Consider the following 57,537-nt stretch of genomic DNA (forward strand, 5'->3'; position numbering starts at 1 on the left):
AGCACCGTCGGCTCGAAGAACGTCCCCGTTCCGGTCGGCTTGCCGCCGATCACCGCGCGGGCACCGGCCGCGACCGCTTGATCGACGTGGCGTTGCACGATGTCGCGTTGCGCGCTTGTCGCCAGTGCCCCAACGTCGAACTTAAAGCTTCGGTCGTCCTGGCCCTGCCGCAGTCGGCGCACGTTCTCGGTGAGCTTGGCCACGAACTCGTCGTACACCGGCGCCTCGACATACACCCGCTCCACCGAGATGCAGATCTGGCCCGAGTTGGACATGCCGCCATAGGCGATCCCGTTGGCGGCTCGGTCGACATCGGCGTCGGCCAGCACCAGGGCCGGGTCCTTTCCGCCGAGTTCAAGGCTGTACGGAATCAGCCGCTCCGCGCAGGCGACCGCCACCTTCTTGCCGGTCGCAGTGGATCCGGTGAATTGCAGAAAATCGACGTTGGCGATGACTGCGGCGCCGGTGTCGCCATACCCGGTCGCCAGCGCAAGCACCGGCGGCGCGCCGATCTCGGCCCAACCGCGCACGAACTCGACCGCGCTCAGCGGCGTCACCTCCGACGGCTTCAATAGCACCGCGGCGCCGGCCGCCAATGCGGGCACCACGTCCAACCCGGGCATCGCGAACGGGAAGTTCCAGGGTGTGATGACGCCGACGACCGGATACGGCCGGTATGTGGTAATCAGCTTCTTCGTCACCGCGATCGGGTTGAAGGACCGCGGATGCTCGTCGGCGAGGAACCGCTCGGCATGACCGGCCCAGTAGTCGAGCAGCAGGGCTGCGGCGGCCGGCTCGGGGCTGGCGTCGGCCCGCGTCTTTCCGGTCTCGGACTGCAGCACATCGACGATGTGCTCGGCGTTGTCCAGCACCCAGCCTTGGTATTCCAGCAGCCATCGCTTGCGGCCGCGGGGGCCGAGAGCCTCCCATTCGGGCTGAAACAGGCGCAGCTCGTCGGCTTTCGCAGCGACCGCATCGGACGTTTCAATCGGTACCGTGCCGACGACGCCTCCGTCCGCCGGGTTGCGGACCGTGATGGTGGATCCGTCGGTCTTGGGCAGGACTGTGGTCATCGTTGACCCCTTTGCCAGGGCGCGTCGAGGATGCGCGCCATGCGGAGGATCATCCCACCGGTCGAGCGAACAGGCTAGCGTAGTCGACTACCTATTTCAGCTGGTAGAAGCCTAGAGCAGCGTGGCCTGCTCGGGCCGTGGCTCGGCCGGCTCCCACAGCTCAGGCCCGTTGTTGCGCACGCTGTTGACCAGCGTCGAAATCTCCCGCATCTCGATGCCGTCGATGCTCGGCGGCGCGGCCAGGAAGTCGACGTCGGCCGGGGCGTCGGGATCCAGCCATCGGTCCCAGTCCCGCTCGGGCACGATCAACGGCATCCGGTCGTGGATCTCGGCAAGTTCGCCAACCGCGTCGGTCGTGATGATCGTGCAGCTCAACAACGGCGGCGCGCCGTCGTCAGCTTTCCAGACCGACCACAGCCCGGCCATGAACAGCATTTCGCCGTCGGCGCGGTGCAGAAAGAACGGTGTCTTGCGGGCTTTCTTGCCGGAATCGGTGTCGCCGTTGGCGCGCCACTCGTAATAGCCGTCCATCGGGACCAGGCAGCGCTTGGATTTGGCGCTGGACCGAAACGCCGGCGAAGTGGTGACCTTCTCCGCGCGGGCGTTGATCAGCAGCGGACCCTTGGAATCCGGTGCACCGTCAGCTCCCGCCTTGGCCCATGGCGGGATCAACCCCCAGCGCATCGACCGGACCCGCCTGGTGGGCTCATCGTCGGGTTCGTCGTGACGGCGGACCACCGTGGTGATGGTGGTGGTGGGCGCCACGTTGTAGTTCGGGCCGGTCGACTCGGCCGGCTCGGCACGATGGCCCGACTCCTCCTCGGGCCGATGCTCGGCCCGCATCGTCGTCGAGCGGGCCTCGTTGATCGCCTCGATCTTCTCGGCCAGCACAGCCGGGTCTGTCGTCACCGCGAATCGTCCGCACATGGATCCATGGTGCCTCGGGGAGTGTCGAGCGGCGACCCGCCGCGCCCGGCTTCGCCGCGCTTGCGATCGCCGGTGAGCAATGATGGAGCACGTGAGTATCTGGCCCGCCCCCTTCACCTCGCGGCCGGTAAACGCGACGGTGACAGTGCCCGGCTCGAAATCCCAGACCAACCGAGCGCTGGTGCTCGCGGCGCTGGCCGCGGCCGACGGTGGCGTCTCGACCATCAGTGGCGCGCTGCGCAGCCGTGACACCAACCTGATGATCGGCGCGCTGGAAACGTTAGGCCTGCGGGTCGACGGGCCGGCCGACGAACTCGAGGTCAGTGGGACGATTGCCCCCTCGCCCGAGGCGCGCATCGACTGCGGTCTGGCCGGCACAGTGTTGCGTTTCGTCCCGCCGCTGGCCGCTATAGGGCTCGGCCCCGGAAGATTTGTGACGTTCGACGGCGACGAGCAGGCTCGGGTGCGCCCGATCGCGCCACTGCTGAATGCGCTGCGCGGGGTGGGCGTCGATATCGGCGGCGACGAGCTGCCGTTCCGGGTGCGCGGCGCCGGGGCGGTCGCCGGCGGAGCGGTTGACATCGATGCTTCGGCCTCGTCGCAGTTCGTTTCCGGCCTGCTGCTGGCCGGTCCGTCGTTCACCGACGGCCTGTCCGTGCACCACGTCGGCCCATCGCTGCCGTCGGCGCCGCACATCGCGATGACGGTGGCGATGCTGCGCCAGGCCGGCGTGGAGGTCGACGACGCCAGCACCAATCGCTGGACCGTTCGACCGGGGACCGTCGCGGCGCGGCACTGGCCCATCGAACCGGACCTGTCCAATGCCGTGCCGTTCATCGCCGCGGCAGTGGTCAGCGCGGGCACGGTCCGCATCACCGGCTGGCCGGCGGCCAGCATCCAACCCGCCGACACCATTCTCGGCATCCTCGGACAACTGAATTGTGTTGTGAAACAGGATGATTCGTACCTGGAAGTGCAGGGTCCGCAGTCCTACCCGGGATTCGATGTCAACCTGCGCGATGTCGGCGAACTCACCCCGTCGGTGGCCGTGCTCGCCGCGCTGGCCGACCCGGGCTCGGTCTCGCGGCTGTCCGGCGTCGCCCACCTGCGCGGCCACGAGACCGACCGGCTGGCCGCGTTGTCCACCGAGATCAATCGGCTCGGCGGCGACTGCCGCGAAACCGCCGACGGGCTGGAGATCACCGCGACACCACTGCGGGCGGGCACCTGGCAGTCGTACGCGGATCACCGGATGGCGACGGCGGGCGCGATCATCGGCCTGCGGGTCGAGGGAGTCGAGGTGCACGACATCGAGACCACCGCCAAGACGCTGCCGAATTTCCCGGCGATGTGGACCGACATGCTGCGGAGTTCGTAGTTTGAAGTCGGGCGACTACGACGAGTCCGACGTCAAAGTCAGGTCCGGGAAGGGCTCGCGCCCGCGGACCAAGACCCGCCCGGAGCACGCTGATGCCGAGCGGGCGATGGTGGTCAGCGTCGACCGGGGCCGCTGGGGGTGCGCGCTGGGCGGCGACATCGAGCACCGGGTCACCGCGATGCGGGCCCGCGAACTGGGCCGCACCCCGATCGTCGTCGGCGACGAGGTCGACATCGTCGGCGACCTGTCCGGCCGGCACGACACGTTGGCCCGCATCGTGCGGCGCGGCCCGCGGCGAACTCTGTTGCGGCGCACCGCAGATGACACCGACCCCACTGAGCGGGTGGTGGTGGCCAACGCCGACCAACTGCTGGTCGTGGTGGCGCTGGCCGACCCGCCGCCGCGCACCGGGCTGGTCGATCGGACGCTCATCGCCGCCTACACGGGCGGACTGGTTCCGATTCTGTGTCTGACCAAGACTGATCTCGCGCCGGCCGCCCCGTTCGCCGAGCAGTTCGCCGACCTCGATCTCACAGTGATCACCGCGGGCCGTGATGACCCGCTGGACGCGGTGGCGCATCTGCTTGTCGGCAAAATCACCGTGCTACTGGGCCATTCCGGCGTGGGCAAGTCGACGTTGGTGAATCGGCTTGTCCCCGAAGCACATCGAGCGGTCGGCGAAGTGACCGACGTCGGTCGCGGGCGGCACACCTCGACACAGTCGGTGGCATTTCCCCTTGACGCCGTGCGTCGTGGCGGTTGGGTGATCGACACCCCGGGGATCCGCTCGTTCGGGCTGGCCCACATCAAGCCCGACGACGTGATGCTGGCGTTCTCCGACCTCGCCGAGGCGATCGAAGACTGCCCGCGCGGCTGCGGGCATCTGGGGCCACCGGCCGATCCCGAGTGCGCCCTGGACGCGTTGACCGGTCCGGCCGCCCGTCGCGTCGCCGCGGCGCGCCGGCTGCTGGCCGCGATGCGCGAAGGCTGACCCTCAGCCCTCGGCCTGCGACCGGACCCATTCCAGGTTGGCCTGCATGTTCTGCTGCCATTCAGCCAGCCGGTTGGACACGATCCTGGCTTCCTTCTCCGGCATCGCCACGATGGCGGGGGTCAAGCCGGACGGACCCGGACCCATCCGTCCCCACTGCCGGATGAGCACGCCGTCGCTGGTCGGCTCGACCTCGAAGCCCCACGTCGCGCTGGCACCGTCGGGTCCGACTACGTCGTACACCCAGCGCCGTTGATCCTCGACCTCGGTCACCTCGCAGACCGTCGACCAGTCGCCGAAGGCCTCGTGCTTGCTGCGTCCGCGGAAACGCGCGCCGACGTCGACGCTGGTAGCGCCGTCGAGCCAATCGACGCCCTGCAGCTCCGACGACGAATGCGTCGGCAAATTGATGTCGGTGATAAGGCGCCATGCCGCGGGGAGGTCACACCGAACCCGCTGAGTCACCTCGATGGTGGGTTGGTCGCGGTAACGCATGATGGCTAGCATGCCAGCCATGAAGGTCGGCGCGATGATAGAACCCCGTTTGCCAGGCGCCGCGGAGTTCGCCGTGGCGGCCGAGGGCATCGGTGTCGCGTCGCTGTGGGTCCCGGAGGTGTGGGGCTACGACGCGCTGACCGGTCTGGCGTACCTGGCCGCGAAGACGTCGTCGGTTCAGCTCGGAACCTTTGTCGTGCAACTGGGTTCGCGTACTCCGGCGTTGCTGGCGACGTCGGCGCTGAGTCTGCAGGAGCTGTCGGCGGGGCGGTTCATCCTGGGCGTCGGCACCTCCGGGCCGCGGGTCATGGAGGGCTGGCACGGGGTCCGCTTTCGCAAGCCGGTGCAGACCACCCGGGAGACGATCGAGATCATCCGCATGGTCAGCAACGGCGAGCGCCTCGAGCACGCCGGGGAGATCTATCCGTTGCCACTACCGGACAGCCGCGGCACAGCGCTCAAGCCGCTGGTTCGTCCCGGCGTTCACGTCCCGGTCTACGTGGCGTCGATGGGTCCGCGGAACCTGGAGTTGACCGGCGAGACGGCCGACGGCTGGTTGGGCAATGCGTTCATCCCCGAAGCGGCCGAGGTGTTCTTCGGGCCGCTGCGCGAGGGCGCGGAACGGGCCGGGCGCACCCTTGATCAGCTCGACCTGGTCGCACCAGTTGCGGTCGAGTTCCACGACGACCAGGCATCGAGCGACGCGGCCGCCCGCCGACACGCCGACGGGTACGCGTTCACCATCGGCGCGATGGGCACCGGTGGACAGAATTTCTACAACGACGCATTCAGTCGGTTGGGTTATGCCGACGAGGTCGTAACCGTGGCTGAGCTATGGCAGGCCGGCAAGCGTGACGAGGCCCGCAGCAGCGTGCCGATAGACCTCGGCCGGCTGACGAATCTGCTTGGCACCGAAGATGTTATCGCCCAGCGTATGGATCGCTACCGAGCGGCCGGCATCACGACGCTGTTGGCGAAACTGGAGGGTGATCACTCCGAGCAGCTGGCGGCGCTGCAGCGGCTGGTCGCCATCGCCGACACAGCCTGAACCCGTCCGCGCGGGCGCCGCTTCACCAGCGCATCATCGGCAGCGGGCGCAGCGGATGCCGCACCGCGTAGTCGGTCAGACCTTTCGCCAGGAACGCGTGAAAGCCGTTGTACGGCAATGCGCCAACGGCCTCCCGAACCGCCGATCGTCCGATCCCCCGGCGCAGCACGCCATGACTGACGTCGATCAGGTCAGCTTGGCGGAACGTCTCGGTGACGCGGTCGTTTACCGGACGCAGCCGGTGGTGTTCGGTTATCAACGCGCGCAGTTGATCGATGTCGGTGATCCCGAATTCGTCGGCGTAGACCGCGGCGAGGTCGGCTGACGGCGTCAGGTAGTCCAGGGTGCCGGCCGTCCAGATACCCAGGTCGTGAGTCGCCCAAGCCAGCGCCGCGACGTCGGGTATCGGAAAGCCAAGCAGCAGTTGGTGATACGTCATGCAGCGGTAGACGTGATTGCCGTACGCCGACCGATCAGCGCCCAAGGCGTCGCGATGCCGATCCAGCACAGCGTCGACGATCGGATGCGCGGTGATAACCTCCACCGCGTGAGTCTAGGCGGCGAGGTCGTCGCGTCCGGGCGTTTGCCCATTGACAGCAGCCCGCTTGTGACGCCGCCAACCCCGCACGGTGGCGATCGCGGTCCTCAGCCCGCGGCGCCGTCCGGTCGAGGGGTCGGTACCGGCGAAGCCGGACCCTAAATCGGCGAACATCGACTCGCTGCGCGTTTCGGGCGCGTCGTCAGCGGTGTCGCGCAGGTACTTGTCCGGCAGCGACAGCTTAGCGATCGTCCGCCACGTCTTGCCGTACTGCACCAGGAAAGAGCCTGTGGTGTACGGCAAGTCGTACTTGTCGCACACTTGCCGGACTCGCTTGGAAATCTCGTGCAGCCGGTTGCTCGGCAGATCCGGGTACAGGTGGTGCTCGATCTGGTGGCACAGGTTGCCACTCATGAACCGCAGCGTGGGGCCGGCTTCGAAGTTGGCGCTACCCAGCATCTGACGCAGGTACCAGTGACCCTTCGACTCGCCGATCATGTCTGTCTTGGTGAATTTCTCGGCGCCGTCGGGGAAGTGCCCGCAGAAGATCACCGCGTTGGCCCAGACGTTGCGGATGATGTTGGCGAGCACGTTGGCCGTCAGCGTCGACCTGAACGACGCGCCGGGTGACAGCGACGTCAGCGCTGGGAACGCGACGTAATCCTTGACCACCTGGCGGCTGGCCTTGCCGAGGAACTCGTCGACGCGCTCGTGCACCTCGTCGTTGTCCATCCGCTTCATGACGATCTTGCCGAGCTCCACGTGCTGGAGGCCGACGCCCCACTCGAAGCCGAGCGCGAGCAGCGCGTTGTAGAACACGTTGAGCAGGTTGAAGCGCTTCCACTTGTGGTCGCGGGTGACCCGCAACAGGCCGTAGCCGACGTCGTCGTCCATGCCGAGGATGTTGGTGTACTTGTGGTGCACGAAGTTGTGGGTGTACCGCCAGTGCTTGGACGAGCCCATCATGTCCCACTCCCACGACGAGGAGTGAATCTCGGGGTCGTTCATCCAGTCCCACTGGCCGTGCATGACGTTGTGGCCGATCTCCATGTTCTCGACGATCTTGGCCACACTCAGTGTCGCGGTGCCCGCCCACCAACCGGAGCGGCGCTTACTGAAAGCCAGCAGCAGCCGGCCGGCGACCTCGAGGGCGCGCTGCGCAGCGATGGTGCGGTGGATGTAGCGGGCATCGCGCTCGCCGCGGGAGTCTTCAATGTCCTGGCGGATGGCGTCGAGTTCGACGCCCAGGCTCTCGATGTCGGCGTCCGTCAGATGCGCGAAGACATCGATTTCGGTGATCGCCATCGTGGTGTTTGCCTTTCTGCAGACTGCAGATCTTGACTTACGCTATCGTAACCTACGAAAGCGTAGGTTACCAACGGGTAACCTTCAGACGTCGAGTGTGCAATCGCCCGATGCGGCGGAGATGCAGGTCTGAACGCGGGTCCCCGGCTCGCGGTCCAGACCGGTGCGCAGGTCGCGGGCGTGGCCTTCGGCCAGGGTGAGCACACAGGACTGACAGATGCCCATCCGGCAGCCGAACGGCATCTGCACCCCGAGCTGCTCACCGGCATCCATCAGCGACGTCGCCGCATCGGCGAAGATGCTTTTACCGCTCTGGGCGAATGTCACCGTGCCGCCGGCACCGGCTGGCGCGGCCTTCGTCACCGCGAACCGCTCGAGGTGCAGGTGATCCTTCGCACCGGCCGCCGACCAGGCGTGCTCGGCCGAATTGAGCATGGCCTCCGGTCCACAGGCCCAGGTCTGCCGTTCGCGCCAATCGGGCACCTCGGCGTCGAGCTGGGAGAGATCCAGCCGCCCCTCGGTGCGTGTTGCCCGCAACTTCAGCCGGTATCCCGGGTGGTTGGCGGCCAGCCGCTCGAGTTCCGCGCCGAACATCACATCGTCTGAGGTGGGCGCCGAATGCAGGTGGAGGACGTCGGTGATCTGATCGCGACGGACCAGAGTGCGCAGCATCGACATCACCGGGGTGATGCCCGAGCCGGCGGTGACGAACAACACCTCCGGCGGCGCCGGATCGGGCAGGACGAAATTGCCCTGCGGCGCGGCCAGTCGCACGATCGTCCCCGGTTGAACACCGTCGACCAGATGCGTCGACAGGAAACCCTCGGGCATCGCCTTCACCGTGATCGTCACGGTCCGGGCGCTACGGTGCGACCGGGTCCGCGGGCTGGACGTCAACGAATATGAGCGCCAGCGCCAGCGGCCGTCGACCAGCAGTCCGATGCCGATGTACTGACCGGACTCGTAGTCGAAGCTGAAGCCCCAGCCAGGCTTGATGACCAGCGTCGCCGAGTCCCGCGTCTCCCGTCGCACCTCCAGGATGCGGCCGCGCAGTTCGCGCGCGGACCACAGCGGATTGGCCAATCGCAGGTAGTCGTCGGGAAGCAGCGGCGTCGTGATGCGTCGGGCCACGGTTCTCAACGCATGCCAGCCGGGGTGTATGTCCACTCCGGCCAGCCTAATGGGCTTGGTGTCGATGCCTTGGGCCGCGGCTCGCGATGTTCTTCTGTCCATTGAGGAAACTCCTGCCCGCTCGAGACACAACCTACGATACCGTAACTTACGGTACCGTAGGTAGATCCGCGCGGCGGATTTCTCCGCTCACCGCCCGCGGCACGTCGTCGCCGAGCGTTACAGCAGCTCGAGCAGAAACGGCAGTTCTTGAGCGGCGTACCAGGCCAAATCGTGATCCTGGGCATCGCCGACGGTCAACTCGGCGTCCTCGTCGCCAAGATCGGCAGCGTCGATGACCTCGACCGCCGCCGTGACCCGCGATTCGGCCGCGGCGTTGTCGACGAACGCGGCGACCACGTCATCCATGCTCACTGGCGCGCCAACCCGCACCACCGCATCGTCGAGATCCGGCCGCAGTGTGACATCGCCGACATCGGCGACCAGCACCGCGCGTCGCGGCGGCAGCGTGTCGCTGTCAGGCAAATCGAGCCCATCCGCGGCACCGGCCAGCAGCCGCAACGACGCCAGGGCGGCCTCGCGCAGCGCGACCTCGCCGAGCTCGTCGTCGCCGCCCTCGGCGTAGGCCTCGCGCAATTTGGGGGTCACTGCGAAGGCGGTGCCGCTCACCGGTCGCAGCGAACCGTCGGTGACGAGTTGCTGCAGCATGGCCAACGTCACCGGAATGTAGATGCGCATCAGTCGTTGGATCCCAGCAAGGTCGCGACGTGATCGTCAACATAGTTCGACAGCTCCCGCGGTGGCCGGCGGTAACTGTCGCTCACGATCGGATGGGCGGGCAGTTTGACCTTGGGTGTCTTCACATCCCGATAGTCGATGGTGGACAACAAATGCGCGATCATGTTCAGCCGGGCGTGTTTTTTGATATCCGATTCCACCAAAAACCATGGGCTGTAGGGCTTGTCGGTGTGGGCCATCATCTCGTCGCGGGCTCGTGAGTAGTCTTCCCACTTGTACAACGACTCCAGATCCATCGGGCTGAGTTTCCATTGCCGAAGCGGGTCGTTGCGGCGTGATGTGAATCGGCGCAACTGCTCGTCCTCGGACACCGAAAACCAATACTTACGCAACAGAATCCCGTCGTCGATGAGCATCTGTTCGAAAATGGGCGTCTGCTGCAGGAACAGCGCATGCTCCTGCGGCGTGCAGAATCCCATGACTTTCTCGACGCCGGCCCGGTTGTACCACGAGCGGTCGAACAGCACGATCTCGCCCTTGGTAGGCAGTTGCGCGATGTAACGCTGGTAATACCACTGGCCGCGTTCACGATCGGTCGGCGCGGGCAATGCGGTGACCCGCGCGATCCGCGGGTTGAGGTATTCGGTGATCCGTTTGATGGTGCCGCCCTTGCCGGCTCCGTCGCGGCCCTCGAAGATCACGACGACTCGAACGCCGCGTGCTCGCACCCATTCCTGCAGCTTCACCAATTCCGTTTGCAGCCGTAACAATTCGCCCTTATAGACCTTTTTGGGCAACTTGGGCTGAGTCTTCTGCGCCTTGCTCACCATCGAATGGTAGGTCTACTGCGCGGCTTCCAGCAGTTCATCGAGCGATTCGGCCAGCAGCGCGGGCAACATGTCGACGTCGCTCATCGCGTCGCGATCGGCATTGATCCCGAAATACAACATGCCGTTGTAGGACGTCACACCGATGGCGAGCACCTGATTGTTCAGCAGCGGTGGCACCGCATAGGTCTCGAGCAGCTTGGCGCCCGCGACGTACATCTGCGCCTGAGCGCCCGGCGCATTGGTGATCAACAAGTTGAACTGTCGCGACGACAAGCCCGTGGCAACTCGAATACCCATGGCGTGCAAGGTCGGCGGCGCAAAGCCGGAAAGCGTCGCGATGGTGCGGGCATCGACCAGGCTGGCCGCGGTCGGATTGCTTTCGGTGGCGTGGGCGATCTGCGACAGCCGCACCACGGTGTTGCCCTCGCCGACCGGTAGTTCGACCAGAAACGGCGCGACCTGGCTGATCGCCTGGCCGCGGCTCGACGAGTCCAACGCTTCATAGACCGGCAGCGGTGCCATCGCCCGGACCGTCGCAGTCGGCGCGGGTGGCTCGCCGCGAGAAGACAGCCAGCTACGCAGCGCGCCGGTGATCACCGCCAGCACCACATCGTTGACGTCGCAGTTGTACCGGGAACGGATGGTCCGGTACACGTCGAGTCGTCCACATGCCACCGTGTAGCGCCGATTGCGCGACACGGTGGCGTTCAACGGGCTGCGCGGCGCCGAGCCGCGCGCCAGCGTCCGGGCGACGTCGAACATCCGGCGGCCGGTGTCGGCCAACTGGCCAGAGTTGGTCAGGAGATCCACGACCCCGCTGTGGACGGCCTTCAACTGCGCCTGCGGTCGGGTCGCCCAGTCACCTATCGCGCCGAGCAACAGCCGCCCCCGGCCCGGTTCGCGGCCCGGCACCCAGATGTCCTCGACGAACGGCGGCGGACGGCGGTTGCGATCGGCGATGACATGGCTGATCTCCATCGCACCCATACCGTTGATCAGCGCCTGATGCGACTTGGCGTAGAGCGCCAGCCGGTTCTTGGCCAGCCCTTCCACCAGATACATCTCCCAGAGCGGTCGCGTCCTGTCCAGCGGCCGGGCGGCCAGCCGGCCGATCAACTCGTGCAGCTGTTCGTCGCTACCCGGCGACGGAAGCGCCGAACGGCGGACGTGATAGGTGATGTCGAAATCGTCGTCGTCGATCCACACTGGCCGGGCCAGCCGCATCGAGATCTCGCGGACCTTCTGCCGGTACCGCGGCACCTTCGGCAGCTGCCGCTCGACGGTGGCCAGCAGTGTCTCGTAGCTCAACCCGGCGCGGGGCGGGCGCAGGATCGACAGCGTGCCGACGTACAGCGGCGTCGCCGAGTTCTCCAGCTGGTAGAAGGAGGCGTCCGAAGCGGACAACCGCGTCACGTCGACACTCCCCTTCACGTCCCATGCAGATGATTCACCGACCAATATGCCGCACGTTCGGATCGGCCGTACGCACCGGCATCTGGCGAACACGCAAAACCGGCGGTTGTGCGATCATCGTCACACTGTCTGCCCTCTCCAGCAGGCCAGCGTCAGTGGCCCTTTGAAATCGCGGGAGTGTGCAGTGTCGACCAGCTCGAGCTCACCGGAGGCAACCTCTGTTGAAGGGGCCGCGTTCGCGGTCACCCCCGTCGTCGACTGCGAGCCGCCGGCCCGCGATGTCCGGCAGTGCCGGCCACCCACGCCGACTACCTTGCGAAAGCGCAATACGCATGTGCCACAACGGCATCCGGCGCCGCCACTGTCGTTGCCGATGCGGCAGGCGGCAACCTTCGCCGACGCCGCGATGCGACGGGTGCTGGAAGTCATCGACCGTCGCCGCCCGATCGCTCAGCTGAACGGACTGCTGGCAGCGGGACTCGTCGACTCGGTGCTGTCGGCTAATCGCCTGACCGGCGGCCATAACGGGGTCGCGGTGTTACGCCGGGTACGACTTCAAGCGGTCAATGCGCCGAACGCCGCGGCCGAGGTGTTCGGCAGCTACAGCCGTGGGCAGCGCATGCACGCCATCGCCTGCCGCATCGAGCAGTTGGGTGGGCGTTGGCAGGTGGTCGCGCTGCACATCGGCTAGGTGGCGTCAACGGCGCTTGGCCTTGGCGTGCCTGCCTTGCCGCCGGGCGGCCTCCCGGCGCTCGCGGCGCGAACCGCCACCCCCCCGCGACGTGTCGCCGTTGCCCTGCACCTGTGCCGAGCCGTCTTCGGCGGGGCCGGTGTAGGTCAACTGGGGCGCTTCGTTGTCAATTCCCTTGGCGCGCAACGCAGGCGCGGGCTCGCGCGCGCCGCCGCCCTGGTTCTGAGCACCCGCCGCGGCGGCCGCGAACTCGGCCAGGCCCTCGGGCTCCTGCTCCATACCCAAGACCGGAGCGACCTGCTGCGGCGGAACCGCCTCCACAGAGACGTTGAACAAGAAACCGACAGACTCTTCTTTGAGGCCGTCCAGCATTCCGGCGAACATGTCGAAGCCCTCTCGCTGGTATTCGACCAGCGGATCGCGCTGAGCCATCGCGCGCAGGCCGATGCCCTCTTTGAGGTAGTCCATCTCATAGAGGTGCTCGCGCCACTTGCGGTCGATGACGTTGAGCAACACATTGCGTTCCAGTTGACGCATCGCGCCCTCGCCGGCCAACTCTTCGAGTTCGGCTTCCCGCTTGGCGTACGCCCGTTCGGCGTCGGAGACCAGCGCATCGAGCAGTTCCTCGCGGGTCAGCTCACCCGGCTCACCGACCGCGTCGGAGTCGATCAGCGAGTGGTGGTCGATGCCAACCGGATACAGCGTCTTGAGGGCGTCCCAGAGCTTCTCCAGATCCCAGTCCTCGGCGTAGCCCGCGGCAGTGGCGCCATCGACGTAGGCAGTAATCACCGCGACGAGCATCTCGTGCGCCTGCTGCTGCAGGTTCTCGCCCTCCAGGATGCGGCGACGCTCGGCGTAGATGACCTTGCGCTGCAGGTTCATCACCTCGTCGTACTTGAGGACGTTCTTTCTGACCTCGAAGTTCTGCTGCTCGACCTGGGTCTGGGCGCTCTTGATCGCCCGGGTCACCATCTTGGCCTCGATCGGCACATCGTCGGGCAGGTTCAGCCGGGTCAGCAGCGACTCCAGCGCGGCCCCGTTGAAACGGCGCATCAACTCGTCACCCAGCGACAGGTAGAAGCGCGACTCGCCGGGGTCACCTTGGCGGCCCGAACGGCCACGCAGCTGGTTGTCGATGCGGCGTGACTCGTGCCGCTCGGTGCCCAGCACATAGAGCCCGCCGGCTTCGATGACTTCTTTGGCCTCCGCGGCGGCTTCGTCCTTGACGATCGGCAGTTCTTGGTGCCAGGCCGACTCGTACTCGTCGGCGGTCTCGACGGGATCCAGACCGCGGGCTCGCAGCCGCAGGTCGGTGAGGAAGTCGACGTTGCCGCCCAGCACGATGTCGGTACCACGGCCGGCCATGTTGGTGGCCACCGTGATGGCGCCGCGGCGACCGGCCTCGGCGACGATGCCGGCCTCCTGCTCGTGGTACTTGGCGTTGAGCACGTTGTGCGGGATGCGCCGCTTCTGGAATTGCCGCGACAGGTATTCCGAGCGCTCCACGCTGGTGGTACCGATCAGCACCGGCTGGCCCTTTTCGTACCGCTCGCCGACGTCGTCGACGACGGCGATGTACTTGGCTTCCTCGGTCTTGTAGATCAGGTCGGACTGGTCGGTGCGGACCATTTCCCGGTTGGTGGGGATGCTGACCACGCCGAGCTTGTAGATCTCGTGCAGCTCGGCGGCCTCGGTCTGGGCGGTACCGGTCATGCCGGCGAGCGTGTCGTAGAGCCGGAAGTAGTTCTGCAGCGTGATGGTGGCCAGCGTCTGGTTCTCGGCCTTGATCTCGACCCGCTCCTTGGCCTCGATGGCCTGGTGCATGCCCTCGTTGTAGCGGCGTCCGACCAGCGTGCGACCGGTGAACTCGTCGACGATGATCACCTCGCCGTCTTTCACGATGTAGTCCTTGTCGCGGGCGAACAGCTCCTTGGCCTTCAGCGCATTGTTGAGGTAATTGACCAGCGGCGAATTGGCGGCCTCATAGAGGTTGTCGATGCCGAGCTGGTCCTCGATGAACTCCACGCCGAGCTCGTGCACACCGACGGTGCGCTTGCGGATGTCGACCTCGTAATGCGTGTCCTTCTCCATCAGCGGAGCCAGCCGGGCGAACTCGCCATACCAATTCGACGCGCCGTCGGCGGGCCCGGAGATGATCAGCGGGGTACGGGCCTCGTCGATCAGAATCGAGTCGACCTCGTCGACGATGGCCAGGTTGTGGCCGCGCTGTACGCAGTCCTCCAACGTGTGGGCCATGTTGTCGCGCAGGTAGTCGAAGCCGAATTCGTTGTTGGTGCCGTAGGTGATGTCGGCGGCGTAGGCCACGCGACGCTCGTCGGGGGTCATCTGCGACAGGATCACGCCGACGTCCAGGCCCAGGAAGCGGTGCACCCGGCCCATCCACTCGCTGTCGCGTTTGGCCAGGTAGTCGTTGACGGTGACGATGTGCACGCCCTTGCCGCCGATGCCGTTGAGGTAGGCCGGCAGCACCGAGGTCAGGGTTTTACCTTCACCGGTCTTCATCTCGGCGACGTTGCCGAAGTGCAGGGCCGCTCCGCCCATCACCTGCACGTCGAAGTGCCGCTGGTCGAGCACCCGCCACGCTGCCTCACGGGCCACCGCGAACGCTTCGGGCAGCAGGTCGTCGAGGCTTTCGCCGTCGGCGTGCCGCTTCCTGAATTCCGCGGTCTTGGCCTGTAGTTCGGCGTCGGTGAGCTTCTCGATGTCGTCGGACAAGCTGTTGACGTACTCGGCTACCCGCTTGAGGCGCTTGACCATGCGACCTTCGCCAAGGCGCAACAACTTATCCAGCACCACTTAAATCCCCTAGGTCCTCTTCGGATCAGACGTCTTCGGCGTCCCCCATCCTAGGTGACGAGCAAGCTTGCCCCGTTTACGTCAGGGCGTCAGGCCAGCCGAATCAGTCCGTAGTCGTAGGCGTGCCGCCGGTAGACGACCGACGGGCGTTCGGTCTGGCTGTCGTAGAACAGGAAAAAGTCGTGGCCGACGAGCTCCATCTCGTAGAGCGCGTCGTCGACCGACATTGGCTTGGCCGGGTGTTCCTTGGTGCGCACCACCCGGCCGGGCTGGTGATGGCCGTTGGTGCCGACCGGATCGCCGAAGTGCGGCGTCTCGATGTCGTCGAAGGCCGGCTCGGGCTCGGGCAGCACCGCGGTGGCGGCGGCCAGCGAAACCGGGGTCTTGTCGCCGTAGTGGACTTTGCGGCGATCCTTCACGCGCCGCAGCCGGCCCTCCAGCTTCGCGATGGCGGCCTCCAGCGCGGCATAAAAACTGTCGGCACAGGCCTCGCCGCGGACGACCGGCCCGCGACCGCGAGCGGTGATCTCGACGTGCTGGCAGGACTTGCGCTGGCGCCGGTTACGTTCGTGGTCGAGCTCGACATCGAACAGGTAGACAGATCGGTCGAGTCGCTCCAGGCGGGCGAGTTTCTGCGAAACGTAGATGCGAAAGTGGTCGGGAATTTCGACGTTGCGACCTTTGACGACCACCTCAGCTGTTGCCGTCGGTTCGTGTTCGTCGATGTCGGCTGGGCGCTCAGCAAGCAGCTGGCCGGAATCCACTGTTTGTCTTGACATACTTGACAACTCGCCTTCTCTCGCGTCGCGCAAAGCGTTGCGCGCTGGCTATCAGATGCTCGCGCCGACGGGGTCGTCAGAAGTCAGTGTCCGCCCGCCGATGCAAGGTGTCGAAAATTCACCCCCTACCGTCGACGGTGGTGCCTCGAGCTGCGATCAGATGCGCTGCGTGGAGGCGACGTGGTGCTTGTTCCCGACGGTAGACCGTCGACCGGCGGCAGTGCCAGCATTTGGCGCGACCTGTTGCGAGTTCTTCACAAACGCTCACGCCGCAGCCAGCGCCAGCACAGCCGTCACCCGGGCCCCGGCCGCCTGCAACACCTGGACCGACTCGCGGGCCGTTGCCCCGGTCGTGACGATGTCGTCGACCAGCAACAGCTCGCCACCGGGCGGCAAATTCCGGCGCGTCAACGACACTCGGCCCGCGACGTTGCGTTCCCGCGCGGCGCTGTCGAGCCCGGCCGAGTCGCGCGCCCACGCCTTCATCCGCAGCGCGCGGACCACGGTGATGCCGGGATGGTCCGCGGTCGCCAGCGTGGCGATCCGGGTGACCGGGTCTCCCCCGCGCTGGCGGGCCGACCAGCCGCGGGTCGGCGCCGCGACGATGGTCAACGGCACGTCGAGCAGCCCCCACTGCAGCAGGCGGTAAATGCCGAGGGCCAGCGATCGGGACAGCGGCGCCCGCAGATCCGTGCGGCCGCGGTCTTTCATCGCGACGATCGCACGCCGCCGGGCACCGGCGTAGCGGCCCAGCGCGAACACCGGCACCTGTGGGTCGATCCGCGGGGTGACGACAAGCGGCGCGCCCGGATTGAGCGCCCACTCGAGAGCGCAGGCCGCGCACCAACGCGTCGACGGGGCTCCGCAGCCGCCGCATTCCAGCGGCAGAACCAGATCCAGCACGCGCCCAAGTGTGCCGGGCGGGACTGACAGCCGGCGAGATCAGCCAGGCATCACCGGCATCGCGCCACCGGCCATGAACGGCGGCACATCCAGCCACCCCTGTACGCCTTCGGCGCCGGAGATCGACAGCTGCATCACCCCGCGAGGGTCGGCGACGTACACCGTCGACGGGTTGGCCGCGATCACGCCGACCGGCTGCTGCAGATTGGCGCTCGGCGCATCGGAATTGACGCCGTCGATGTTGACGTAGGACACCGGGTGCTCGGCGTCGTTGCGGCTCACCGCGATGTCTTCGTCGGTGCGCCACGACAACGACACCACCGAGGAGCCCAGACCGAAGCCCAGCCGACGCGGATAGGTCAAGGCGAACTGACCGGCCTGGGTCTGCTCGACGCTGGAGCAGACCACCTGCCCGTTGATGATCATCGCCGCACGGGTGCCGTCGCGGGACAGTTGCAGATCGGCGATCACGCCGGGAAACCGGCTGGACACCCCGGCCGAGTCGACCGGAAGACGCGCCGGCTGGCCCGAGGCGGTCTCTTGGATGGCGCGCAGCACGGTGCTGCCGTCGGCCACCACCCAGACCGCATCGTCGAGCGACCAGGTCGGCCGCGAAAGGGTATGCCCGTCAGCGGCTTCGGCCGCCTCGCCACCGAGGTCGCCGATCCACAGCGACGACGCCATGTCCGGCGCGCCGGGTCGCAGCGTGACGATCGAAGCCACCTGGTGGCCGTTGCGGGACAGCGCCGCCGAAGTCTGATCGGTGGTCCGCCCGAAGGCACCGGGCACGGGGTCGGAGCGCTGACCGTCCAGAGCCACCACTTGCCCGCCGATCAGCGCGTGGACACCGGCTGCGGCACCCTCGGCCACCCCCGGGTCGGTGGCCGCGACGTCGGTGGTGTTCCAACCGTCGGCGAAACGTTCGTCCAGCGAGGCGCCGTCGGCCTTGATCACGTACGGCCCCTTGAGGTCGGCACGCGCCAGCGTCCAAATGATCTGCGCGGCAACCAGTTGCTTGCTGCGCGGATCGGCGACGGTCAGCAGCTCCAAATCGATACGAGCGCCGCCGTAGCCGCGGCCGACGCCGGTCTTACCGCCGTCCGCGCGCGTCACCGGGCCACGCAGGCGCACCGGCGGGGTGAGCATGTTGTGCACGCTTTTTGCCATCTCCGGACGCGGGCCGGCGATCAACTTGGACACCAGCTCGGTAGCCAGCTGATCGCGGTCGGACACCGCGACGTAGCGCGGATCCGGGACCATCGTCTTGCCGGTCGGGTCGGAGAAGTACAGCGTGTTGCGTTTGTAGGTGGCCTGGAATTGCTGCCAGTCCAGGAAGACCCCGTCGGGCAGCTTGTCGATGCGCCAGCCGCCGGGCGTCTTGACCAGTTCGATCGGACCCGAGTCGGGCAGTTGCCCCTCGGCGGTCTCGAAGACGCCCATGTCCGACAGCGACCCGAGGGTCTCGGCCCGCATCGACACCGAAACCCTTTCGGCGCTGTGGGTTTCGACGAACACCACGTGGTCGATCAGCAGCGCGCTACCGGCGTCGTCCCACGCGTTGGACGCCGACTGGGTGAGGAATTGCCGCGCGGCCAGGTGCCGGTTGGCCGGATCCGCTGTGGCCTTGAGGAATTCGCGCAGCAGGACGTCAGGATCCATGCCGGGCGTCGGCTTGGGCAGGTTCGCCGGCGCCGGCCGCTCGACGGTGCCGATGGCCTGCGGCGCTGACCCGTTCGGCACACCTGCGCAGCCGGTCAGCACCAGGGCCAGCGTGCAGACCTGCGCGGTCAGCCGCCCCGCGACGATGCGGGCCCCAAGGGCCCGGGGTGGGGGCACCTCCCGCTTGCGGGGGAGAACCGGGCGATCGAGCCAGCGCCGCATCACACGCCCCTCTCGGCGTGCTCACGCTGACGTCCCTGACGCTCTTTGCGTTCCGGAGCAACGGGTTTCATCGGCAACGGGCTGGTGGTGACTTTGTGTCCACGTACCAGCGGAAGGGTCATCCGGAAGCAGGCGCCGTTGCCGGGCTCACCCCAGGCCTCCAGCCGGCCCTGATGCAGCCGCGCGTCCTCGACGCTGATCGCCAACCCCAGGCCGGTCCCGCCGGAGCGCCGCACCCGGGACGGGTCGGAGCGCCAGAACCGGCTGAACACCAGCTTCTCCTCGCCCGGCCGCAGCCCGACGCCGTAGTCGCGGACCGTGACCGCCACGGTGTCTTCGTCGTAGCCCATCCGGATCCGGACCGGTTTGTGCTCGGCATGGTCGATCGCATTCGCAATCAGGTTGCGCAGAATCCGCTCGACCCGGCGCGGATCGACCTCGGCGATCACGTCCTCTTCGGGCATGTCGACCATCATCCGCACCCCGGCGTCTTCGGCCAGGTGCCCGACGCTGCCCAGCGCGCTGTTGACGGTGGTTCGCAAATCGACGGCCTCGACCGACAATTCGGCGACACCCGCGTCGTGACGGGAGATTTCCAGCAGGTCGCTCAGCAGCGACTCGAACCGGTCCAGTTCGTTGACCATCAGCTCGGTCGAGCGCTGCAGCGCCGGGTCGAGGTCTTCGCTGTGGTCGTAGATCAGGTCGGCGGCCATCCGCACCGTGGTCAGCGGGGTGCGCAGCTCATGGCTGACGTCGGAGGTGAACCGGCGCTGCAGATTGCCGAACTCCTCCAGTTGGGCGATCTGGCGCGACAGGCTCTCGGCCATGTCGTTGAACGACACCGCCAGCCGGGCCATGTCGTCCTCACCGCGGATCGGAATGCGCTCGGACAGATGACCGTCGGCGAATCGCTCGGCGGTCCGCGCGGCCGCCCGAACCGGAACCACCACCTGCCGGGTGACCATCCACGCGATCCCAGCCAGCAGCACCATCAGGACCAGCCCGCCGGTGGCCATGGTGCCCCGGACAAGTGCGATCGTGCTCTGCTCATTGCCAAGCGGGAAGACCAGATACAGCTCGAGGTTGTTCACCCGTGATGTCGTCGGCGTGCCGATTATCAGCGCGGGCCCGGAGAAGCCTTCGGTGTGCACGGTCGCGTACTGGTAGGCCACCTGCCCGGCCTTTACGAAATCGCGCAGCGAATCCGGCAACTGGTCGACCGGCCCCGCCGAGGCGGCCGGCCTCGGGCCCTGGCCAGGCACCATCAGCACGGCGTCGAACGCGCCGGCCAGCCCAGCGCCGGAGGTGGGGTCGGTCTTCGAGGTCAACGTGTTGCGGGCCAACTGCAGGCTGCTGTCCAGTGAGCGCGCCTCTTCGCCGTTGACGATCCCGCTGACCGTGCTGCGGGCGCGCTCGATCTGCTCAGTGGCGGCGCGCAGCTTGACGTCGAGCACGCGATTGGTGACCTGGCTGGTCAGCACGAAGCCCAGCGCCAGGATCACGGTCAGCGACATTCCGAGCGTCAGAGCAAGAACACGAAGTTGCAGCGAGCGCCGCCAGGCCATGCCGAAGGCCCGGCTCAGCGTGCCCATGCCCCGCATGACAGGGCCGGACCGGCCAGAACGACCACGAAAACGTGGCCTCGATCCCCAAATCAAAGACGCCGCTCCAGCGTGTTGCAGACCGTGATGATGTGTAGCTCCTCAGCATCGCCGCGCTCTGCCTCGACGCCGGCACGAATCACGGAGGTCCGGCCTTGTAACCCACTCCTCGAACGGTCAGTACAACGGTCGGGTTCTCGGGGTCTTTCTCGACCTTGGCCCGCAGACGCTGGACGTGCACGTTCACCAAACGGGTGTCCGCGGGGTGACGGTATCCCCACACCTGTTCGAGCAGCACATCACGAGTAAACACCTGACGCGGTTTCCGCGCCAACGCCACGAGCAGGTCGAACTCCAGCGGCGTCAGAGAGATCTGCTCGCCGTTGCGGGTCACCTTGTGCGCGGGCACGTCGATGTCCACGTCGGCGATTGAGAGCATCTCGGCCGGCTCGTCCTCGTTGCGGCGCAACCGCGCCCGCACCCGGGCGACCAGCTCCTTGGGCTTGAACGGCTTCATGATGTAGTCGTCGGCGCCCGACTCCAGGCCGAGCACCACGTCGACGGTGTCGGTCTTGGCCGTGAGCATCACGATCGGGACCCCGGAGTCGGCGCGCAAGACCCGGCATACGTCGATGCCGTTCATGCCCGGCAGCATCAGGTCCAGCAGCACCAGGTCGGGCCGCAGTTCGCGCACGGCGGTCAGCGCCTGGGTGCCGTCACCGATGGAGGCGGTGTCGAACCCTTCTCCCCGCAGCACAATGGTCAGCATCTCGGCCAGCGACGCGTCGTCGTCAACCACGAGAATCCTTTGCCTCATGGAGTCCATGGTGTCACCAGAACGCGACAAAACCAGGATAGAACGCGCGTGTTTCGTGCACCTGTTATCAAAGCCGCCCCGAAGCCGACGTCATCTACGCCATTAACTGGGCAGCCAAGCCGCCTGGATCGACCCTCTCGTCGACCACCAGCCAGCGTCCTGCCCAGTTCGCCGCGGCGAGCCCGGCGTACACCGCGCCGGTGCGCTGCTGCAGCCCGGCGTCACGTTCGTAGGCGTCACGCTCCCGACCGGCATCGACCCCGGCGCGGTGACGGGCCCGCTGATCGGCGAGTTCCGCGGACACCCCCAACAACACCTGCCAGTCCGGCGCCGGCAGCCGCAAGCGACCGTATTCCATGTCGCGGACCCAACCGACCGCCTCGCCGTCGGCCGGTTGGTGTAAACGTGCGGCGCTGTAGGCGGCGTTGGAGGCCACGTAGCGATCCAGGATCACCACGTCGTGATCGCGGCACAGGTCGCGGATGTGGTCGGCGCCGCCGGCGCGATCCAGAGCGAACAGGATCGCCATCGCGTAGACCGAGGATGCGAGGTCGCCGTGTCCCCCGTGCAGCGCCTCCGCGGCCACATCGGCGGTCACCGACTGCCCGTAACGCGGAAACGCCAGCGTCGCCACGGATTTCCCGGCGGCCTCCAGGGACGCCCGCAGACCGTCGGTGAGCGTCCGCTTTCCCGCGCCGTCGACGCCCTCGATAGCAATCAGCACGGCGCGAGCTTAACCGCGCGCCGAATGCCCAGCTGGCCGGGCACTCGACACTGAACGCCCGCCTAGCCGGGCGCTCGGCGACCGAGGCGTTAACTCAGTAGCGGTAGTGATCCGGCTTGTACGGACCGTCCACTTCGACGCCGATGTACTCGGCCTGCTCTTTGGTGAGCTTGGTCAGCTCGCCGCCGAGGGCTTCGACGTGGATCCGGGCCACCTTCTCGTCAAGGTGCTTGGGCAGCCGGTAGACCTCGTTGTCGTACTCGTCGTTCTTGGTCCACAGCTCGATCTGCGCGATCACCTGGTTAGAGAAGCTGTTGCTCATCACGAACGACGGGTGGCCCGTCGCGTTGCCCAGGTTCAGCAGCCGGCCCTCGGACAGCAGAATGATCGACTTGCCGGTGTCTCCGAAGGTCCACAGGTCGACCTGCGGGCGGATGTTGGTCTTGGTGGCACCGGACTTCTCGAGGCGCGAGACCTGGATCTCGTTGTCGAAGTGGCCGATGTTGCCCAGGATCGCCTTGTCCTTCATCGCCTTGATGTGCTCGAGGGTGATGATGTCCTTGTTGCCGGTGGTGGTGATGACGATGTCGGCCTCACCGATCACGTCTTCCACCCGCTTGACGTCGTGGCCCTCCATCAGCGCCTGCAGGGCGTTGATCGGGTCGATCTCGGTGACGGTCACCCGTGCACCCTGGCCGGCCAGCGAGTCCACCGAGCCCTTGCCAACGTCGCCGTAGCCGCAGATCAGCACCTTCTTGCCACCGATCAGCACGTCGGTGCCGCGGTTGATGCCGTCGATCAGCGAGTGCCGGCAGCCGTATTTGTTGTCGAATTTGGACTTAGTCACCGAGTCGTTGACGTTGATCGCCGGGAACGCCAGGTCACCCGCGGCGGCGAACTGGTAGAGCCGAAGCACGCCGGTGGTGGTCTCCTCCGAGACGCCCTTGATCGACGCAGCGATCTTGGTCCACTTGTCTTTGTCGGTCTCGAAGCGCTTGCGCAGCAGGTTCAAGAACACCCGGTGCTCGGCGGAGTCGTCCTCGTCGTCGGGCGGCACCACGCCCGCCTTCTCGTACTGCGCGCCGCGCAGCACCAGCATGGTGGCGTCGCCACCGTCGTCCAGGATCAGGTTGGCCGGCTCGTCTGGCCACGTCAGGATTTGCTCAGCGGCCCACCAGTACTCTTCGAGCGTTTCACCCTTCCACGCGAACACCGGTACGCCCTGCGGCTTTTCCGGTGTTCCGTGCGGGCCGACGACCACCGCGGCGGCGGCGTGGTCCTGGGTGGAGAAGATGTTGCACGACGCCCAACGAACCTCGGCACCCAGCGAGACCAGCGTCTCGATCAGCACTGCGGTCTGCACGGTCATGTGCAGCGAACCCGAGACGCGGGCGCCCTTGAGCGGCTGGACGTCGTGGTATTCACGGCGCAGCGACATCAGACCGGGCATCTCCTGCTCGGAGAGTTCGATGTCGCGGCGGCCGTAGTCGGCCAGCGAAAGGTCCGCCACCTTGAAGTCGAGCCCGTTCACCACATCGGCGGTCAACTGCTGTTCGGTCGTCGTCATGTACTACTCATTCCTCCGGGGTCAACTAATTAGCTTGGTTACATATTAGTCGCGACGTGTTCTCGGCCGCGATCTGAGGTCAGTCGTGAAAGACAAGCCTATTCTTTGGCTTCCGCGCCCTCGCCGGTGGGACCGCCAGCAGCCCATTGGCCCACATCAGTCCGTAGCTCACCGTAGCGCTCCGCCGCAGGAGTCATGAGTCGCGCCAGGTCAGCGGCCACGTCGTGGTCGGCCTCCGGCGGCATCGACACGTAACTCATCGCCAGCCGCACGATGGCACGCGCGATCATTCCGGAGTCCTCTTGGCTGGCACGCATCCAGCTGTGCACGAACGACGACGTCAACCGGGCCGAGCAGTGCGAGATGATCGGCCCGCTGTCGGTGGTGATGATCTGCAGCAGGTCGGGTTTGGCCGCCCCGGTCAGCAGCGATATCACCAGCGGATCGGCCGCCGAGTCGGCGAAGAACGCCCGGAAGCCCTGCAGGAAGGCGGCGTAGACGTCGCCGACATTGGCGTAGATGGCGTCTTCGACGGCGTCCACCAGCCGGTCGGCCAGCCGCAGCGCATAGCCCTGGGCCAGGCCTTGCCGCGACCCGAATTCGTTGTAGATGGTCTGGCGGCTGATACCCGCGGCGCGAGCCACGTCGGCCAGCGTGATCGACGACCAGTCGCGAGTGCCCAGCAACTCGCGCATTGCGTCGAGCACCGAGTCCCGCAGAAGGGCCCGCGACGCTTCGGCGTAGGGCACCCTTCGCATAGGCGCGACCCTAACCGCTCCTGCACCGCTCCTACTTATCGCCGCCGGTGCAACGGTTCGACCACCGCGACTGCGCATCGCGGCGGTCGAGGTCCTCATGCTGGCGCTCGTCACGAGCGGGCGACTTCGACCATCTCGAAGTCGGACTTCGCGGCGCCGCAGTCCGGGCAGCTCCAGTCTTCGGGGATGTCGTCCCAGCGGGTGCCGGGCGCGATGCCGTCTTCCGGCCAGCCCTTGGCTTCGTCGTACTCGAAGCCACACTGCACGCAGACGAAGAGTTTGTAGTCGCTCATGTCGTTACCTCCGTTGATTGTTCGAGTTCCGCCGGCAAGGTTCCCGGCGACCGTCAGGCCGCGGCTCCGTACCGGGCCAGCACCTTCTTGCGCAGCCGCGGTTGCACGTTGACCCGGCTGATGTCGCCGTCGTAGTGCTCGATCACCCGGTGGTCCATCAGCTTCCGCCACAGCGGCGGGAAGTAGGTCAGCCCGATCAGCGCTGCGTAGCCACTGGGCAGGTTCGGCGAACCGTCCATGCTGCGCAGGGTCTGGTAGCGCCGGGTCGGGTTGGCGTGGTGGTCACTGTGCCGCTGCAGGTGGTAGAGGAACAGGTTGGTGACGATGTGGTCGGAGTTCCAGCTGTGCTCGGGCGTGCAGCGCTCGTAGCGCCCGTTCTCGTTCTTGCTCCGGAGCAGGCCGTAGTGCTCGAGGTAGTTGACCGACTCGAGCAGGCTGAACCCGAAGACCGCCTGGATGATCAAGAACGGGATCAGCGCCGGGCCGAACACTGCGAGCAGCGCGCCCCACAGCACCACGGTCATCAGCCAGGCGTTGATGACATCGTTGGACAGGTAGGTCTTTGGATTCCACGGGTTGGAGCCCTGCCGGCCGATCCGCTGGGCCTCCAGCCGCAACCCCGAACGGAGGCTGCCAAAGACGCTGCGGGGCAAAAACTCCCAGAACGTCTCACCGAAGCGCGCCGACGCGGGGTCCTCCGGTGTGGCAACCCGGACGTGGTGACCGCGGTTGTGCTCGATGTAGAAGTGGCCGTAGCCGGTCTGCGCCAGGGTGATCTTGGACAGCCAGCGCTCCAGCGACTCCTTCTTGTGCCCCATCTCGTGCGCGGTGTTGATGCCCACGCCGCCCAGGGTGCCCACCGAGAGCGCCAGGCCGATCTTGGCCGGCCAGCTGAGCGACCCCTCGAAGCCCAGCCAGCTCAGGTTCGACGCGGTGAACAGGTACGCGCCCAGAACCACGCTGAGGTATTGGAACGGAATGAAGGCGTAGGTGCAGTAGCGGTAGTACTTGTCGTTCTCCAGCCACTTCATCGCCTCGTCGGGCGGATTCTGGCCGTCAGCGCCGAACCGCAGATCCAGCGCGGGCAGGACGACGTACAGCAGGATCGGTCCGATCCAGAACCACACCTGAGACGCGGTCTGCCAGCCGAGCTGGTTCATCGCCCAGACGATCGGCAGCACGACCAACAGCAGCGTCGGGACGATCAGTCCCATCAGCCACAGGCCGCGCTTCCGGTCCTGCCACATCGTCGTGTCTTCGGTTGATCCGGCGGTCATATCGCCTGCCTCCTAGTGAGCCATAACACCTTCGGAATGGACATTAATGCTTTTGGCGTCCCTTGTCTAGACACAGAGGCATGTTTTGTAAAGAGGGTGGGCGTAGGGGGTTCTATGGTCTACAGCGGCGCACATCCGCCCGGCAGGTCCGGGCGGTGTCGTCGATGTATTCGCAGGCCGGACGGCGGTTAGGCAGCCGTCACGGCCGCGCCGTAGTGGGCCAGCACCTTCTTACGCGGCCGCGCCAGCACGTTGACCTGCGTGACGTCGCCGCCGTACTGCTGGATCACCCGGTGGTCCGTCAGTGCAGCGCTCGTAGCGGCCGTCGGTTTCAAACGGAATTAATACCCAGTTGCACAGCACCTTTGACATCGGCTTTGCGACTGGCTAGCACCGAATGCCGGCGGCCGTAGGCCAGGTAGATGACGACTCCGGCGGCCATCCACACGCCGAACCGGATCCAGGTGACCACGGTGAGGTTGACCATCAGCCACACGCAGGCACCCACCGAGGCGATCGGCAGCGCCGGCACCAGCGGCGCGCGGAATCCACGCGGCAGCTCGGGTCGGGTGCGACGCAGGATGACGACGCCCGCGGACACGACGAGGAATGCAAACAGGGTGCCGACGTTGACCATTTCTTCCAGCTTGTCCGTCGGAAACGCCGAGGCCGTCAGCGCGACCAGCAGCGCAACGACCGTGGTGATCCGCACCGGAGTACCGCGGGAGCCGGTCTTGGCCAGCTGCCGCGGCAGCAGCCCGTCGCGCGCCATCGCGAATAGCACCCGGCAGCCGCCGAGCAGGAGCACCATCACCACGGTCGTCAGCCCGGCCAGCGCGCCGATCGAGATGATGCCGGAAGCCCAGTGCACGCCATTGGCCGTGAACGCGGTCGCCAGGTTGGCGTGGCCGGTCGGGGTGCTCTTCAGGACGGTGTACGGGACCATCCCGGACAGCACCACCGACACCCCCACATAGAGGACGGTGACGATGGCCAGCGTGGCCAGAATTCCCCGCGGGACATCTCGCTGCGGGTTCTTGGTCTCCTCGGCCATCGTAGCCACGATGTCGAAGCCGATGAACGCGAAGAACACGATCGACGCACCCGCGAGCACCCCGTACCAGCCGTAGTGGCTGCTGTGCGCGCCGGTGAGCAGCGAGAGCAGCGACTGGTCGACCCCGGTGCCGCCGTCGCCGCCCTGCGGCGGCGGGATGAACGGCGTGAAGTTGGCGGCTTTGACGTAAAACGCGCCGACACCGATAACCAGTAGAACCACCGCGACCTTGACGGCGGTGACCACCATGGAGAACTGCGACGACAGCTTGGTGCCCGAGGCCAGCAGGGCGGCCACCAGCACCACGATCAGCACCGCGCCCCAATCCAGCGTCAAAGAGCCGAAATGCACTGTGCTGCTGGCGAACCTGAAAACGGTGCCCAGGTAGCTCGACCACCCTTTTGCGACCACGGCCCCGCCGATCGCCAGTTCCAAAACCAGGTTCCAGCCGATGGTCCAGGCGATGAACTCGCCGAAGGTGGCGTAGGAGAACGTGTAGGCGCTTCCCGCCACCGGCAGCATCGACGCGAATTCGGCGTAACACAGCGCCGCGAGACCGCAGGTGACGGCGGCGATCAGGAACGAGATCCAGATCGCCGGCCCGGTGATGTCACCCGCGGTAGACGCGGTGACGGTGAAGATGCCCGCGCCGATGACCACCGAGACCCCGAACACGCAGAGGTGCCACCAGCTCAGGTCCTTGCGGAGCTGAGTGTCCGGATCATCGGTGTCGGCGATCGACTGCTCGATCGATTTGGTGCGCCAGCGATCAGCCATTAGCCGGACAGTACCTAGTACGGTGGCCAGATGGGTGGGGGAAATAGCAGGAACCACGCGGTCGTGATCGGCGCCAGCCTTGCCGGGCTGTGTGCGGCGCGAGTGCTGTCCGACTTCTACGACCAGGTGACGGTCTATGAACGCGACGACCTTCCGAGCACGCCGAGCAATCGCACCGCCGTCCCGCAGGGCCGCCACGTCCATCTGCTGATGGCCCGCGGCGCGATGGAGTTCGACGGGTTGTTCCCCGGTCTGCTCGACGACATGGTGGCCGCCGGTGTGCCCATCCTGGAAAATCGTCCGGATTGCATCTATTTCGGCGCCGCCGGGCATGTGCTCGGCACCGGGCACACGCTGCGCGACGAGTTCACTGCGTACGTGCCCAGCCGTCCCCAGCTGGAATGGCAGATCCGGCAACGTGTTTTGAAGATTGCCAACGTCGATGTCCAGCATCGCTCGGTGGCGCAACCGCGATTCGACGTCGACGCGCAGCGGGTCACCGGGGTGTACCTCGACAGCGACAGTGACGAGCCGGACCACGTGGCCGCCGACCTGGTCGTCGACGCCGCGGGGCGCGGCACCCGGCTGCCGGTCTGGTTGGAGCAGTGGGGATTTCAGCGACCGCCCGAAAAGACCGTCGAGGTCGGCATCGGCTACGCGTCTCACCAACTCCGGTTGCCGGAGGGGGCGGTTCGCGAGCGGGTGATCGTGGCCGGAGCATCCCGTCAGCAACCGCTCGGGCTGGGCCTGCTGGGCTACGAGGACGGCACCTGGACGCTGACCACCTTCGGGGTCGGCAAGGTCGAACCGCCGCGCACCTTTCCGGAGATGCTCGCGCTCGCGAAAATGATTCTGCCCGAACGCATCTCGACCGCTTTGCAACAGGCCGAGCCGGTCGGCGAGCCGGCCTTCCACCGCTACCCCACCAGCAGGTGGCGCCGCTACCACAAGCTGGAACGGTTCCCCGCCGGGATCTTGCCGCTCGGCGATGCGGTGGCCAGCTTCGACCCCACCTACGGGCAGGGCATGACGATGACTTCGATACAGGCCGGCCATCTACGCCGCGCGCTTGCCAATGGGTCGGACGAAAACATTGCCCGCGAGGTGAACGTCGCAACGTCCAAAACCACCTACCCGGTGTGGATGATGACCGCGATCGGCGACTTCGCCTTCCACCACGCGACCGGGCACCAACCGCGGTGGTACCGCCCGGTGGGCAGCCTGTTCGACCAGTTTCTCGGCGCTGCCGAGACCGATCCCGTTCTCGCCGAATGGTTTCTGCGCAGATTCTCGTTGCTGGACAGCCTCTACATGGTGCCATCAGCGAGTCTGGTCGGTCGCACCGTCAGGCACAACATGCGACTGTGGCTCGCCGGGCGTCGCACCGGAGAGTCTCAGGCCCGCGGCGAGCTGGTCACAGGCCGACGGTAGCCCGGAAAATCTTCGTCGGCTCCTGCGCGACCAGCCGAATCGGTCCATCGTCGGCAGCCACCCACGCGGCAGCCCCCCGGGTCAGGGTCAGCTTTTCGGATTTGCCGTGCACAGCCGTCACACCCTCGACGCACACCAGGATCTGCGGACCGTCGTGCCGTGACGGCGCGTCGACTTCGTGACCGACCTGGCCGTCGCCCAGCGTGAGCATCGACGCCGCGAATTCGCGGGTGGGCGTGTCATAGAACGACGCCAGCCCGTCCGGATGGGTGTCCGCGCGCAACTCGGACTCGGTGGTCGGGTTGAAATTCAGGACGCGCAGCAGTTCAGGAACGTCGACGTGCTTGGGGGTCAGACCACCTCGTAACACGTTGTCGGAGTTGGCCATAACTTCCAGGCCGACGCCGCGCAGATAAGCGTGCAGGTTGCCGGCCGCCAGGTAGATTCCCTCGCCGGAGCCCAAGGTGATCCGGTTGAGCAACAGCGCGGCCAGCACGCCGGCGTCGCCGGGATACCGCTCCCCCAGTTCCAGCACGGTCTTGGCTTCGGCCGCGAATTCCGTTGCACCGGAACTCAAGTAGGTGATGGCGCCGTCGAGGACCGCGGTCACCAGGATGTCGATGTCGGGCTGCGGCGCGGTGATCCAGGTGGTGAACAACGCCCGCAGCCCGTCGGCGTCGGACTGGTCGTTCAACAAGTCGATGGACGGATCCAGGTCGGAGACCGCCAGCGCGGTGAACAGCTCGATGGTTTTGGCCGCGGGCCGGAATCCGGCCAGCGCCTCGAACTGGTGCAACGCCACCAACAGCTCGGGCTTGTGGCTGGCGTCGCGATAGTTACGAACCGGCGAGTTCAGCGGAATACCCAACCGCTCCTCGCGCCGGTAGCCTTCGGCGGCCTGCGCGGCGCTGGGGTGCGCCTGCAGCGACAGCGGCTCATCGGCAGCCAGCACCTTGACCAGGAACGGCAGCGCGTCGCCGAATTGCGCGCGGGCCACCGCGCCGAGCTGACCTTCTGGGTCGTCGAGCACCGCCTGCAGCAACGAGATTTCACCGCCCGGGGTTTCCAGCCAGGACGGATCACCGGGGTTAGCGCCCAGCCAGAGCTCGGCCTCCGGGTGCGCCGCGGGAACTGGGCGGCCAGTGAACTCCGCGATGGCGGTCCGTGACCCCCACGCGTATGTCCGTATCGCTCCACGTAGCAACTGCACCAGCCATTACCTCAGAACCAGTTATCCCCGCACCAGCCGTAAATAAACCGCCGCCATCTCCAACCGGACAGCCAATATAGCCAGTTGTTGCTCTGCACGTTGGGTCCCGGGCCGCGCGGCGCCACCCTCCGGCATAAGCAGCACATCCCTGGCGGGCACATCCTCGGCCGGCACGTCTTCAGCGCCCACCACGTCGACGTCGTCGAACCCGACAACCCGGGAAGCGACGACGGCCCGCTCAGCGTCCAGCGTCAGCACCACAATCCGCAACCGGTCGGTGATCGGCCCGTCGATCTCCTCGTCGTGGAACAACGCCTCGGTCGGATCAACGAAGGCCGGCCCCGAACCGATGCCCAGCGCGGTCAGCGCATCGGCCAGGCCGGTGGCGGCGGCCACCTCCTTCGCAGCACGCAGCAGGACGCGGGAACCGTACCGAGCCAGGGCCAGAGTGGCGACACCGTCGCCGACGAATACCACTCGACGCCTCGACATGCGCTCGACCAACGCCTTTGCCGGGTTGGTGAAGATTTCGTGGCTGGCGCTGTTGCGCAACGCCTCGGCGTCCAACTCGTCGGCCAGCGCAGCCAAGTCCACCTGCAGCCGGGGATCGAGGCTTTCCAGGACGGCCAGCCCGACGGCCAGGTACCGGCACAGACCGAGGTCCGCGACGACCGGCAATCGCGGCTCGATCACCGCCACCCGGCCGGCGGTGATGTCGCGCAGCGGGCCCTCATACGGCGCGGCGATCACGACCCGCGCGCCGCGGCGCACCCCGCTCGCGGCGGCTCCGACCAAGGCCGAATCGGCGGGGTCGTCACCGGCCACGATCAAAACGTCCAGCGGCCCGATCCAGGGCGGGGCCTCCGCGGCGACCACGATCGGCACGGGAGCCGAACCGCCCGCCGTCGCGGCCAGCATGGTGCCCGCGGTCTCGGCGGCGCCCCGACCGGCCACCCAGATCACGGTGCGCGGCCGTTCACCGTCGCGCATCGAATCCAGCGCACCCTCGTCCCGAGCCGCCGCAACTGCGCGCACGTGCGCGCCGGCCATCGACGCCGCCCGCAGCAGTCCGTCGCGGTCGGCCTCGAGCAGGCCTTCGGTGTCGTCGAGGTCGATCATGGCCTGGGCCGCATTCACGTCACGGCCTCCGGCTGGCCCACCTGCCGGCGGATCTCGTCCCTGACCTGCTCGACGACGGCGTCGACGTCCTCAACGGAACGACCTTCGACGTTCAGCCGCAACAACGGCTCGGTGTTGGAGGTCCGCAGGTTGAACCAGCTGCCCTCGCCGAGATCGACGGTCACCCCGTCGAGGTGATCGATCGACTGGATCCGGCTGCCGAACGACTTCAGCACCGCTTCGACGCAGGCGGCGGAGTCGTTGACGGTGAAGTTGATTTCGCCCGATGCCTCGTAGCGCTGGTAGTCGGCGGTCAGCTCGGACAGCGGGCGTTGCTGGTTGCCGAGTGCGGCGAGCACGTACAGCGCGGCCAGCATTCCCGAATCCGCTCCCCAGAAGTCGCGGAAGTAATAGTGCGCGGAGTGTTCGCCGCCAAAGATCGCGCCGGTCTCGGCCATCAGGGCCTTGATGTATGAGTGCCCGACACGTGAACGCAGCGGCGTGCCGCCGCGCTCGATGACCAACTCGGGGACGGCGCGCGACGTGATCAGGTTGTGGATCACCGTCGCGCCGATCTCGCGGCTCAGCTCGCGGGCGGCGACCAACGCGGTCACCGTCGACGGCGATACCGGAAGGCCGCGCTCGTCGATGACGAAACACCGGTCGGCATCGCCGTCGAAGGCCAGCCCGATGTCTGCGCCGCTGTCGCGGACGAATGCCTGCAGGTCGGCGAGGTTCGCCGGGTCCAGCGGGTTGGCCTCGTGGTTGGGGAACGAGCCGTCGAGTTCGAAGTACAGCGGCAGCAGCGTGAGCGAGTCGATCGCCTCGAGCACCGCGGGCGCGGTGTGGCCCGCCATCCCATTGCCCGCGTCGACCGCCACCCGCAGCGACCGCAGGCCGTCGGTGTCGACCAGCGAGCGCAGGAAGACGCCGTACTCGGCGAGCACATCCTGGTCAGTCAGGGTTCCGCGGGCGCCGTTATGGGAGGTGACGCCGGCGATCAGGTCGTCGCTGATGACGGTCAGCCCGGTGTCGGCACCGACCGGCTTGGCGCCGGCCCGGCATAGCTTGATGCCGTTGTAGGCGGCCGGGTTGTGGCTCGCGGTGAACATCGCGCCCGGGCAGTCGAGCAGCCCGGAGGCGAAGTAGAGCTGGTCGGTCGAGGCCAGCCCGATCCGGATGACGTCGAGACCCTGGCCGGTGACGCCGTCGGCGAAGGCGCCCGCCAGCGACGGCGAACTGTCGCGCATGTCGAAGCCGATCGCGACCCGGCTGGCGCCTTCGCTGCGCATCAGCCGGGCGAAGGCGGCGCCGACGTCGTGCACGAACGACTCGTCGATCTGCGTGCCGACCAGACCGCGGACGTCGTACGCCTTGATCACACGGTGAACAGCCGCAGCAGGCCGAGACATCGAGAGGGCTCCTGACGACGGACGATGATCTGTGTGTCGACAAGCCTAGCCGGGCAACGATGCGGACCGTCGCGGTCCGTTGAGGAGCCCGACAAATCAATCTGAGCGGGGGTGACGCACCGGCCGGACGCCCGCGACGCCGTTCCTAGGCAGTTGTTAGTTGGAGGGGTCGGGGAGCACCCGGAGATGCCCGCGACGGCGGCCGTTGCCGGCCGGGCGGGTTGCGGGCGAGGTCAGCACGCCGGCGGCCGGAGCCTCGGCCGGTGCGCCGTTGAACTGCCCACCTGGCTCATGGAAACCGTTGACCGCACCACCGCCGGCGACGGCCACGTCGCGGCCTTCGCGCACGGCGTCGGCCAGCGCGATCAGATCGTCTTCGTCGGGGTTGGTGGCCAGCGGGCCGGCGTGCCGGACCAGCTCCCAGCCCCGGGGCGCGGTGATCCGGCCGGCGTGGCTCACGCACAGGTCCCACGAGTGCGGCTCACTGGCAACGGCGAGCGGGCCGACGACGGCCGTGGAGTCCGAGTACACGAAGGTCAGCGTCGCGACCGCGTAATGCGGACACCCTGGACGGCAGCAGCGACGCGGAACGTTCACGATCGAGAGGTTATCGTGCGAAAACGCCCGCACGGCGGCGGACACGCGCATTCAGACGAGCCAGGATGCCCAACCGTTACCATCGCCGGGTGAGCGATTCGCGCAGCTCCCCGCGCGGCCGCCGCTCGACGGGCAAAAAGGTCTCGCGCCGCGGCCGGGATATGCGCGGTCCGTTGCTGCCGCCGACGGTGCCGGGCTGGCGCAGCCGCGCCGAACGCTTCGACATGGCCGTGCTCGAGGCGTACGAGCCCATCGAGCGGCGCTGGCAGGAAAGGCTGTCCGGGCTCGACGTCGCCGTCGACGAGATCCCGCGGATTTCGGCCAAAGATCCCGAAAGCGTGCAGTGGCCACCGGAGGTCGTCGCCGACGGGCCGATCGCCTTGGCCCGTTTGATCGCGGCCGGCGTCGACGTGCGCGGCGGTGCCACGCGTGCGCGGGTGGTGTTGTTCCGCAAGCCAATCGAACGACGTGCCAAGGACACGGTCGAGCTCGCCGAGCTGCTGCACGAAATCCTGGTGGCCCAGGTGGCCACCTATCTGGATGTCGAGCCGTCGGTCATCGACCCGACGATAGAAGACGAATAGCGGGCGACCGCGAGCCCATCGAAGCCAGGCTCAGCGGGTCACCCGCTATTCAATGACCGCGTCGGGTCAGACGATTCCCCGCTTGAGGCGACGACGCTCGCGCTCGGAGAGACCACCCCAGATGCCAAAGCGCTCGTCTTTGGCCAAAGCGTATTCCAGACATTCACTGCGAACCTCGCAGCCGAGGCAGATCTTCTTGGCCTCGCGGGTGGAGCCGCCCTTCTCGGGGAAGAACGCCTCCGGATCTGTCTGGGCACACAAAGCTCGGTCTTGCCACTGTTCGGTTGCTTCCTCCATGCCCTCGAATTCGTCTTCGATGGCGTCGGGAACCAAACTCAAATGGGGCCTTGGGGATACCCCTGTCAACGGCAGACCGGGCGCTGTGTGCGGGGTCCCTCCCATTAGCCCCCGAAGGTGTTCATAGGACATGCTCCGCCTCCTCACCTGGTTTTGTAGATCGCGAATGTCACCACTGTTCTGATGTTGGTCATCCCGATTCGAACATCTGATCGAATCTCGGTCTGCGACACCGAATCCGGCCGGCCAACCGAAATGACACTGCTGTGATTACACACGGGTAAGAGTCGATTCGCAAGCGATTCGGCAGAATTCCATACCATCTCGTTACCTATTTTTCGCGGCACCGCGGGGAATGCGGGCGTGGCGTGTCGGTCACACCAGTCACACAAGGCATTCCGGTACCACCCGGGTGTATCGCCCCACCACTCACCTCGGGGTCAGTTCCGTCGCCGCGCGTACTGTCGTGCGGTGTGAAGGTGACGGTTCTGGTCGGCGGGGTGGGCGGCGCGCGCTTCTTGCTCGGGGTGCAGCAGCTACTCGGTCTCGGCCAATTCGCTTCCGGCTCTGCGCCTGCCGATGAGCACGACCTGACGGCGATCGTCAACATCGGCGACGACGCCTGGATGCACGGGGTACGCATCTGCCCCGATCTGGACACCTGCATGTACACCCTGGGTGGCGGCGTGGACCCGGAGCGCGGCTGGGGCCATCGCAACGAAACCTGGCACGCCAAAGAGGAACTCACTTACTACGGCGTGCAACCGGACTGGTTTCAGCTCGGCGACCGCGACCTGGCCACCCATCTGGTGCGCAGCCAGATGCTGCGGGCCGGCTACCCGCTGTCACAGGTGACCGCCGCTTTGTGCGACCGCTGGCAGCCCGGCGCGCGGCTTCTCCCGGTCAGCGACGATCGTTGCGAAACCCATGTCGTCATCACCGATCCCGACGACGGCAGTCGGCGCGCGGTCCACTTCCAGGAGTGGTGGGTGCGTTACCGCGCCAAGCTGCCAACCCACAGCTTCGCGTTCGTCGGCGCCGAAAAGGCCAATGCCACAACCGAAGCCACAGACGCCATCGCTGATGCGGACGTGGTCCTGATAGCGCCGTCGAATCCTGTGGTCAGCGTCGGGGCGATCCTGGCCGTGCCGGGGATCAGGTCGGCACTGCGGTCCACCGAGGCCCCGGTCGTCGGCTACTCTCCGATCATCGACGGAAAGCCGTTGCGCGGGATGGCCGATGAGTGCTTGAAGGTCATCGGCGTGGAGTCGACCGCGGAAGCGGTCGGCCGGTATCACGGCGCGCGAGCCGGAACCGGAATCCTGGATTGCTGGATGATCCATAAGGGCGACCATGCCGAGATCGACGGCATTGCAGTGCGATCGGTGCCGCTGCTGATGACCGGTCCGACAGCGACCGCCGCAATGGTCAGGGCCGGGCTGGATCTTGCGGGCGTGGCAGTGTGAGCGCCCCAGCCGAGCATGGCACCGCGTCACCGATCGAGATCCTGCCGGTGACCGGGCTTCCTGAGTTCCGCCCCGGCGACGATCTCGGTGCCGCGCTGGCGGCTGCGGCACCCTGGCTGCGCGACGGCGACGTCCTGGTGGTCACCAGCAAGGTGCTGTCCAAATGCGAGGGGCGGCTGGTGCCCGCGCCCGAAGATCCCGAAGCGCGAGACGCCCTGCGCCGCAAGCTCGTCGACGCCGAATCCGTTCGGGTGCTTGCCCGGAAGGGCCGAACGCTGATCACCGAGAACGGATTGGGCATCGTGCAGGCCGCCTCCGGCGTGGACGGGTCGAACATCGGTAGCGACGAACTGGCACTACTTCCCGTCGACCCCGACGGCAGCGCGGCGTCGTTGCGGGCGGCCCTCCGGACGAGTCTCGGCATCACCGTCGGCATCGTCATCACCGACACCATGGGCCGGGCCTGGCGCAACGGCCAGACCGACGCCGCCGTCGGCGCGGCCGGGGTCTCGGTCCTGCACGGCTACGCCGGCGCCGTCGACCGGCACGGCAACGAGCTGTTGGTCACCGAGGTCGCTATCGCCGACGAGATCGCCGCCGCGGCCGATCTGGTCAAGGGCAAGCTGACCTCGATCCCGGTGGCCGTGGTGCGCGGCCTGCCCGCCGGCGTGGTCACCGAGACCGACGACACCGCCCGGCATCTCGTGCGATCGGGCACCGACGACCTGTTCTGGCTGGGTACCGCCGAGGCGTTGGAGTTGGGCCGCCGGCAGGCTCAGCTGCTGCGTCGTTCGGTGCGCCAGTTCGCCGATGACCTGGTGTCGCCGGAGCTGATCGAGGACGCGGTCGCGGAAGCCCTTACCGCCCCCGCCCCGCACCACACCCGGCCGGTGCGTTTCGTCTGGCTGCAGACGCAGTCCGTGCGTGACCGGCTGCTCGAGCGAATGCGCGACAAGTGGCGCGCCGATCTGACCGGTGACGGCAAGCCCGCCGATGCGGTCGAGCGACGGGTGGCCCGCGGTCAGATCCTCTACGACGCTCCCGAAGTCGTGATTCCGTTCCTGGTGCGCGACGGTGCGCATAGTTATCCCGACGCCGCGCGGACCGACGCCGAGCACACGATGTTCACCGTCGCAGTCGGCGCCGCCGTCCAGGCGCTGCTGGTGGCGTTGGCGGTGCGTGGGGTGGGCAGCTGTTGGATCGGGTCGACCATCTTCGTCGCTGATCTGGTTCGCGCCGAGCTGGATCTGCCGGCAGATTGGGAACCGTTGGGCGCCATCGCGATCGGCTATCCCGAGCAACCTACCACCGACCCCCGTCAACCCGTCGCCGTCAACGATCTGCTGGTGCGCAAGTGAGCGTCCGCGAGTCGGCGATCGCGCTGCTGTCCGACTGGCAGCCGCCGGATCGCTCGCAGGATTCGCTGCGCAATGCGGTGCTGGCATTCTTGGATGCGCGGGAAGACGCGTGCCGCCGGGCGTGCGTCCCGGGCCACATCACGGCGTCGGCGCTGGTCCTCGACGACGCCGGCGGCCAGGTGCTGTTGACCCTGCATCCGCGGTTGGGTCGCTGGGTCCAATTGGGCGGGCATTGCGAGGATTCCGACGCCGACATCCTCGGCGCGGCGCTGCGGGAGGCCACCGAAGAGTCCGGCGTCGAGGGCTTGCGGATCTCCCCCGGTCTGGTTGCGATCAATGTCCACGCGCTGACCTGCTCGCTGGGCGTGCCGACCCGACACCTCGATCTGCAATTCGTCGCGCGGGCACCGGCCGGGGCGCAGATCGTCGTCAGCGAGGAGTCGGTGGACCTGCGATGGTGGCCGATCGACGGGCTGCCCGGGGGCGCCGACGAGTCACTGGCCTACCTGGTCGAACGCGGGGCTCACACGTCGCTGGAGTAGCGGATCCCGCCGTCGGGGATGCTGACGCCGGGCCACACCCGCGCGCCACGCAATAGCTCGCAGCGCGCGCCGATGTCGGCGCCGTCGCCGATCACGCCGTCGCGGATCAACGCCCGCGGGCCGATCCGCGCGCCGAATCCGATGATCGAGCGTTCGATCACGCTGCCCGCCTCGATGCGCACGCCGTCGAAGATGACCGCACCGTCCAACCGTGCGCCAGGCCCGATTTCGGCACCCCGGCCGACGACCGTGCCGCCGATCAGCAACGCGCCTGGCGAGACCGCGGCGCCGTCGTGCACCAACTGCTCGCCGCGGTGACCGCCCAGTGCCGGTGACGGCGCGATGCCGCGCACGAGATCGGCTGAGCCGCGGACGAAATCTTCCGGCGTGCCCATGTCGCGCCAGTAGCTGGCGTCGACGTAACCGAACACCTTGACGCCGTCGGACAACAGCGCGGGAAACACCGCACGCTCCACCGACACCTCACGCCCGCGTGGGATCCGATCGATGGTCTCGCGGCTGAACACATAGCAGCCGGCGTTGATCTGGTCGGTCGGCGGATCTTCGGTCTTCTCCAAAAATGCTGTCACGCGCCCGTTTTCGGTCGGGACACAGCCGAACGCCCGGGGATCGCCGACCCGCACCAGGTGCAGCGTCAGGTCAGCCTGCTGCTCGTTGTGGTAGTCCAGCAATTGCCCCAGATCGGCTCCGGAGAGCACGTCGCCGTTGAACACCATCGCCGTGCCGTACCGCAGATAGGGTGCGACGTTGGCGATTCCGCCGCCAGTGCCCAGCGGGCTCTGCTCGGTCACGTAGTCGATCTGCAGACCCAGTTTGGAGCCGTCGCCGAACTCGGCCTCGAAAACCGTCGGCTTGTAGGACGTTCCGAGGATCACGTGCTCGATCCCGGCTGCGGCGATCCGCGACAACAGGTGGGTCAAAAACGGCAGCCCGGCCGTCGGGAGCATCGGCTTCGGCGCCGACAACGTCAACGGCCGCAGCCGAGTGCCTTTGCCGCCGACCAGAACAACTGCGTCAACTTGCTTAGCCATCGGCGCCGCTCCTCCTCATCTCTTCGTTCTGCATCGTCGCCGGCGGCACATCGGCGCCGCTCCTCCTCATCTCTTCGTTCTGCATCGTCGCCGGCGGCCCATCGGCGCCGCTCCTCCTCATCTCTTCGTTCTGCATCGTCGCCGGCGGCCCATCAGCGCCGCCCGTCCGGAGAATTACGCACCATCAACCGCGACCGCACCGCCAGACCGGCCCGAAAGCCCCAGCGCAGCGGAGCACGCCATGGTCCAGGATGCCGGTCGGCGAGGTAAAGATAGGTGCTTTCGTGATGCACGGCCAGATTTCGCGACGACTCCCGCGCGGTGGCGTGACCCTTGTGGTGCAGCACTTCCGCCGTCGGCACGTAGACATTCAGCCAGCCGGCCCGGCCCATCCGGTCGCCGAGGTCGACGTCCTCCATGTACATGAAGAAGCGCTCGTCGAACCCGCCGATCTGCGCGAAGGCCGCGCGACGCACCAACAGGCACGACCCGGACAGCCAGCCGACCGGTCGCTCGCTGGGCTCCAGCCGCTCCTGCCGATAGGCCGCCGACCACGGATTCTTCTTCCACAACGGACCGAGAACCGCGTGCATGCCGCCCCGGATCAGGCTGGGTAACTGGCGCGCCGACGGATACACCGACCCGTCGGGGTCATGGATCAACGGCCCCAAGGTCCCGGCGCGCGGCCAGCGCGCCGCGGCGTCCAGCAGCGCGTCGATGCTGCCCGGGCCCCACTGCACGTCCGGGTTGGCCACGATGATCCACTCGTCGGCGTCCCCCAACTGGGCGATCGCGCGATTCACTGCGCTGCCGTACCCGAGGTTGGCGCCGGTGGAGTAAAGCCGCACGCCCGGGTAGCGCTCGACCGCGGACTGGGGAGTGCCGTCGGTGGAGCCGTTGTCGGCCATCAGGACGCTGACCGGCCGATCGGTCGCGTGCGACAACGAGGCCAGAAAACGGTCCAGATGCACGCCCGGCGAATAGGTCACCGTGACCACCGGCAGCACGTCACTCACGCGTTGAGGGTAACGGTCGGCGGTGCGTGGGCTCTTCAGGAGCAGACGCGAGCGCCGTCTCCAGCGCCGCACGCCACGGTTGCAGCGGCGACAGACCGGCGTTCTGCGACTGCCGGCCGGACAGTGCGGAATACGCCGGCCGCGGCGCGGGCCGCGGGTTGTGGTCACTGCTCACCGGCCGCACCCGCTCCGGGTCGGCGCCGAGGATTTCGAACACCGCGCGGGCCTGCCCGCACCGGGTGACCTCTCCCGCGTTGGCCGCGTGCACGATCCCGTCGGGTGCCGTTACGCGACCGTCGGCCACCTCGAGAAGCGCTTCGACCAGGTCGGCGACGTAGGTGGGCGAGCCGGTCTGGTCGTCGACGATCTCGACGACGCCATCACCGGCCGCCTGTCTGCGCATGGCGGCGACGAAGTCCGTTCCGGTTCCGCCGGTGTAGACCCACGCGGTGCGGACCACCACAGCCTGCGGCAGCGCCGCCAGCACGGCCTGCTCGCCGCCCAGCTTGGTCCGCCCGTAGACGCTCAACGGCCGGGTCGCATCATCGGGCTCGTAGGGCCGCGGCGGCGCCTCGCCGAAGTCACCGTCGAAGACGTAGTCGGTGGAGATGTGGACCAGTCGGGCCCCGACCCGCGCGCAGGCCTGGGCGATGTGCCCCGGGCCGGCGGCGTTGATCGCGTACGCCCGGTCCCGGTCGCTTTCGGCGTCGTCGACGGCGGTGTAGGCCGCGCAGTTGATCACCACGTCCCCGGCCTGCACGATCTCGCCGGCGCGCTGCGGATCGGAGATGTCCCATTGCGACGACGTCAGCGCCAGCACGTCGCGTCCCTGCCTGGTCGACTCGCCCGCAAGAAAGCTGCCGACCTGGCCGCCGGCCCCGGCGATCACGATTCTGCGAGACATGGGTATCAAGTCTGGCACGCCGAGCCCTTGCTACCGGAGTTACAGCTGTTACGCAAGTAACCTGTTGTGATGCCTGAGCATCGGGTGACCCGTGTGATTGCCACCGTGACGGCCGTGCTGGTCGTCCTCGTCACGGGACTGGCGTGGAGCAAAGTCCGTTCCTTCGAGGACGGGATCTACCACGTCTTCGCTCCGTCGCTGGGACACGGCGGCGATGACGGCGCACTCGACATTCTGCTGGTCGGCATGGACAGTCGCACCGACGCGCACGGCAACCCGCTAAGCCCGCAGGAACTCGCGTCGCTGCGCGCCGGCGACGAGGTGGCCAGCAACACCGACACGATCATCCTGGTGCGCATACCGGACAACGGGAAGTCGGCCACCGCGATCTCGATCCCCCGCGACACCTATGCATCCGCGCCCGGACTGGGCAAGACCAAGATCAACGGGGTCTACGGCCAGACCAAGGAAGAGAAGCGGGTCAGCCTCGTCGAATCCGGCGCCGCGCCCGACGAGGCCGAGCGCGAAGGCACCGAGGCCGGCCGCGAAGCGCTGATCAAGACCGTCGCCGGCCTGACCGGCGTCACCGTCGACCATTACGCCGAGATCGGGCTGCTGGGCTTCTCGCTGATCACCGACGCGCTCGGCGGCGTGAATGTCTGCCTCAAAGACCCTGTCTTCGAACCGATGTCGGGCGCCGACTTCCCGGCGGGGCCACAGAAGCTCAACGGACCGCAGGCGCTGAGCTTTGTCCGGCAGCGCCACGAGCTGCCCCGCGGCGACCTGGACCGGGTGGTGCGTCAGCAGGTGGTGATGTCGTCGCTGGCCCATCAGGTGATCTCCGGCAAGACGCTGTCCAGCCCGGCCACGCTGAACCGGCTGCAATCCGCGATCCAGCGCTCGGTGGTGCTGTCATCCGGTTGGGACATCATGGATTTCGTGAACCAGCTGCAGAAGCTGGCCGCCGGGCGGATCGCGTTCGCGACCATTCCGGTGCTCGACGAATCCGGCTGGAGCGACGACGGCATGCACAGCGTGGTGCGGGTCGACCCCCATCAGGTGCAGAGCTGGGTCGCCGGCTTGTTGGAAGGCCAGGCCATGGGTAAGACGGAGGAACTCACCTACGCGCCGGACAAGACCAGCGCCAGCGTCCTCAACGACACCGACATCAACGGCCTCGCCTCATCGGTGTCACAAGTGTTGAGCGCCAAAGGGTTCGGCTCCGGCAAGGTCGGCAACAACGACACTGCGCACGTGAAGAACAGCCAGGTGCAAGCCGCCAGCTCCGACGACCTCGGCGCCCAAGCGGTCGCGAAAGAACTGGGCGGGCTGCCCGTCGTCGCCAACACGTCGGTACCGCAGGGGTCGGTCCGGGTGGTGCTCAGCAGCGACTACACCGGCCCGGGTTCGGGCATCAGCGACGGCGGCCCCAAGCTGGCGGCGGCCTCGCACCCCGACACCGGCTCCGACGCTCCCCCGCCGTCGCCGATTCTGACGGCAGGCTCCGACCACCCGGAATGCGTCAACTGATCTCGTCCCGACGACGATGCAGTGGGGGTGCCTCCAGCCGCGGAGCGGCGAGGGGGACAACGCGATGCGGAGGAGTGGCACCGAACTGGTCTACTGAGGTTGTGGCACCGATGAACCTCAGCGCAGCGATCCTGGACCCGATGCTGCGCGCCGACCCGGTCGGCCCGCGCATCACCTACTACGACGACGCAACCGGCGAGCGCATCGAATTGTCCGCCGTCACGCTGGCCAACTGGGCCGCCAAGACCGGCAACCTGCTGCGTGACGAGCTGGGCGGCGGCGCGGGCAGCCGGGTGGCTGTCCTGCTGCCGGCGCACTGGCAGACCGCGGCGGTGCTGTTCGGGGTGTGGTGGATCGGCGCGGAGGTGGTAGTCATGGCCGGCCGCAAAGGCATAGCCGCCGACATCGCGCTGTGCACCGCCGACCGGCGCGAGGAGGCTGACGCCACCGGCGCCGTCGAGGTGGCGGTGCTGTCGCTGGACGCGTTCGGCCGGCCGGTACCCGATCTGCCAATCGGGGTCACCGACTATGCGACCGCGGTGCGGGTCCACGGCGACCAGATCGTCGTCGAGCGCAGCCCCGGCCCGGCACTCGCCGGCCGCTCAGTCGACGATGTGTTGGCGTCGTGCCAAAAGGCCGTCGCCGCGCAGGGTTTGACAGCTACCGACCGAGTGCTGTCGACCGCGCCCTGGATCACCTCCGACGACGTAATCGACGGCCTGCTGAGCGTGTTGTCGGTCAACGGCTCGCTGGTGTACGTGGCCAACTCCGACCCGGCCACGTTGGCGCGCAAGGCGGAGACCGAGAAGGTCACCCGCAGCATTTAGCCCCGACCCCCGCGAGCGCCCGCCCAGCTGGGCGTCCGCCACCGAGCGCCCGGCTGGCCGGGCACCCAGGGCAACCCGCCGCTGCCGACACATGTTGATATCGCTATATGTCGATGCTACCGTCGTCGGAGGCCAGACAATCGGCCGTACGACATGACGAGAGGACGTTTCGCGATGGTGGTGCAAGGCCTGTTGGGTAAGGCGGCCGGGACGGTGGTTACCGGCGTCGTCGGTGTCAGCGCCTACGAACTCCTGCGAAAAGCCCTGGGCAAGGCCCCGCTGCATGATGCCGCGGTGTCTGCGACGGAGTGGAGCCTGCGTGGCACTCGGCGGGCTGAGGAAGCCGCGGAATCAGCCCGGTTGAAGCTGGCCGACGTGGTGGCCGAAGCTCGCGAGCGCATCGGTGAGGAGGCCCAGCCTCCCGCCATCGGCGACCACGATCACGACCACGAGCACTGAGGCGCAGTGCCTGATCGTCCGCCTCGTCCTCATCGCGCTGCGCGCTCCGCATCGTCGACGGACGTAGCTAGCCCGGATCTGGAGGTCATCTCCGACGCGGCCGGGCGGATGCGGGTCAAAGTGCCCTGGATTCGTGCGAATTCACGGCGTGCGGTCGCGGTCGAGGAGGCGGTCGATCGCCAGCACGGCGTTCGCGCCGTCCACGCCTATCCGCACACCGGCTCCGTCGTCGTCTGGTATTCGCCGAAGCGCTGCGATCGCGACGAGGTGCTCACGGCCATCACCGACGCCGAACACGTTGCCGCGGAGCTCATCCCGGCCCGCACGCCACGGTCGTCGGACATCCGCAACACCGAAGTCCTGCGCATGGTGATCGGCGGCGCCGCACTGGCGCTGCTCGGTGTGCGCCGCTATGCGTTCAACCGTCCCCCGCTGCTGGGCCCCAGCGGCCAACTGGTCGCGACCGGCGCGACGGTCTTCATGGGCTACCCGTTCCTGCGCGGTGCGCTGCGTGGGCTGCGGTCCGGGCGCGCGGGCACCGACGCATTGGTGACAGCGGCGACCGTCGCCAGTCTGGTGCTGCGCGAGAACGTGGTCGCGCTCACCGTGCTGTGGTTGCTGAATATCGGTGAGTACCTTCAGGATTTGACGCTGCGCCGAACCCGGCGGGCCATCTCCGATCTGCTGCGCGGCACCGCCGATTCGGCCTGGGTCCTGCTGGCCGACGGTGGCGAGGTCCAGGTACCGATCGACACCGTGCAGATCGGCGACGACGTGGTGATCCACGACCACGTCGCGATCCCGGTCGACGGTGACGTCGTCGACGGCGAAGCGATCGTCGACCAGTCCGCGATCACCGGCGAAACGCTGCCCGCCAGCATCGTCGCCGGGGCGAGGGTGCACGCGGGTTCGGTGGTGCTGCGCGGCCGTCTGGTGGTACGCGCTCGCGCGGTCGGCAACGAGACCACCATCGGCCGGATCATCTCCCGCGTTGAAGAGGCCCAACACGATCGGGCGCCGATCCAGACGGTCGGCGAGAACTTCTCCCGCCGCTTCGTGCCAATCTCGTTCATCGTCTCGGCGATCGCTCTGGTGCTGACCGGCGACGTGCGGCGCGCGATGACCATGCTGCTGATCGCCTGCCCGTGCGCAGTGGGATTGTCCACGCCGACCGCGATCAGTGCCGCGATCGGCAACGGCGCGCGCCGCGGCATCCTGATCAAGGGCGGGTCGCATCTCGAGCAGGCCGGCCGGGTGGACGCGATCGTCTTCGACAAGACCGGAACCCTCACCGTAGGCCGCCCGGTGGTGACGAATATCATTGCGTTACACAAAGATTGGCATCCTGAGCAGGTGCTCGCCTACGCGGCGAGTTCGGAGCTGCACTCTCGGCACCCGTTGGCCGAAGCCGTGATCCGGTCCACCGAGGAACGCCGCATCACCATCCCACCGCACGAGGAATGCGAGGTGCTGGTCGGCCTCGGTATGCGGATTTGGGCGGACGGACGCACGTTGCTGTTGGGCAGCCCGTCGCTGCTGCGCGCCGAGCAGGTCATGGTGTCACAGGAAGCCGGCGAGTGGGTCGACAAGCTGCGCCGCCAGGCGGAGACCCCCCTGCTACTCGCAGTGGACGGCACGTTGGTCGGCCTGATCAGCTTGCGCGACGAAATCCGCGCCGAAGCACCAGACGTGTTGAACAAGTTGCGCGCCAACGGAATCCGCCGGGTCGTGATGCTGACCGGCGATCATCCCGAGATCGCGAATGTCGTCGCGGACGATCTCGGCATCGACGAGTGGCGTGCCGAGGTGCTGCCCGAGGACAAGCTCGAAGTGGTGCGCCAGCTGCAGGACGAGGGATACATCGTCGGGATGGTCGGCGACGGCATCAACGACGCACCGGCGCTGGCGGCGGCCAACATCGGCATCGCGATGGGTCTGGCCGGCACCGACGTCGCCGTCGAGACCGCCGACGTGGCGCTGGCCAACGACGACTTGAGACGCCTGCTCGACGTCCGCGATCTCGGCGCCCGCGCCGTCGACGTCATCCAGCAGAACTACGGCATGTCGATCGCCGTCAACGCCGCCGGGCTGTTGATCGGGGCCGGTGGCGCGCTGTCCCCGGTACTCGCCGCAATCCTGCACAACGCGTCGTCGGTGGCCGTCGTCGCAAACAGTTCACGGTTGATTCGGTATCGCTTGGACTGAACGAGTGCACCGATAGTCCAATCGGTGTCATGATGCCTCGATGTCTACTCCCCTCGACCCCGTTGCCAGCGAACGGCTGTCGCACGCCGACAAGGTCTTCACGTCAGATCTGTCCATCAACGAATTCGCGCTTCTGCATGGCGCAGGATTCGAGCCGCTCGATCTCGTGATGGGTGTGTCGGTCTATCACGTGGGCTACCAATTCACCGGTATCCGGCAGCAATCCGAGCTACCGGTGCTCACCGAGGCGACGTATCGGGCGCGCTGGAATGCCATGGCCCGCATGCAGGCCGAAGCCGACTCGTTGGGCGCCGACGGCGTCGTCGGCGTCCGTCTGGAATGGCGTCAGCACGGCGCCGAGGCCGAGCACCTGGAATTCATCGCGGTCGGCACCGCGGTGCGCTACAGCCCGAAGCCGGGGTCGTTCAAACGCAGCAACGGGCAGGCGTTCTCCAGCCATCTGAGCGGCCAGGATCTGGCCACCCTGCTGCGATCGGGATGGGCGCCAGTCGCCTTCGTCATGGGCAACTGCGTGTATCACATTGCCGCGCAAGGCTTTATGCAGACCCTGCGACAGATGGGCCGAAACACCGAAATGCCGCAGTGGACGCAGGGCAACTACGAAGCCCGCGAGCTGGCGATGTCGCGGATGCAGGGCGAAGCCGAGCGCGACGGCGCGAACGGCGTCGTCGGCGTCCACTTCAACATCCAGAACTACGCCTGGGGCTATCACACGGTCGAGTTCTACGCCGCGGGCACGGCGGTACGGCGCAGCGGCACGCCCGAAACCATCGCGCCGCAGTTCGTGCTCGCTATGAACGACTGATGGCGGACTTCGACGCCGAACGAGTCAGCCGCACCGTCAGCCACGCACTGGCCGGCCCGGGCGGAATCGGTTTGGTGATCAACGTCTTTGCCGGGTTGCCGGGCGTGACGCATACCCCTGCCCGCCGGAGGATGTTCACCTCGGAACCCGCGCGTCTGCAGATCGGCGACTGGCGTTACGAGGTGACCGCCGACCACCGGCTGATGGCGGCCCACGTCGTCGGCGGCGTGGTGATCGGCGAAGAGGTGTTGCTGGCCGACGCCGTCGGCCCCCACCTGGCACGCTCCCTCGGACAACTGGTCGCCCGCCATGGCTCCGCGGTCGTTCCCCACATCGACGCAGCGGTCGACGCGTTGAGCGCCGGCGCGGGCTGAAGCGCCCGGTGTTCAGCGAGATCGACGCTGGCGACAATGCGTCCGCCGACCCGGCCGCGATCGCCGCACTCGACGAACTCCGCGATGTCAGCGGGTATTTCGCGTTGGGCACCGGACCGCTCATTGACGACTGGCACCCGGTCGGGTGCCTCTACGACGACACCGCGCTACTGGCCGAAATCGTCGACCGGGTCCAAGCACGCATGAACGTGACCGAGCAACGCGTCGCAGCCTCGACGTTCTTCTTGGGCTTCGCCGCTCGATTGTGGTCGATCGGATTGGGTACGGTCGCCGGCTACCGCTTGCTGATCGACCTTCCACCCGAGCGTCTGCTCTTTCGTGAAATCGACAGTCAGGTCGCGCTGCACCTCGAGCATCCCGTGGCTCAGCGGCGCGATGATCTTCCCGCCGCGCTGGCCGACATGGTGCTCCACAGGCATCTCAGGCCGCTGACGCAAGCACTGCGCCGACTGAGCCCGATCTCGGCGAGATTGCTGGACGGTAATTCGGCGTCAGCCTTGCTGGGCGCCGCGCGGGTTTTCGATCGCGACCGCGGGACGACGTCGGGATGGCAACTGGCCCGCAGCATCTGCGCTGACCCACAATTGAGCGCCGCGGTCATTTTTGGCGATACCGACTACCGCCGCAACAGTTGCTGTTTGTATTACCGCACGCCTCATGGCGGGCTCTGTGGAGATTGCGCCCTCGACCGGGCGCCGGAAAGGTTTCGCGTTGATCGACTTCAGCCCTCCAGTCCAGACCACTGAGGACAACGGCCGCGAGCAGGTCTGGCCGCTGCCCACCGACGAGCAGAGCCTGCTCGACCTGATCCGGTTGTGCTTCGATGAGTATTGGGACGATATCTGGTTCGGCGTCCTGGTCGAGGGCGCGGCGTGGGAGGTCGCCGCTCCCAACCCGCCCGAGCGAATCTCGATCGACGACGGATACGCCACCATTGACTTCGGCCGCTGGCACTTTCACCTGTGCATCGGCGAACACACCGAAAGCGGTCCAGAGCTCGGCCGGATCCGCCGGTGCGCACGTGCCGAGATGTACCGCCGGATCGGCAGCGACGGCGCGCCCACGTCCTGGGGTGTGCGCCTGTTCAACGGCCGTGACGACCAATTGATGACGCTGATGCTGCCCGGCCCCTTCCTGACCAACACGCAGCAGATACGCGACGAACCCGACTGGGATCAACTCGAACTCTGGGACCGCCTACGGGCCACGTACCTCGGACTGGATCCCGACCCACTCGACCGCTCCGGCAAAGGCTTTCGGCACGGCTGACCGCGAGCGACGGTCCTCAGCAGCAGTCTTCACCGCGCCAGGACCTAACGCCCTGCCAGATCGCCGCGGCCGCGATGCCCAGACCGATCGCAGGGTCGAACCACCACACGCTCGGCCAGATCGCGGCAACCGCCAGACCGGCCAGCACGGCCGCGGCCTGCGCCCCGCACAGGTAGTTCTGGGTGCCTTCGCCCGCGGTGGCCGCCGAACCGAGGCGGTCGGCGAGCGAATGCTTGGCGCGGCCCAGGATCGGCATCAACACCAGCGAGACGGCGGTCAGCACGATCCCGATCACCGACGTCTCGGCGTCGTGCCGATCAAGTAAATGGTGGACGGATTCGGCGGCGATGTATGGCGCGGTCAGCCAGAACGACCAGGCGACGCCGACCTGCGCGCGACGCTCAGCCGTCGCCGACGCCTTCCGCGCGCCCGAGAAACGCCAGGCCACCATCGCGCTGGCCAGCGCCTCCGGCAGGCTGCCCAGTGCCCACCCGGTCAGCGCGATGGAGCCGATCGAGAGGCCCTGCCACAGCCCGACCACGCCTTCGGTGAGCATCGCCACCATGCTGACCCAGGCCAGCCGATACGCCCATCTCGCGCCGTGCTGCCAGTGCGAGTCATGTGCGACGGCATGTCCGGGCCCGGATGTGGCGCAGCAGTCGTCGACCACGACGTCGGCCTGATCGCCCGTCGAACGGGATTCGGTCACCCAGCGATGTTAGGTCAACCCCTCCCGCGGGCGTACCCGCCGCACTGTTAAACCGGCGGCATCGGCCGCTTCATGGTGCAGACGATGCTCCACTCGAAATAGAACTCGCCGCCCTTGTCGTATCCGGCGAAGTGGTGAGAGACCTGGACGCGCTGCACCGAGGAGTTCACCACCTCCCAGCCTTCGAGCCCATGAGCGTTCGTGTGCCGGTTCGCTTCGTCGATGACGACTTGCAGGTTCTCGTTCGTCACGCTGATGAAAGTGGTCTCCCACCGCGGTGCCGACCAGGTGCCGACGGATGCCACCACTGACGGGGGCACAGGCGAAGGTGCGCTCATAACGCGGTACCTTATTCGGCCGCGACCCCGGAAAAGTGAATGGAAACTGGCCGGTGCGTTAAGTGATGTCGCTGAATTCCGACCCGCGCAATCAAATATGGAGATTTCTCCCGATGTCCTGCCGTGAGCGGCCGACGAAAACTGGCTGACATGAACACCTTTCGAACATCCCTCCCCCACGCCGCCCACTCCGTTCAGCACCCCACGCAGCGTCCTGTTCATCGTCGCGCCGATCTGCGACGACGAAATCGTGGTGGGACCCCCGAGAAGCACGGCCAGCGGTGTCGCGGCGCACCACCACAAGCTGATTCCCAGCATCAGATGGCTACCCTGGCGGACATGACCCGTACCGAGAACGACACCTGGGATCTCGCAACGAGCGTGGGGGCTACCGCCACCATGGTGGCCGCCGGCCGGGGCCGCGCCACGCTGTCCGGCCTGATCGACGATCCGTTCGCCGAGCCGCTGGTGCGGGCGGTCGGAGTGGACTTCTTCACCCGCTGGGCCAACGGCGAGATCAGCGGCGACGAGGTCGACATTCCCGGCCACCCGTGGGGCATGCAGCCGATGACCGACCTGCTGGCGGTCCGCACTCGGCTGATCGACCAGTTCGTCACCGACGCGACGAGATCCGGCATTCGCCAGGTCGTGATCCTGGCCTCCGGCCTCGACGCTCGTGGCTACCGACTGTCCTGGCCCGCCGGGACCGTGGTATTCGAGATCGACCAGCAGCAGGTGACCGACTTCAAGACCGCGACGCTGGCCGCCGCGGGTGCCGAGCCCACCGTCGACCTGCGGGCCGTGCCGATCGACCTGCGCGACGACTGGCCCGCGGCGCTACGACAGGCGGGCCTGGACACCTCGCGTCCGACCGTATGGGTCGCCGAAGGCCTACTGGCCTTCCTGCCGCCGGAAGCCCAGGATCGCCTGCTGGACAACATCACCGAGCTCAGCGCCTCGGGCAGCAGGCTGGTCGTGGAGATCTTCTTGAGCTCGCCTGAGTCGCTGGAGGTCATGCACGCGTCGTCGGAGAATTGGTATCAGCACGGCCTCGACGCCCGCCTCGACGACCTCTGGTACAGCGGCGAGCGCTGCGACGTCGCGCCCTACCTGGACGAGCGTGGGTGGCAGACGACCAGGCACCGGTCGGCCCAATTGCTGGTCGATGCCGGCCTGCCCGCGCCGGAGCGCAACGACGGCCAGACCGAAAACTATTACTGCACAGCGCAACTCGGCGAGGTCTAACTTTCCAGCAGGCATTGCCAGAAGCCGACGTCGTGCCACGCGTCGTGTTTGAAACCGGCCTGCAGAAGATGGCCGGCGCGAGCGAACCCGTGCCGCTCGTGTAGCCGGACACTTGGATCGTTCGGCAACGCGATCACGGCGACCGCACTGTGAAATCCCTTGCGGCGCAGACGATCAAGCAACTCGTTGTAGAGCGCGTCGCCAATTCCCCGACGATGCGCGGCCGGGTCGACGTAGATGGTGGACTCAACGGTCCACAGGTAGGCGGCGCGCTCGTTCCATGGTCCCGCGTACGCTGCTCCGACGACGTGGTCGTCGACGGTGGCCACCAGCCACGGAAACCGCTGGTGCCGCTGCGCCCAAAGGGCACGCACCTCGTCGATACCCTGCGGCTCGGTCCGGAAATTGAAGACGGAATGCTCGATGTAGTGGTTGACGATCTCGCGGACGCGCACCAGATCTTCCTCGGTCGCCGACCGCACCTGCACTGTGCTCACGGCGCCTCGGGACGGTACCCGTCGATGTCCTTGGCCTCGATCGATCGCGCCAGCAGCTCGCCTTTCGCGGTGAGCGCCAGCCACACCGAGAACATCCACTTCTCGGGGTCGTCGTAGCCTTTGACGTAGGCGTGCGAGATCTTGTGCAGCGAGTGATCGAGCGAATGATGCCAGGCGGCAAAGCGTTTCGCCTTACTGCCGAGTTCGCCGAGCCGGAACAGTTCGTCGCTCACCCATTCCCGAATGGCATCCAGCGTCTCGTGCTGCACCTCCAACGGCGAGGCCGACGCATGTTGATGCTTGACCCGCCAGTCCACCGCATTGAGATCGAGTGGCCCGCGGAGAGCGTCGAGCAGCAATTGATCACGCACGACCTCACGCGTGTTTTCGGTCATTGTGGTCACCGTACAGATCGAACGCGCAGGCTAGAACAGTTGATGCGGGGCCGATTTACTGCCCCTTTCGACCTGGTATGGGACAATTCCGCCGTTAGGCGATGACGACAGAGGAAACCGGTGCAATTCCGGTGCGGTCCCGCCACTGTCATCGGGGAGCGACCCTCATCAGCCACGGCCGAAAGGTTGGAAGGCGAGGCAAGCTGCGATCCGAGAGCCAGGAGACTCACGTCATCGCGTCCTGCTAGCCGGGGCGGTCGACCCCGAGAGCGAGGTCCCCGTGACGCTGCCTGCGTTGTTGTCTTCGATGTCCGACGGCCGGCTGTGACCGCGCCCATCTGGATGGCTGCGCCTCCCGAGGTGCATTCGACGCTGCTGAGCAGCGGACCGGGTCCGGGTTCCCTGCTCGCGGCCGCGGGGGCGTGGACCGCGTTGAGTACCACCTACACCGAGGTCGCCGACGAACTGACCGCCGTGCTGGCCGGCGTGCAGGCCGAGACCTGGGAGGGTCCGAGCGCCGAGAGCTATGCCGCCGCCCATGCGCCCTATCTGGCTTGGCTGCAACAGGAAAGCGCGAACAGCGCCGCCAGGGCTGCCGAGCACGAAACCGCGGCGGCCGCCTACACGGCCGCGGTGGACGCGATGCCGACCCTGGGTGAGTTGGCCGCCAACCACGCCACCCACGCGGTGTTGTTGGGAACGAATTTCCTTGGCATCAACACCATCCCGATCACACTCAACGAAGGCGACTACGCACGGATGTGGGTGCAGGCCGCCACCGTGATGAGCACCTACGAGGGCGTGGCGGAGGCATCGGTCGCGGCAGCTCCGACGACCCAAGCGGCTCCGACGATCGCAAAGACAGCTTCACCCGCCGACGCAACCCCGCCAGCTCCGCCCCAGCGGTTCGAGGACGTGCAGAGCTATCTGGAAGGGCTGTTCCCCCAGCCCCCGTACCCCGACCCCACCCAATTCCCGCTCTATCAACAGCTACTCGACTTCTTCAACCAGATCGGCTACACCGGGGTCGACGATCCCATCGCAACGTGGTTGCCGGGACTGGACCCGTCGTGGTTGCCGCCGGTCGGCGTGCCTGGGTCTTGGCTGGCCTTCACCGGCGACCCGTTGAGCTACCTCAACCCCTTCAGTCTCGCCTATGTGTTCTCGGTTCCACTCGACCCGGGGTCCTACGTCGCCTTCACCGGCCTCGTCATCGTCGACGACCTCCTGGCGATCATCTACACCGCGGCCGTCAATCCGCAGGCGCTGATCTTGGTCGTCCCGACGGCGCTTGTCGAAATCGCCGGGTCCACCGTCGGCAACACCATCCAGGTGCTGCACTACATCCTCGAATCGACGCTGCCCATCCTGATACCGGCTCTGTTGCCGCTCGCGACCGCCACGTTGGCGCCGCTGGCCGTCGCGCCGGTCGGGCTGGCGGGCCTGGCCGGTTTGGCAGAACTGGCCGGGCTGCCGGCGGCAGCCGTGCCGGCCATGACCCCGGCTTTCGCGATGGCTCCGCCTCCGCCTCCGCCCCCCGCGCCTGCCCCGATGGCGCCCGCGCCCGCCCCCGTGACGCCGGCCCACGCCCCGGCTGCAGCATCCGTGCCCCTTCCTCCGCCCACACCGGCGGGACCGACGGGCGTCACGATGCCCGCATACATGTACATGGTCGGCGACTTGGGCCTGGCCGCACAGCAGGCCCGAGGCGCCAGCAAGCGCGCCCAGAAGTCAGCAGTGCCCGACAGCGCCGAAATACTCGCGGCCGCAACGGTTCCCGATGGACGACAACCGGCACGGCGGCGACGGCCGACCAAGACCGCCATGATCGGCCGCGGCTACGAGTACATGGACCTGGAGCCGACCGTGACCGCCTCACAACGCGACTCCGGAACCCTCGGCTTCGCCGGCAGCGCAGCCCGCGAGGGCGGGGCCGAACCGTCGGGGTTGGCCACGCTGACCCTGGATCAGTTCGGCGCCAGCTCGACGGTGCCGATGTTGCCGGGAACCTGGAACCCGGACCTCGACTGAGGCCGTCTGGCGGCCACGTCGCTGTAGCGTGCACTCATGGTGGATTTCGCCCTGCGCTCGTGCGGGCTGCGCGGGCATGCGACTTTTGCTCCCGATGAGCCCGATCTCCGCGAACGCCTGACGGTCGACACACCCGCCGGGGAAGCCTGGCGTTGTTTGCGCTGCGAGACGTTCGTGGTCGGTCCGCCGCGCCGCCGGGGCCCGGCGAACACGGCCCCAGAAATTCCTCGCGGGCGATTCCTGCGGGATCGCACCCTGATGAGGCTGCTCGCCGTCGAGCGCGCATTCCGCGCCGTGATCTTCCTGCTGTTGGCGGCGGGCGTGCTCAAGGTCAGCGGATCACGTGAACGGCTGCAGCAGATCCTGGACAATGACATCCCGTTGTTGAAGCCACTCGCCAACCAGATTGGCTGGGATCCAGAGCACTCCAAGCTCGTTCACCAGATCTCGCACGCCTTCGCGCTGTCGTCGTCCACGCTGCAGTGGATCGCACTCGGCCTGGCCGGCTACGCGTTGATCGAGCTCATCGAGGCGGTCGGGCTGTGGCTCATGCAGCGCTGGGGTGAGTACTTCGCGGTGATCGCGACCAGTGTGTTCCTGCCGCTGGAGATCTACGAGGTGACCGAAAAGGTCACGGCGCTGCGGATTTTCGCGCTGATCATCAACATCGTCGCGGTGGTGTGGCTGTTGTGGAGCAAACGGCTGTTCGGGCTGAACGGCGGTGGCAACGCCTACCGGGACGAGCATGAAGCGGAAAGTCTGCTCAGCGTGGAGAGCGCAGGGCTGAGCGGAACAGCCGCCGGCGCGACGGCGTAACTACGACTCGGCCTCCAAGATGGCCCGGTGCCGCAGAGCGTAGGCGACCGCATGGGTGCGGTTCTGGACGCCCAGCTTGGCCAGGATCGCTTCGACGTGGTGGCCAACGGTTTTCGGGCTGATGTGCAATTCGGCGGCGATCTCGGGGTTGCTGCGACCGGCGGCGAGTAGCTCGACTACCTGGCGTTGACGCCCGGTCAGAGCGTGCGGGTCGGAGAGCTTGTCCGCCTGACGCGTGCGCGGCGCCCGCTCGCGCAAGCCGGCCAGCTTCTGCTGAGCGCGCCGCGCGGCGGCCTTCGCGCCGAGCTGGCGGAAGGTGTCCAGCGCCGACTTCACCGCGGTCATGTCCCCACCGAGGAGGGCCAAGGCCGCGTCGTAGGAGCAGCCGCGGTCCGACCACTCCTGCGCGGCGCTCTCCCACTGCCCGCCGACCTCCAGGTCGAACGGAGTCGGCGCGCCGCTATCAGTGGCGTCGGTGGCGTCAATGGTGGTGCCGGCCAGGCGAATCCATCGGCGTAGACTGCCGAGCAGCCACGGGTCGGCGCGTTCGCCCGATGCGGCCAGGCCGGCACGGGCTTCGGCAACGGCCCGCTCGTCGTCGCCGGCCAGCCAGGCCACTTCGGCGCGCGCCGCCCAGACCACGCCGAGGTGCACCAGGTCGCCGGGTTCATCGGTGTTTCCGGCCTCGTCCGCCGACCGAGCTGTGGGCGGCTGGCCGCGCCGGGCGCGCAGCAGATCCAGCGTGACCAGCGGCAGCACCCGGTGCTGCGGGCTGAGCTCGGGACGGGTCACAATCTGTTCGGCGTTGCGGGCCGCCAGATCCCAATTCCCTTGGTGCAACGCCGCCAACGCGGCGGCGGCGGTCAGCAGCGAGCTGAACATGCCGAGATCGCGTTCGTCGCAGAACCGGGACGCCACCGCCAGATAACCCTCGGCGCGCTGCAACTCGCAGCGCAGCACCGCATACCAGTAGATCAGTACGCCCAGCACACCCGCGTGCTCCTCGAGCCCCGGGGTCGCCAGTGCTTCCCGCCAGACGGCCTCCAGCTCGTCCCAGCCGGTCCCCTTGCTGAACACCTCGGTGAGCGCCGTGTAACCGCGGGCCCGGATATCGACTGCGGGATCGTTCATTTCGCAGCCCAGCGCGTGAGCGCGGGCGGCGTAGTCGGCACACGCCGGGTCCAACTCCAGCGCGCTGATGTGTGCCATGTTGATCAATGACCAGGCCAGCTGCGGCGACGGACCGAGCCCTTCCAGCAGCCGCAGCGACGCGTGCGCCGCGTCGATGGCTTCGCCGGCGCGCCCGAGCGGCTGCAGCAGCTGCGACAGCCAGCGAAGGTCGTCGCCTTCGGCGAGTTGGTCAGACAGCTTGCGACGCAGGACGATCGCCTCGCCCAACGATGCGACAGCCGGCTCGGCCTGACCGCTCAGGTAACACGCGAACGCGTGGCGCTCCAGCCAGACCGCGCGATCGTCGTCGCACCCGGCATCCGCGCGGCGCAACGCGAGCGCGTACAGGCTCGCGGCTTCCCGATTGGCCCCCAGCGACGCGGCCCGCTCTGCGGCGGTTATCCCGTAGCGGACGGCGTCCTCGCGATCGCCGGCCTCGTCTGCATGAAAGGCTAACGCCGCCAACGTGTTCGGATCAACTGGCGGTGCGGCCAGCGTAATCAGCGCGCGGCGGTGCAATTCAATCCGGTCGAAGTCAGGGATCTGCGCCCGGGTTGCCCTACGGGCGAGCTCGTGACGAAACCGGATCAGGTCTCCGTCGGCGACCAGCACCCCGGCACCCAGGCACTCATGCAGTGCCGGCCGGGCTTCGGGACACATCCGCTCGAGCAGTGCGACATCGGCACGCGGACCGCACACCGCGACCGCGTGCGTGATCTCCCTGGCCTTGGCCGACAGCCGGGCCAGTCGACCGCAGACTGCCTCGGAAACGCTGCGCGGCAAGGCTTCCCGGGTCAGGGCGTCCGGTCCCGCGGCCAATACCTCGGTGACGAAAAACGGGTTGCCGCCGCTGACCTGATGTAGTTGTCCGGCGTTGACGCCGCTACCGGCGGCCAACGTGGCCACCGCCGGCAAGCTCAACGGCAACAGTTCAATTCGGTTCACCTTGGCGCAGTTCGCCAGGTCCCCCAACGTCACCGCCAACGGATGGGCCGGCGCCAGCTCGTCGTCCCGGAATGAGATCACCAGCAGCAACCGCAGCGCACTGATCCGCCGTGACAGGAACCGCACCAGGTCAAGGGTGGCGCCGTCGGCCCAGTGCGCGTCTTCGATCACCCACACCCATCGGCTGCCGTCGGCCAACGCGGACAACAGCTGTCGGTAGATCCGTGCGGTCTGGCCCGAGTCGACCGCCGCGGCCAGCGCGGCTCCGGCGTCCCCGTCCAGCCCCGATAGGGCGTCGGTCAGCGGGCCCAGCGGGCGCGGCGCGCCCAACGGGTCACACCATCCGCGGAGCACCCGCAGCCGCGGCTCGCGTTGATCGGCGAACCGGGCCAACAGCGCGGTCTTGCCGACTCCGGCCTCCCCGCGCAGCAACACCACTTCCCCAGGGCCGCCACGGGCTGCGCGGCGCGCCAGCGCATTCAGCTGCGCCAGTGGCGCCTCGCGTTCCAGCAAGGGATTCACCAGAGGGGACATGATGCACTGTGACTGTAGCGCCACCGGCCCCCGGATGTGCGTCAACTGCGCATTCGCTGAAAGTTTGCTGTGGGTGTATGGCCTGTCTAGCGTGTCAGCGCAGCAACGCGCGCGACATCACCACCCGCTGAATCTGGTTGGTGCCCTCGTAGATCTGGGTGATCTTCGCGTCGCGCATGAAACGCTCCACCGGGAAATCGATGGTGTATCCGGCGCCACCGAAGAGCTGCACGGCGTCGGTGGTGACTTCCATCGCCACATCGGAGGCAAAGCACTTCGATGCCGCCGAGATGAAGCCCAGATTCGACTCACCGCGCTCGGCGCGGGCGGCGGCGCTGTAGACCATCAGCCGCGCGGCCTCGACCTTCATCGCCATGTCGGCCAGCATGAACTGCACACCCTGGAATTCGCTGATCGATTTCCCGAACTGCTTGCGGTCCTTGGTGTATGCGATGGCGGCGTCGACCGCGCCCTGCGCGATCCCGACCGCCTGCGCGCCGATGGTGGGCCGGGTGTGGTCCAAGGTGGCCAGGGCGGTCTTGAAACCGGTCC

The 57,537-nt window shown here is 67.3% G+C and carries 55 protein-coding genes and 1 riboswitch (2 of these 56 cut by a window edge); of the genes, 20 read left to right on the forward strand and 35 right to left on the reverse strand.

The window, feature by feature from the left end; all coding sequences use genetic code 11:
* On the reverse strand, window positions 1-1,073 hold the 5' portion of the coding sequence (locus ACQY5A_RS19625; RefSeq protein ID WP_428341992.1) for an aldehyde dehydrogenase family protein. The gene continues 475 nt to the left of window position 1, outside the view; the window shows 1,073 of its 1,548 coding nt (coding positions 1-1,073); its start codon is at window positions 1,071-1,073; its stop codon lies off the left edge, out of view.
* Between the two features lie 111 nt (window positions 1,074-1,184).
* Window positions 1,185-2,000, reverse strand: coding sequence for an SOS response-associated peptidase (locus tag ACQY5A_RS19630; RefSeq protein WP_428341993.1), 816 nt, complete (start codon window positions 1,998-2,000; stop codon window positions 1,185-1,187).
* Between the two features lie 91 nt (window positions 2,001-2,091).
* Between ACQY5A_RS19630 and aroA the strand changes: the two genes are divergently transcribed.
* The gene (aroA, locus tag ACQY5A_RS19635) at window positions 2,092-3,378 is read left to right on the forward strand and encodes a 3-phosphoshikimate 1-carboxyvinyltransferase (RefSeq protein WP_428341994.1); all 1,287 of its coding nucleotides are present in this window, start codon (window positions 2,092-2,094) and stop codon (window positions 3,376-3,378) included.
* A 1-nt stretch (window position 3,379) separates the two neighbouring features.
* Window positions 3,380-4,369 carry a ribosome small subunit-dependent GTPase A gene (rsgA, locus tag ACQY5A_RS19640; RefSeq protein WP_428341995.1) on the forward strand — a complete coding sequence of 330 codons (990 nt, stop codon included), beginning with the start codon at window positions 3,380-3,382 and terminating at the stop codon, window positions 4,367-4,369.
* Between the two features lie 3 nt (window positions 4,370-4,372).
* Here rsgA and ACQY5A_RS19645 read toward each other — a convergent pair whose 3' ends face one another.
* Complete coding sequence (locus ACQY5A_RS19645) at window positions 4,373-4,885, reverse strand: SRPBCC family protein (protein WP_428341996.1); 513 nt, start codon at window positions 4,883-4,885, stop codon at window positions 4,373-4,375.
* 13 nt (window positions 4,886-4,898) lie between these two features.
* Between ACQY5A_RS19645 and ACQY5A_RS19650 the strand changes: the two genes are divergently transcribed.
* Window positions 4,899-5,912, forward strand: a complete 1,014-nt coding sequence (locus ACQY5A_RS19650; RefSeq protein WP_428341997.1) for an LLM class flavin-dependent oxidoreductase — start codon at window positions 4,899-4,901, stop codon at window positions 5,910-5,912.
* A gap of 22 nt (window positions 5,913-5,934) precedes the next feature.
* Here the strand turns inward: ACQY5A_RS19650 and ACQY5A_RS19655 are convergent, their stop codons facing one another.
* From ACQY5A_RS19655 to ACQY5A_RS19680, 6 genes are all read right to left on the reverse strand, one after another.
* Entirely contained in the window at window positions 5,935-6,456 is a 522-nt protein-coding gene (locus tag ACQY5A_RS19655; RefSeq protein ID WP_428341998.1) for a hypothetical protein, read from the reverse strand.
* Window positions 6,457-6,465: 9 nt separating this feature from the next.
* A complete protein-coding gene (locus ACQY5A_RS19660; RefSeq protein WP_428341999.1) occupies window positions 6,466-7,755 on the reverse strand; it encodes a fatty acid desaturase family protein in 1,290 nt (429 codons plus the stop codon).
* Between the two features lie 84 nt (window positions 7,756-7,839).
* Window positions 7,840-8,988, reverse strand: coding sequence for a ferredoxin reductase (locus ACQY5A_RS19665; RefSeq protein WP_428342000.1), 1,149 nt, complete (start codon window positions 8,986-8,988; stop codon window positions 7,840-7,842).
* Between the two features lie 117 nt (window positions 8,989-9,105).
* Window positions 9,106-9,627: a DUF6912 family protein gene (locus ACQY5A_RS19670; protein ID WP_428343246.1), complete on the reverse strand. Its 522-nt coding sequence runs from the start codon at window positions 9,625-9,627 to the stop codon at window positions 9,106-9,108.
* Window positions 9,624-10,454, reverse strand: coding sequence for a polyphosphate kinase 2 (ppk2, locus tag ACQY5A_RS19675; protein ID WP_428342001.1), 831 nt, complete (start codon window positions 10,452-10,454; stop codon window positions 9,624-9,626). The genes ACQY5A_RS19670 and ppk2 overlap by 4 nt, the downstream gene beginning before the upstream one ends.
* A gap of 12 nt (window positions 10,455-10,466) precedes the next feature.
* On the reverse strand, window positions 10,467-11,867 hold the full coding sequence (locus ACQY5A_RS19680) for a WS/DGAT/MGAT family O-acyltransferase (protein ID WP_428342002.1): 1,401 nt from the start codon (window positions 11,865-11,867) through the stop codon (window positions 10,467-10,469).
* Window positions 11,868-12,051: 184 nt separating this feature from the next.
* Here ACQY5A_RS19680 and ACQY5A_RS19685 point away from each other — a divergent pair, with 184 nt between their 5' ends.
* Window positions 12,052-12,558 carry an Rv3235 family protein gene (locus ACQY5A_RS19685; protein WP_428342003.1) on the forward strand — a complete coding sequence of 169 codons (507 nt, stop codon included), beginning with the start codon at window positions 12,052-12,054 and terminating at the stop codon, window positions 12,556-12,558.
* A 6-nt stretch (window positions 12,559-12,564) separates the two neighbouring features.
* Here ACQY5A_RS19685 and secA read toward each other — a convergent pair whose 3' ends face one another.
* From secA to ACQY5A_RS19745, 12 genes are all read right to left on the reverse strand, one after another.
* On the reverse strand, window positions 12,565-15,372 hold the full coding sequence (gene secA, locus ACQY5A_RS19690) for a preprotein translocase subunit SecA (protein ID WP_428343247.1): 2,808 nt from the start codon (window positions 15,370-15,372) through the stop codon (window positions 12,565-12,567).
* Window positions 15,373-15,464: 92 nt separating this feature from the next.
* Window positions 15,465-16,139 (reverse strand): ribosome hibernation-promoting factor, HPF/YfiA family, encoded by a 675-nt coding sequence (gene hpf, locus ACQY5A_RS19695; protein WP_428343248.1) that lies wholly within the window; start codon window positions 16,137-16,139, stop codon window positions 15,465-15,467.
* 279 nt (window positions 16,140-16,418) lie between these two features.
* On the reverse strand, window positions 16,419-17,057 hold the full coding sequence (locus ACQY5A_RS19700) for a ComF family protein (protein WP_428342004.1): 639 nt from the start codon (window positions 17,055-17,057) through the stop codon (window positions 16,419-16,421).
* Between the two features lie 39 nt (window positions 17,058-17,096).
* A complete protein-coding gene (gene lpqB / locus ACQY5A_RS19705) occupies window positions 17,097-18,938 on the reverse strand; it encodes an MtrAB system accessory lipoprotein LpqB (protein WP_428342005.1) in 1,842 nt (613 codons plus the stop codon).
* Complete coding sequence (mtrB, locus tag ACQY5A_RS19710) at window positions 18,938-20,596, reverse strand: MtrAB system histidine kinase MtrB (RefSeq protein WP_428342006.1); 1,659 nt, start codon at window positions 20,594-20,596, stop codon at window positions 18,938-18,940. Before mtrB ends, lpqB begins: the two co-directional genes overlap by 1 nt.
* Window positions 20,597-20,678: 82 nt before the next feature.
* On the reverse strand, window positions 20,679-21,365 hold the full coding sequence (gene mtrA / locus ACQY5A_RS19715) for a two-component system response regulator MtrA (RefSeq protein WP_428342007.1): 687 nt from the start codon (window positions 21,363-21,365) through the stop codon (window positions 20,679-20,681).
* 85 nt (window positions 21,366-21,450) lie between these two features.
* Entirely contained in the window at window positions 21,451-22,080 is a 630-nt protein-coding gene (locus ACQY5A_RS19720; protein ID WP_428342008.1) for a dTMP kinase, read from the reverse strand.
* Between the two features lie 94 nt (window positions 22,081-22,174).
* Window positions 22,175-23,647, reverse strand: a complete 1,473-nt coding sequence (ahcY, locus tag ACQY5A_RS19725) for an adenosylhomocysteinase (protein ID WP_428342009.1) — start codon at window positions 23,645-23,647, stop codon at window positions 22,175-22,177.
* A gap of 98 nt (window positions 23,648-23,745) precedes the next feature.
* Complete coding sequence (locus ACQY5A_RS19730; protein WP_428342010.1) at window positions 23,746-24,405, reverse strand: TetR/AcrR family transcriptional regulator; 660 nt, start codon at window positions 24,403-24,405, stop codon at window positions 23,746-23,748.
* A gap of 110 nt (window positions 24,406-24,515) precedes the next feature.
* Complete coding sequence (locus ACQY5A_RS19735; protein ID WP_260744282.1) at window positions 24,516-24,698, reverse strand: rubredoxin; 183 nt, start codon at window positions 24,696-24,698, stop codon at window positions 24,516-24,518.
* Between the two features lie 53 nt (window positions 24,699-24,751).
* Window positions 24,752-25,975: an alkane 1-monooxygenase gene (locus ACQY5A_RS19740; RefSeq protein ID WP_428342011.1), complete on the reverse strand. Its 1,224-nt coding sequence runs from the start codon at window positions 25,973-25,975 to the stop codon at window positions 24,752-24,754.
* 331 nt (window positions 25,976-26,306) lie between these two features.
* Window positions 26,307-27,806, reverse strand: a complete 1,500-nt coding sequence (locus tag ACQY5A_RS19745) for an amino acid permease (RefSeq protein ID WP_428342012.1) — start codon at window positions 27,804-27,806, stop codon at window positions 26,307-26,309.
* A 30-nt stretch (window positions 27,807-27,836) separates the two neighbouring features.
* Here ACQY5A_RS19745 and ACQY5A_RS19750 point away from each other — a divergent pair, with 30 nt between their 5' ends.
* A complete protein-coding gene (locus ACQY5A_RS19750; RefSeq protein ID WP_428342013.1) occupies window positions 27,837-29,237 on the forward strand; it encodes an FAD-dependent oxidoreductase in 1,401 nt (466 codons plus the stop codon).
* Here the strand turns inward: ACQY5A_RS19750 and manA are convergent.
* The 4 genes from manA to ACQY5A_RS19770 form a co-directional block, all read right to left on the reverse strand.
* The gene (manA, locus tag ACQY5A_RS19755; protein WP_428342014.1) at window positions 29,221-30,447 is read right to left on the reverse strand and encodes a mannose-6-phosphate isomerase, class I; all 1,227 of its coding nucleotides are present in this window, start codon (window positions 30,445-30,447) and stop codon (window positions 29,221-29,223) included. The two genes, ACQY5A_RS19750 and manA, sit on opposite strands and share 17 nt — an antisense overlap.
* Window positions 30,448-30,468: 21 nt before the next feature.
* Window positions 30,469-31,584: a TobH protein gene (locus ACQY5A_RS19760; RefSeq protein ID WP_428342015.1), complete on the reverse strand. Its 1,116-nt coding sequence runs from the start codon at window positions 31,582-31,584 to the stop codon at window positions 30,469-30,471.
* On the reverse strand, window positions 31,581-32,978 hold the full coding sequence (locus ACQY5A_RS19765; RefSeq protein WP_428342016.1) for a phosphomannomutase/phosphoglucomutase: 1,398 nt from the start codon (window positions 32,976-32,978) through the stop codon (window positions 31,581-31,583). The genes ACQY5A_RS19760 and ACQY5A_RS19765 overlap by 4 nt, the downstream gene beginning before the upstream one ends.
* 156 nt (window positions 32,979-33,134) lie before the next feature.
* On the reverse strand, window positions 33,135-33,575 hold the full coding sequence (locus tag ACQY5A_RS19770; protein WP_428342017.1) for a DUF3499 domain-containing protein: 441 nt from the start codon (window positions 33,573-33,575) through the stop codon (window positions 33,135-33,137).
* A 161-nt stretch (window positions 33,576-33,736) separates the two neighbouring features.
* On the opposite strand from ACQY5A_RS19770, the gene ACQY5A_RS19775 reads away from it, so the two are divergent.
* Window positions 33,737-34,159: a metallopeptidase family protein gene (locus tag ACQY5A_RS19775; protein WP_428343249.1), complete on the forward strand. Its 423-nt coding sequence runs from the start codon at window positions 33,737-33,739 to the stop codon at window positions 34,157-34,159.
* Between the two features lie 66 nt (window positions 34,160-34,225).
* Here the strand turns inward: ACQY5A_RS19775 and ACQY5A_RS19780 are convergent, their stop codons facing one another.
* Window positions 34,226-34,456, reverse strand: coding sequence for a WhiB family transcriptional regulator (locus ACQY5A_RS19780; protein WP_428343250.1), 231 nt, complete (start codon window positions 34,454-34,456; stop codon window positions 34,226-34,228).
* 473 nt (window positions 34,457-34,929) lie between these two features.
* On the opposite strand from ACQY5A_RS19780, the gene cofD reads away from it, so the two are divergent.
* The 3 genes from cofD to ACQY5A_RS19795 are packed head-to-tail and all read left to right on the forward strand — an operon-like array spanning window position 34,930 to window position 37,822.
* Window positions 34,930-35,922 (forward strand): 2-phospho-L-lactate transferase, encoded by a 993-nt coding sequence (cofD, locus tag ACQY5A_RS19785; protein WP_428342018.1) that lies wholly within the window; start codon window positions 34,930-34,932, stop codon window positions 35,920-35,922.
* Window positions 35,919-37,280: a coenzyme F420-0:L-glutamate ligase gene (locus ACQY5A_RS19790; RefSeq protein ID WP_428342019.1), complete on the forward strand. Its 1,362-nt coding sequence runs from the start codon at window positions 35,919-35,921 to the stop codon at window positions 37,278-37,280. The genes cofD and ACQY5A_RS19790 overlap by 4 nt, the downstream gene beginning before the upstream one ends.
* Window positions 37,277-37,822, forward strand: a complete 546-nt coding sequence (locus ACQY5A_RS19795; RefSeq protein WP_428342020.1) for an NUDIX hydrolase — start codon at window positions 37,277-37,279, stop codon at window positions 37,820-37,822. Before ACQY5A_RS19790 ends, ACQY5A_RS19795 begins: the two co-directional genes overlap by 4 nt.
* Here the strand turns inward: ACQY5A_RS19795 and ACQY5A_RS19800 are convergent.
* The 3 genes from ACQY5A_RS19800 to rfbD form a co-directional block, all read right to left on the reverse strand.
* Complete coding sequence (locus ACQY5A_RS19800) at window positions 37,804-38,874, reverse strand: sugar phosphate nucleotidyltransferase (RefSeq protein WP_428342021.1); 1,071 nt, start codon at window positions 38,872-38,874, stop codon at window positions 37,804-37,806. The two genes, ACQY5A_RS19795 and ACQY5A_RS19800, sit on opposite strands and share 19 nt — an antisense overlap.
* Window positions 38,875-39,026: 152 nt before the next feature.
* A complete protein-coding gene (locus tag ACQY5A_RS19805) occupies window positions 39,027-39,872 on the reverse strand; it encodes a glycosyltransferase family 2 protein (protein WP_428343251.1) in 846 nt (281 codons plus the stop codon).
* A 10-nt stretch (window positions 39,873-39,882) separates the two neighbouring features.
* Window positions 39,883-40,794 carry a dTDP-4-dehydrorhamnose reductase gene (gene rfbD, locus ACQY5A_RS19810; protein WP_428342022.1) on the reverse strand — a complete coding sequence of 304 codons (912 nt, stop codon included), beginning with the start codon at window positions 40,792-40,794 and terminating at the stop codon, window positions 39,883-39,885.
* 69 nt (window positions 40,795-40,863) lie between these two features.
* Here rfbD and ACQY5A_RS19815 point away from each other — a divergent pair, with 69 nt between their 5' ends.
* The 8 genes from ACQY5A_RS19815 to ACQY5A_RS19850 all read left to right on the forward strand — a co-directional run bounded on the left by ACQY5A_RS19815 (window position 40,864) and on the right by ACQY5A_RS19850 (window position 48,305).
* Window positions 40,864-42,324, forward strand: coding sequence for an LCP family protein (locus ACQY5A_RS19815; RefSeq protein WP_428342023.1), 1,461 nt, complete (start codon window positions 40,864-40,866; stop codon window positions 42,322-42,324).
* Window positions 42,325-42,434: 110 nt separating this feature from the next.
* Window positions 42,435-43,151: a TIGR03089 family protein gene (locus ACQY5A_RS19820; RefSeq protein ID WP_428342024.1), complete on the forward strand. Its 717-nt coding sequence runs from the start codon at window positions 42,435-42,437 to the stop codon at window positions 43,149-43,151.
* Window positions 43,152-43,325: 174 nt separating this feature from the next.
* Window positions 43,326-43,610 (forward strand): DUF1490 family protein, encoded by a 285-nt coding sequence (locus tag ACQY5A_RS19825; RefSeq protein WP_428343252.1) that lies wholly within the window; start codon window positions 43,326-43,328, stop codon window positions 43,608-43,610.
* 108 nt (window positions 43,611-43,718) lie between these two features.
* Window positions 43,719-45,815: a manganese-exporting P-type ATPase CtpC gene (gene ctpC, locus ACQY5A_RS19830; RefSeq protein WP_428343253.1), complete on the forward strand. Its 2,097-nt coding sequence runs from the start codon at window positions 43,719-43,721 to the stop codon at window positions 45,813-45,815.
* 40 nt (window positions 45,816-45,855) lie between these two features.
* Window positions 45,856-46,641, forward strand: a complete 786-nt coding sequence (locus tag ACQY5A_RS19835) for a heavy metal-binding domain-containing protein (protein ID WP_428342025.1) — start codon at window positions 45,856-45,858, stop codon at window positions 46,639-46,641.
* On the forward strand, window positions 46,641-47,015 hold the full coding sequence (locus tag ACQY5A_RS19840; RefSeq protein WP_428342026.1) for a DUF5073 family protein: 375 nt from the start codon (window positions 46,641-46,643) through the stop codon (window positions 47,013-47,015). The genes ACQY5A_RS19835 and ACQY5A_RS19840 overlap by 1 nt, the downstream gene beginning before the upstream one ends.
* An 8-nt stretch (window positions 47,016-47,023) precedes the next feature.
* The gene (locus tag ACQY5A_RS19845) at window positions 47,024-47,782 is read left to right on the forward strand and encodes a (2Fe-2S)-binding protein (RefSeq protein ID WP_428342027.1); all 759 of its coding nucleotides are present in this window, start codon (window positions 47,024-47,026) and stop codon (window positions 47,780-47,782) included.
* Window positions 47,748-48,305, forward strand: coding sequence for a DUF7676 family protein (locus tag ACQY5A_RS19850; protein ID WP_428342028.1), 558 nt, complete (start codon window positions 47,748-47,750; stop codon window positions 48,303-48,305). The genes ACQY5A_RS19845 and ACQY5A_RS19850 overlap by 35 nt, the downstream gene beginning before the upstream one ends.
* 16 nt (window positions 48,306-48,321) lie before the next feature.
* On the opposite strand, the gene ACQY5A_RS19855 is transcribed toward ACQY5A_RS19850, so the two are convergent.
* Both ACQY5A_RS19855 and ACQY5A_RS19860 read right to left on the reverse strand, forming a co-directional pair.
* Complete coding sequence (locus ACQY5A_RS19855; protein WP_428343254.1) at window positions 48,322-48,975, reverse strand: cation transporter; 654 nt, start codon at window positions 48,973-48,975, stop codon at window positions 48,322-48,324.
* A gap of 86 nt (window positions 48,976-49,061) precedes the next feature.
* Complete coding sequence (locus tag ACQY5A_RS19860) at window positions 49,062-49,352, reverse strand: hypothetical protein (RefSeq protein WP_428342029.1); 291 nt, start codon at window positions 49,350-49,352, stop codon at window positions 49,062-49,064.
* A 339-nt stretch (window positions 49,353-49,691) separates the two neighbouring features.
* Here ACQY5A_RS19860 and ACQY5A_RS19865 point away from each other — a divergent pair, with 339 nt between their 5' ends.
* Window positions 49,692-50,597: a class I SAM-dependent methyltransferase gene (locus ACQY5A_RS19865; RefSeq protein ID WP_428342030.1), complete on the forward strand. Its 906-nt coding sequence runs from the start codon at window positions 49,692-49,694 to the stop codon at window positions 50,595-50,597.
* On the opposite strand, the gene ACQY5A_RS19870 is transcribed toward ACQY5A_RS19865, so the two are convergent.
* Window positions 50,594-51,094: an N-acetyltransferase family protein gene (locus ACQY5A_RS19870; protein WP_428342031.1), complete on the reverse strand. Its 501-nt coding sequence runs from the start codon at window positions 51,092-51,094 to the stop codon at window positions 50,594-50,596. The two genes, ACQY5A_RS19865 and ACQY5A_RS19870, sit on opposite strands and share 4 nt — an antisense overlap.
* Complete coding sequence (locus ACQY5A_RS19875) at window positions 51,091-51,489, reverse strand: hypothetical protein (protein ID WP_428342032.1); 399 nt, start codon at window positions 51,487-51,489, stop codon at window positions 51,091-51,093. Before ACQY5A_RS19875 ends, ACQY5A_RS19870 begins: the two co-directional genes overlap by 4 nt.
* 61 nt (window positions 51,490-51,550) lie before the next feature.
* Window positions 51,551-51,737: riboswitch (cobalamin riboswitch) on the forward strand.
* A gap of 76 nt (window positions 51,738-51,813) precedes the next feature.
* Between ACQY5A_RS19875 and ACQY5A_RS19880 the strand changes: the two genes are divergently transcribed.
* Window positions 51,814-53,520: a PPE family protein gene (locus ACQY5A_RS19880; protein ID WP_428342033.1), complete on the forward strand. Its 1,707-nt coding sequence runs from the start codon at window positions 51,814-51,816 to the stop codon at window positions 53,518-53,520.
* Window positions 53,521-53,556: 36 nt separating this feature from the next.
* On the forward strand, window positions 53,557-54,336 hold the full coding sequence (locus ACQY5A_RS19885; protein ID WP_428342034.1) for a DUF2127 domain-containing protein: 780 nt from the start codon (window positions 53,557-53,559) through the stop codon (window positions 54,334-54,336).
* Here ACQY5A_RS19885 and ACQY5A_RS19890 read toward each other — a convergent pair whose 3' ends face one another.
* Window positions 54,337-56,985: an ATP-binding protein gene (locus ACQY5A_RS19890; RefSeq protein WP_428342035.1), complete on the reverse strand. Its 2,649-nt coding sequence runs from the start codon at window positions 56,983-56,985 to the stop codon at window positions 54,337-54,339.
* Between the two features lie 94 nt (window positions 56,986-57,079).
* Window positions 57,080-57,537 carry the final stretch of an acyl-CoA dehydrogenase gene (locus ACQY5A_RS19895; RefSeq protein WP_428342036.1) on the reverse strand. The gene runs 712 nt beyond the window's last position, so only the last 458 of its 1,170 coding nucleotides appear in the window; its start codon lies beyond the right edge, outside the window; its stop codon occupies window positions 57,080-57,082.

The sequence above is a fragment of the Mycobacterium sp. genome (genome assembly GCF_965277065.1).
GTDB lineage: Bacteria > Actinomycetota > Actinomycetes > Mycobacteriales > Mycobacteriaceae > Mycobacterium.

Coding starts and splice junctions, on each gene's coding strand:
- ACQY5A_RS19875 (WP_428342032.1), bottom strand. CDS start 51,489: ATGACCGAAAACACGCGTGAGGTCGTGCGTGATCAATTGCTGCTCGAC.
- ACQY5A_RS19835 (WP_428342025.1), top strand. CDS start 45,856: ATGTCTACTCCCCTCGACCCCGTTGCCAGCGAACGGCTGTCGCACGCC.
- ACQY5A_RS19865 (WP_428342030.1), top strand. CDS start 49,692: ATGACCCGTACCGAGAACGACACCTGGGATCTCGCAACGAGCGTGGGG.
- ACQY5A_RS19740 (WP_428342011.1), bottom strand. CDS start 25,975: ATGACCGCCGGATCAACCGAAGACACGACGATGTGGCAGGACCGGAAG.
- ACQY5A_RS19750 (WP_428342013.1), top strand. CDS start 27,837: ATGGGTGGGGGAAATAGCAGGAACCACGCGGTCGTGATCGGCGCCAGC.
- ctpC (WP_428343253.1), top strand. CDS start 43,719: ATGCGGGTCAAAGTGCCCTGGATTCGTGCGAATTCACGGCGTGCGGTC.
- mtrA (WP_428342007.1), bottom strand. CDS start 21,365: ATGGACTCCATGAGGCAAAGGATTCTCGTGGTTGACGACGACGCGTCG.
- ACQY5A_RS19645 (WP_428341996.1), bottom strand. CDS start 4,885: ATGGCTGGCATGCTAGCCATCATGCGTTACCGCGACCAACCCACCATC.
- ACQY5A_RS19890 (WP_428342035.1), bottom strand. CDS start 56,985: ATGTCCCCTCTGGTGAATCCCTTGCTGGAACGCGAGGCGCCACTGGCG.
- ACQY5A_RS19665 (WP_428342000.1), bottom strand. CDS start 8,988: ATGGACAGAAGAACATCGCGAGCCGCGGCCCAAGGCATCGACACCAAG.
- rfbD (WP_428342022.1), bottom strand. CDS start 40,794: ATGTCTCGCAGAATCGTGATCGCCGGGGCCGGCGGCCAGGTCGGCAGC.
- lpqB (WP_428342005.1), bottom strand. CDS start 18,938: ATGCGGCGCTGGCTCGATCGCCCGGTTCTCCCCCGCAAGCGGGAGGTG.
- ACQY5A_RS19780 (WP_428343250.1), bottom strand. CDS start 34,456: ATGGAGGAAGCAACCGAACAGTGGCAAGACCGAGCTTTGTGTGCCCAG.
- ACQY5A_RS19840 (WP_428342026.1), top strand. CDS start 46,641: ATGGCGGACTTCGACGCCGAACGAGTCAGCCGCACCGTCAGCCACGCA.
- ACQY5A_RS19765 (WP_428342016.1), bottom strand. CDS start 32,978: ATGTCTCGGCCTGCTGCGGCTGTTCACCGTGTGATCAAGGCGTACGAC.
- ACQY5A_RS19825 (WP_428343252.1), top strand. CDS start 43,326: ATGGTGGTGCAAGGCCTGTTGGGTAAGGCGGCCGGGACGGTGGTTACC.
- ACQY5A_RS19630 (WP_428341993.1), bottom strand. CDS start 2,000: ATGTGCGGACGATTCGCGGTGACGACAGACCCGGCTGTGCTGGCCGAG.
- ACQY5A_RS19820 (WP_428342024.1), top strand. CDS start 42,435: ATGAACCTCAGCGCAGCGATCCTGGACCCGATGCTGCGCGCCGACCCG.
- ACQY5A_RS19735 (WP_260744282.1), bottom strand. CDS start 24,698: ATGAGCGACTACAAACTCTTCGTCTGCGTGCAGTGTGGCTTCGAGTAC.
- ACQY5A_RS19885 (WP_428342034.1), top strand. CDS start 53,557: ATGGTGGATTTCGCCCTGCGCTCGTGCGGGCTGCGCGGGCATGCGACT.
- ACQY5A_RS19860 (WP_428342029.1), bottom strand. CDS start 49,352: ATGAGCGCACCTTCGCCTGTGCCCCCGTCAGTGGTGGCATCCGTCGGC.
- ACQY5A_RS19730 (WP_428342010.1), bottom strand. CDS start 24,405: ATGCGAAGGGTGCCCTACGCCGAAGCGTCGCGGGCCCTTCTGCGGGAC.
- ACQY5A_RS19815 (WP_428342023.1), top strand. CDS start 40,864: ATGCCTGAGCATCGGGTGACCCGTGTGATTGCCACCGTGACGGCCGTG.
- ACQY5A_RS19775 (WP_428343249.1), top strand. CDS start 33,737: ATGCGCGGTCCGTTGCTGCCGCCGACGGTGCCGGGCTGGCGCAGCCGC.
- ACQY5A_RS19800 (WP_428342021.1), bottom strand. CDS start 38,874: ATGGCTAAGCAAGTTGACGCAGTTGTTCTGGTCGGCGGCAAAGGCACT.
- ahcY (WP_428342009.1), bottom strand. CDS start 23,647: ATGACGACGACCGAACAGCAGTTGACCGCCGATGTGGTGAACGGGCTC.
- ACQY5A_RS19660 (WP_428341999.1), bottom strand. CDS start 7,755: ATGGCGATCACCGAAATCGATGTCTTCGCGCATCTGACGGACGCCGAC.
- ACQY5A_RS19650 (WP_428341997.1), top strand. CDS start 4,899: ATGATAGAACCCCGTTTGCCAGGCGCCGCGGAGTTCGCCGTGGCGGCC.
- ACQY5A_RS19745 (WP_428342012.1), bottom strand. CDS start 27,806: ATGGCTGATCGCTGGCGCACCAAATCGATCGAGCAGTCGATCGCCGAC.
- ppk2 (WP_428342001.1), bottom strand. CDS start 10,454: ATGGTGAGCAAGGCGCAGAAGACTCAGCCCAAGTTGCCCAAAAAGGTC.